Origin of the sequence: Bacillus sp. FJAT-42315 (assembly GCF_002797375.1) — a bacterium.
Classification (GTDB): domain Bacteria; phylum Bacillota; class Bacilli; order Bacillales; family Domibacillaceae; genus Bacillus_CE.
Genome location: NZ_KZ454941.1, coordinates 1,578,760 through 1,636,430, shown reverse-complemented (window position 1 = coordinate 1,636,430; position 57,671 = coordinate 1,578,760). Strand labels below are relative to the sequence as shown.

General features: G+C 41.2%; 59 protein-coding genes (1 of these 59 running past the window's edge). 14 read left to right on the top strand and 45 right to left on the bottom strand.

All coding sequences use genetic code 11. The features are described from left to right. The 14 genes from CEF22_RS07905 to CEF22_RS07840 all read right to left on the bottom strand — a co-directional run. Positions 1-127, bottom strand: partial view of a stage V sporulation protein AB gene (locus CEF22_RS07905; RefSeq protein WP_095478313.1) — the start only. 281 nt of this gene lie to the left of the window's left edge; only the first 127 of its 408 coding nucleotides appear in the window; the start codon lies at positions 125-127; its stop codon lies beyond the left edge, outside the window. Position 128: 1 nt separating this feature from the next. Further along, positions 129-752 (bottom strand): stage V sporulation protein AA, encoded by a 624-nt coding sequence (locus CEF22_RS07900; protein ID WP_095478176.1) that lies wholly within the window; start codon positions 750-752, stop codon positions 129-131. A 115-nt stretch (positions 753-867) separates the two neighbouring features. After that, positions 868-1,626, bottom strand: coding sequence for an RNA polymerase sporulation sigma factor SigF (sigF, locus tag CEF22_RS07895; protein ID WP_095478177.1), 759 nt, complete (start codon positions 1,624-1,626; stop codon positions 868-870). Between the two features lie 11 nt (positions 1,627-1,637). After that, on the bottom strand, positions 1,638-2,078 hold the full coding sequence (gene spoIIAB, locus CEF22_RS07890) for an anti-sigma F factor (RefSeq protein WP_095478179.1): 441 nt from the start codon (positions 2,076-2,078) through the stop codon (positions 1,638-1,640). Position 2,079: 1 nt separating this feature from the next. Next, the gene (spoIIAA, locus tag CEF22_RS07885; RefSeq protein WP_100402420.1) at positions 2,080-2,430 is read right to left on the bottom strand and encodes an anti-sigma F factor antagonist; all 351 of its coding nucleotides are present in this window, start codon (positions 2,428-2,430) and stop codon (positions 2,080-2,082) included. Between the two features lie 110 nt (positions 2,431-2,540). Then, positions 2,541-3,713 (bottom strand): D-alanyl-D-alanine carboxypeptidase family protein, encoded by a 1,173-nt coding sequence (locus CEF22_RS07880; RefSeq protein ID WP_100403946.1) that lies wholly within the window; start codon positions 3,711-3,713, stop codon positions 2,541-2,543. A 118-nt stretch (positions 3,714-3,831) separates the two neighbouring features. Further along, entirely contained in the window at positions 3,832-5,136 is a 1,305-nt protein-coding gene (locus CEF22_RS07875) for a pyrimidine-nucleoside phosphorylase (protein WP_100402419.1), read from the bottom strand. A gap of 19 nt (positions 5,137-5,155) precedes the next feature. After that, a complete protein-coding gene (locus CEF22_RS07870; RefSeq protein WP_095478185.1) occupies positions 5,156-5,971 on the bottom strand; it encodes a purine-nucleoside phosphorylase in 816 nt (271 codons plus the stop codon). 13 nt (positions 5,972-5,984) lie between these two features. Then, on the bottom strand, positions 5,985-7,169 hold the full coding sequence (gene deoB / locus CEF22_RS07865) for a phosphopentomutase (RefSeq protein WP_100402418.1): 1,185 nt from the start codon (positions 7,167-7,169) through the stop codon (positions 5,985-5,987). Between the two features lie 203 nt (positions 7,170-7,372). Beyond that, positions 7,373-8,266, bottom strand: coding sequence for a site-specific tyrosine recombinase XerD (gene xerD / locus CEF22_RS07860; RefSeq protein ID WP_100402417.1), 894 nt, complete (start codon positions 8,264-8,266; stop codon positions 7,373-7,375). 4 nt (positions 8,267-8,270) lie between these two features. Next, the gene (locus tag CEF22_RS07855) at positions 8,271-8,501 is read right to left on the bottom strand and encodes a DUF4227 family protein (protein ID WP_100402416.1); all 231 of its coding nucleotides are present in this window, start codon (positions 8,499-8,501) and stop codon (positions 8,271-8,273) included. 191 nt (positions 8,502-8,692) lie between these two features. Then, a complete protein-coding gene (gene fur / locus CEF22_RS07850; protein ID WP_095478316.1) occupies positions 8,693-9,172 on the bottom strand; it encodes a ferric iron uptake transcriptional regulator in 480 nt (159 codons plus the stop codon). Between the two features lie 112 nt (positions 9,173-9,284). Next, positions 9,285-9,917: a stage II sporulation protein M gene (gene spoIIM / locus CEF22_RS07845; RefSeq protein WP_100402415.1), complete on the bottom strand. Its 633-nt coding sequence runs from the start codon at positions 9,915-9,917 to the stop codon at positions 9,285-9,287. A gap of 66 nt (positions 9,918-9,983) precedes the next feature. Beyond that, positions 9,984-10,535: an NUDIX hydrolase gene (locus CEF22_RS07840; protein ID WP_100402414.1), complete on the bottom strand. Its 552-nt coding sequence runs from the start codon at positions 10,533-10,535 to the stop codon at positions 9,984-9,986. Positions 10,536-10,638: 103 nt separating this feature from the next. On the opposite strand from CEF22_RS07840, the gene CEF22_RS07835 reads away from it, so the two are divergent. After that, positions 10,639-11,550, top strand: coding sequence for an aldo/keto reductase (locus CEF22_RS07835; protein ID WP_100402413.1), 912 nt, complete (start codon positions 10,639-10,641; stop codon positions 11,548-11,550). A 54-nt stretch (positions 11,551-11,604) separates the two neighbouring features. Further along, positions 11,605-12,249 carry an SIMPL domain-containing protein gene (locus CEF22_RS07830; RefSeq protein ID WP_100402412.1) on the top strand — a complete coding sequence of 215 codons (645 nt, stop codon included), beginning with the start codon at positions 11,605-11,607 and terminating at the stop codon, positions 12,247-12,249. Positions 12,250-12,306: 57 nt separating this feature from the next. Here the strand turns inward: CEF22_RS07830 and CEF22_RS07825 are convergent, their stop codons facing one another. Beyond that, positions 12,307-12,561 carry a YqkE family protein gene (locus CEF22_RS07825; protein ID WP_100402411.1) on the bottom strand — a complete coding sequence of 85 codons (255 nt, stop codon included), beginning with the start codon at positions 12,559-12,561 and terminating at the stop codon, positions 12,307-12,309. Between the two features lie 128 nt (positions 12,562-12,689). On the opposite strand from CEF22_RS07825, the gene CEF22_RS07820 reads away from it, so the two are divergent. The 3 genes from CEF22_RS07820 to CEF22_RS07810 all read left to right on the top strand — a co-directional run bounded on the left by CEF22_RS07820 (position 12,690) and on the right by CEF22_RS07810 (position 14,166). Beyond that, complete coding sequence (locus CEF22_RS07820) at positions 12,690-13,598, top strand: alpha/beta hydrolase (RefSeq protein ID WP_100402410.1); 909 nt, start codon at positions 12,690-12,692, stop codon at positions 13,596-13,598. Positions 13,599-13,685: 87 nt separating this feature from the next. Continuing rightward, positions 13,686-13,901, top strand: a complete 216-nt coding sequence (locus CEF22_RS07815) for a CDGSH iron-sulfur domain-containing protein (RefSeq protein WP_100402409.1) — start codon at positions 13,686-13,688, stop codon at positions 13,899-13,901. Between the two features lie 67 nt (positions 13,902-13,968). Further along, a complete protein-coding gene (locus tag CEF22_RS07810; protein WP_157843195.1) occupies positions 13,969-14,166 on the top strand; it encodes a YqzH family protein in 198 nt (65 codons plus the stop codon). Positions 14,167-14,226: 60 nt separating this feature from the next. On the opposite strand, the gene CEF22_RS07805 is transcribed toward CEF22_RS07810, so the two are convergent. Both CEF22_RS07805 and CEF22_RS07800 read right to left on the bottom strand, forming a co-directional pair. Further along, on the bottom strand, positions 14,227-14,997 hold the full coding sequence (locus CEF22_RS07805; protein WP_100403945.1) for an SDR family NAD(P)-dependent oxidoreductase: 771 nt from the start codon (positions 14,995-14,997) through the stop codon (positions 14,227-14,229). Between the two features lie 36 nt (positions 14,998-15,033). Continuing rightward, positions 15,034-16,005 carry an MBL fold metallo-hydrolase gene (locus tag CEF22_RS07800; protein ID WP_095478320.1) on the bottom strand — a complete coding sequence of 324 codons (972 nt, stop codon included), beginning with the start codon at positions 16,003-16,005 and terminating at the stop codon, positions 15,034-15,036. A 481-nt stretch (positions 16,006-16,486) separates the two neighbouring features. On the opposite strand from CEF22_RS07800, the gene proC reads away from it, so the two are divergent. Both proC and namA read left to right on the top strand, forming a co-directional pair. Beyond that, entirely contained in the window at positions 16,487-17,314 is an 828-nt protein-coding gene (gene proC / locus CEF22_RS07790) for a pyrroline-5-carboxylate reductase (RefSeq protein WP_100402406.1), read from the top strand. Between the two features lie 69 nt (positions 17,315-17,383). Then, positions 17,384-18,400, top strand: a complete 1,017-nt coding sequence (namA, locus tag CEF22_RS07785) for an NADPH dehydrogenase NamA (protein WP_100402405.1) — start codon at positions 17,384-17,386, stop codon at positions 18,398-18,400. 52 nt (positions 18,401-18,452) lie between these two features. On the opposite strand, the gene rnz is transcribed toward namA, so the two are convergent. After that, positions 18,453-19,367: a ribonuclease Z gene (rnz, locus tag CEF22_RS07780; RefSeq protein ID WP_100402404.1), complete on the bottom strand. Its 915-nt coding sequence runs from the start codon at positions 19,365-19,367 to the stop codon at positions 18,453-18,455. 175 nt (positions 19,368-19,542) lie between these two features. Between rnz and zwf the strand changes: the two genes are divergently transcribed. Then, complete coding sequence (gene zwf / locus CEF22_RS07775; RefSeq protein ID WP_100402403.1) at positions 19,543-21,045, top strand: glucose-6-phosphate dehydrogenase; 1,503 nt, start codon at positions 19,543-19,545, stop codon at positions 21,043-21,045. A 17-nt stretch (positions 21,046-21,062) separates the two neighbouring features. Next, complete coding sequence (locus CEF22_RS07770; RefSeq protein ID WP_100402402.1) at positions 21,063-21,680, top strand: cyclase family protein; 618 nt, start codon at positions 21,063-21,065, stop codon at positions 21,678-21,680. Positions 21,681-21,707: 27 nt separating this feature from the next. On the opposite strand, the gene gndA is transcribed toward CEF22_RS07770, so the two are convergent. After that, a complete protein-coding gene (gndA, locus tag CEF22_RS07765) occupies positions 21,708-23,117 on the bottom strand; it encodes an NADP-dependent phosphogluconate dehydrogenase (RefSeq protein WP_100403944.1) in 1,410 nt (469 codons plus the stop codon). Between the two features lie 530 nt (positions 23,118-23,647). Here gndA and CEF22_RS07760 point away from each other — a divergent pair. Next, complete coding sequence (locus CEF22_RS07760; protein WP_100402401.1) at positions 23,648-25,051, top strand: APC family permease; 1,404 nt, start codon at positions 23,648-23,650, stop codon at positions 25,049-25,051. Positions 25,052-25,107: 56 nt separating this feature from the next. Here CEF22_RS07760 and CEF22_RS07755 read toward each other — a convergent pair whose 3' ends face one another. The 4 genes from CEF22_RS07755 to mce form a co-directional block, all read right to left on the bottom strand. After that, positions 25,108-25,584 (bottom strand): chemotaxis protein CheW, encoded by a 477-nt coding sequence (locus CEF22_RS07755; RefSeq protein WP_100402400.1) that lies wholly within the window; start codon positions 25,582-25,584, stop codon positions 25,108-25,110. Between the two features lie 152 nt (positions 25,585-25,736). Beyond that, positions 25,737-26,858 (bottom strand): tripeptidase T, encoded by a 1,122-nt coding sequence (locus CEF22_RS07750; RefSeq protein WP_100402399.1) that lies wholly within the window; start codon positions 26,856-26,858, stop codon positions 25,737-25,739. Between the two features lie 129 nt (positions 26,859-26,987). After that, positions 26,988-28,547 (bottom strand): acyl-CoA carboxylase subunit beta, encoded by a 1,560-nt coding sequence (locus CEF22_RS07745; protein ID WP_100402398.1) that lies wholly within the window; start codon positions 28,545-28,547, stop codon positions 26,988-26,990. 7 nt (positions 28,548-28,554) lie between these two features. After that, positions 28,555-28,971, bottom strand: coding sequence for a methylmalonyl-CoA epimerase (gene mce / locus CEF22_RS07740; protein WP_170941804.1), 417 nt, complete (start codon positions 28,969-28,971; stop codon positions 28,555-28,557). A gap of 173 nt (positions 28,972-29,144) precedes the next feature. On the opposite strand from mce, the gene prli42 reads away from it, so the two are divergent. After that, the gene (prli42, locus tag CEF22_RS18925) at positions 29,145-29,240 is read left to right on the top strand and encodes a stressosome-associated protein Prli42 (RefSeq protein WP_157843194.1); all 96 of its coding nucleotides are present in this window, start codon (positions 29,145-29,147) and stop codon (positions 29,238-29,240) included. Between the two features lie 36 nt (positions 29,241-29,276). Here the strand turns inward: prli42 and CEF22_RS07735 are convergent, their stop codons facing one another. The 5 genes from CEF22_RS07735 to CEF22_RS07715 all read right to left on the bottom strand — a co-directional run bounded on the left by CEF22_RS07735 (position 29,277) and on the right by CEF22_RS07715 (position 36,195). After that, complete coding sequence (locus tag CEF22_RS07735) at positions 29,277-30,266, bottom strand: aromatic acid exporter family protein (RefSeq protein ID WP_100402397.1); 990 nt, start codon at positions 30,264-30,266, stop codon at positions 29,277-29,279. 131 nt (positions 30,267-30,397) lie between these two features. Then, on the bottom strand, positions 30,398-30,835 hold the full coding sequence (locus tag CEF22_RS07730; protein ID WP_094835197.1) for a BrxA/BrxB family bacilliredoxin: 438 nt from the start codon (positions 30,833-30,835) through the stop codon (positions 30,398-30,400). A 119-nt stretch (positions 30,836-30,954) separates the two neighbouring features. After that, on the bottom strand, positions 30,955-32,073 hold the full coding sequence (gene meaB, locus CEF22_RS07725) for a methylmalonyl Co-A mutase-associated GTPase MeaB (RefSeq protein ID WP_100402396.1): 1,119 nt from the start codon (positions 32,071-32,073) through the stop codon (positions 30,955-30,957). Further along, complete coding sequence (gene scpA, locus CEF22_RS07720) at positions 32,073-34,265, bottom strand: methylmalonyl-CoA mutase (protein ID WP_100402395.1); 2,193 nt, start codon at positions 34,263-34,265, stop codon at positions 32,073-32,075. Before scpA ends, meaB begins: the two co-directional genes overlap by 1 nt. After that, a complete protein-coding gene (locus tag CEF22_RS07715; RefSeq protein WP_100402394.1) occupies positions 34,258-36,195 on the bottom strand; it encodes a methylmalonyl-CoA mutase family protein in 1,938 nt (645 codons plus the stop codon). The genes scpA and CEF22_RS07715 overlap by 8 nt, the downstream gene beginning before the upstream one ends. A gap of 245 nt (positions 36,196-36,440) precedes the next feature. On the opposite strand from CEF22_RS07715, the gene CEF22_RS07710 reads away from it, so the two are divergent. Then, positions 36,441-37,301, top strand: a complete 861-nt coding sequence (locus CEF22_RS07710; RefSeq protein WP_100402393.1) for a DUF1002 domain-containing protein — start codon at positions 36,441-36,443, stop codon at positions 37,299-37,301. Between the two features lie 117 nt (positions 37,302-37,418). After that, positions 37,419-38,318 carry a helix-turn-helix transcriptional regulator gene (locus CEF22_RS07705; protein WP_100402392.1) on the top strand — a complete coding sequence of 300 codons (900 nt, stop codon included), beginning with the start codon at positions 37,419-37,421 and terminating at the stop codon, positions 38,316-38,318. Between the two features lie 237 nt (positions 38,319-38,555). Here the strand turns inward: CEF22_RS07705 and CEF22_RS07700 are convergent, their stop codons facing one another. The 7 genes from CEF22_RS07700 to CEF22_RS07670 form a co-directional block, all read right to left on the bottom strand. Further along, positions 38,556-39,824 (bottom strand): dihydrolipoamide acetyltransferase family protein, encoded by a 1,269-nt coding sequence (locus CEF22_RS07700; protein ID WP_100402391.1) that lies wholly within the window; start codon positions 39,822-39,824, stop codon positions 38,556-38,558. Between the two features lie 23 nt (positions 39,825-39,847). Further along, the gene (locus tag CEF22_RS07695) at positions 39,848-40,831 is read right to left on the bottom strand and encodes an alpha-ketoacid dehydrogenase subunit beta (RefSeq protein WP_100402390.1); all 984 of its coding nucleotides are present in this window, start codon (positions 40,829-40,831) and stop codon (positions 39,848-39,850) included. 17 nt (positions 40,832-40,848) lie between these two features. Further along, on the bottom strand, positions 40,849-41,844 hold the full coding sequence (locus tag CEF22_RS07690) for a thiamine pyrophosphate-dependent dehydrogenase E1 component subunit alpha (protein ID WP_100402389.1): 996 nt from the start codon (positions 41,842-41,844) through the stop codon (positions 40,849-40,851). A 26-nt stretch (positions 41,845-41,870) separates the two neighbouring features. After that, entirely contained in the window at positions 41,871-43,295 is a 1,425-nt protein-coding gene (lpdA, locus tag CEF22_RS07685) for a dihydrolipoyl dehydrogenase (RefSeq protein ID WP_100402388.1), read from the bottom strand. A 22-nt stretch (positions 43,296-43,317) separates the two neighbouring features. Further along, the gene (locus CEF22_RS07680; protein ID WP_100402387.1) at positions 43,318-43,746 is read right to left on the bottom strand and encodes an acetate and sugar kinases/Hsc70/actin family protein; all 429 of its coding nucleotides are present in this window, start codon (positions 43,744-43,746) and stop codon (positions 43,318-43,320) included. A gap of 42 nt (positions 43,747-43,788) precedes the next feature. Then, positions 43,789-44,883 carry a branched-chain amino acid dehydrogenase gene (gene bcd, locus CEF22_RS07675; RefSeq protein ID WP_095478247.1) on the bottom strand — a complete coding sequence of 365 codons (1,095 nt, stop codon included), beginning with the start codon at positions 44,881-44,883 and terminating at the stop codon, positions 43,789-43,791. 150 nt (positions 44,884-45,033) lie between these two features. Beyond that, positions 45,034-46,743: a sigma-54 interaction domain-containing protein gene (locus CEF22_RS07670; protein WP_232726082.1), complete on the bottom strand. Its 1,710-nt coding sequence runs from the start codon at positions 46,741-46,743 to the stop codon at positions 45,034-45,036. A gap of 118 nt (positions 46,744-46,861) precedes the next feature. Here CEF22_RS07670 and CEF22_RS07665 point away from each other — a divergent pair, with 118 nt between their 5' ends. Beyond that, a complete protein-coding gene (locus CEF22_RS07665) occupies positions 46,862-47,098 on the top strand; it encodes a DUF2627 domain-containing protein (RefSeq protein WP_095478251.1) in 237 nt (78 codons plus the stop codon). A gap of 56 nt (positions 47,099-47,154) precedes the next feature. Here CEF22_RS07665 and CEF22_RS07660 read toward each other — a convergent pair whose 3' ends face one another. The 10 genes from CEF22_RS07660 to xseA all read right to left on the bottom strand — a co-directional run. Next, entirely contained in the window at positions 47,155-47,889 is a 735-nt protein-coding gene (locus CEF22_RS07660) for a glycerophosphodiester phosphodiesterase (protein ID WP_100402385.1), read from the bottom strand. A 107-nt stretch (positions 47,890-47,996) separates the two neighbouring features. Continuing rightward, positions 47,997-48,785 (bottom strand): sporulation transcription factor Spo0A, encoded by a 789-nt coding sequence (gene spo0A, locus CEF22_RS07655; protein WP_100402384.1) that lies wholly within the window; start codon positions 48,783-48,785, stop codon positions 47,997-47,999. 174 nt (positions 48,786-48,959) lie between these two features. Beyond that, a complete protein-coding gene (gene spoIVB / locus CEF22_RS07650) occupies positions 48,960-50,153 on the bottom strand; it encodes a SpoIVB peptidase (protein ID WP_100402383.1) in 1,194 nt (397 codons plus the stop codon). A 165-nt stretch (positions 50,154-50,318) separates the two neighbouring features. Next, entirely contained in the window at positions 50,319-52,028 is a 1,710-nt protein-coding gene (recN, locus tag CEF22_RS07645; RefSeq protein WP_100402382.1) for a DNA repair protein RecN, read from the bottom strand. Positions 52,029-52,045: 17 nt separating this feature from the next. Continuing rightward, positions 52,046-52,495, bottom strand: coding sequence for a transcriptional regulator AhrC/ArgR (gene ahrC, locus CEF22_RS07640; protein ID WP_095478261.1), 450 nt, complete (start codon positions 52,493-52,495; stop codon positions 52,046-52,048). Positions 52,496-52,661: 166 nt separating this feature from the next. Beyond that, the gene (locus CEF22_RS07635; RefSeq protein ID WP_100402381.1) at positions 52,662-53,501 is read right to left on the bottom strand and encodes a TlyA family RNA methyltransferase; all 840 of its coding nucleotides are present in this window, start codon (positions 53,499-53,501) and stop codon (positions 52,662-52,664) included. Between the two features lie 2 nt (positions 53,502-53,503). Then, entirely contained in the window at positions 53,504-55,396 is a 1,893-nt protein-coding gene (gene dxs / locus CEF22_RS07630) for a 1-deoxy-D-xylulose-5-phosphate synthase (protein ID WP_100402380.1), read from the bottom strand. Positions 55,397-55,592: 196 nt separating this feature from the next. Further along, positions 55,593-56,465 carry a polyprenyl synthetase family protein gene (locus CEF22_RS07625; RefSeq protein ID WP_442857400.1) on the bottom strand — a complete coding sequence of 291 codons (873 nt, stop codon included), beginning with the start codon at positions 56,463-56,465 and terminating at the stop codon, positions 55,593-55,595. A 13-nt stretch (positions 56,466-56,478) separates the two neighbouring features. Beyond that, positions 56,479-56,706 (bottom strand): exodeoxyribonuclease VII small subunit, encoded by a 228-nt coding sequence (locus CEF22_RS07620; protein WP_094835219.1) that lies wholly within the window; start codon positions 56,704-56,706, stop codon positions 56,479-56,481. Next, positions 56,696-57,671 (bottom strand): exodeoxyribonuclease VII large subunit (gene xseA / locus CEF22_RS18680; RefSeq protein WP_198508042.1); only part of this gene is annotated, 976 nt, incomplete at its 5' end. The genes CEF22_RS07620 and xseA, both read right to left, overlap by 11 nt.

The following is a 57,671-nucleotide window of genomic DNA, read 5'->3' as shown; positions in this document are numbered from 1 at the left end:
CTCTAATTTTGCTAAATGTTTTCGTCATTTGCATCATTCTTGGAATAACGCCAAGAACAGTAATAAATGCTACATACCCAACGCCCACTGATAAACCGCCAGCTAAACCGAGAAAAGCTAGCAACATATTATGAACGATACCCACTATTCGTCCTACTTTCCTTATACTCGTTTAACACAATATATTGATTTAAATCTTGTTGATATTTAAATATCTCCACTTCGAGCGGACTCGGTTCTTCATTGAATTTCTTTTTAAATAAATGGTTAAAGAATAAGATCATGCCCACCCCTAAACCAATGGAATATGGTATTTGTAAAATGAGCGGATGCTCTTTCTGTTCACCGGTAATAATCTTGTACAATTTCACTTGAACAGCTTGCATACTCACATCTTCGTGAAAGTTCATAATCGTTAATGCAGCTCCTGTAAATAATAAACACCAGATGAAAAGAAAAAGGGAAAAGGAGCTTTTCTTCCGGGTTGGAGCTGTATCAATAATCGTTTCTGACGGTCCGATGAACTGGATATCTACTTCCGGCCATTGATGAAGTACCATTTTCACAATCGTCATCGCTTCAATAACAACAATTTGCTGATCCTCTGGTTTAATTTGATATAAGTCCATATGAAGCAGACTTGGTAGCAATTGTTCAGGGGCAATGATTTGAGCTATGTCTTTTAGCTTCACGTTCGCATTCACATTTAGATGAATACGAGGAATTAAGCGAATAAAAATGGAAGTTTCCATCACTCTCCCACCCTGCTGTTTCATTATAGTCATTAATATGAGCAAAAACGGATGTAGTTATGCGATCAATGGCATGAAAAAAGTCGGCCAACAATCGTTGAACCGACTTAACCCTTTACGTAGACGTCATATTTTCCTTCATTTGCAGCAAAATTCTTTTCTCTAATCGTGACACTTGCACTTGAGAAATACCTAGTCTATTGGCGACTTCTGCTTGCGTCTGATCTTTATAGTAACGCAAATAGACAATCAACCGTTCTCTCTCCTCCAACCCTCTAATGGCTTCTTTTAAAGCGATTTGGTCGAACCATTGCTGATCAGTTTTATCAGCCATTTGATCTAGAAGAGTGATTGGATCTCCGTCATTTTCATATACCGTTTCATGAATCGAGGAAGGTGATCGTGCAGCTTCTTGAGCCATTACTGCTTCTTCAGGAGAAATATCTAAGTGAGTAGCAATTTCTTGAATCGTTGGTGTTCGGCCGTATTTTTTTAACAGCTCTTCTCTTGCTCTGCGAATTTTATTGCCCGTTTCCTTTAAGGAACGGCTGACTTTGACCGTTCCATCATCACGAATAAAACGTTGAATTTCCCCGATAATCATCGGTACAGCGTAAGTGGAAAACTTGACGTCATAGCTTAAATCAAATTTATCCACCGATTTTAATAAGCCAATACAGCCAATCTGAAATAAATCATCCTGGTCATACCCTCTATTCAAAAAACGTTGAACGACGGACCAGACAAGTCTCATATTCTTCTCAACAATCGTGTCTCGTGCTTGTTGATTGCCTTCTTGACTTTCTTTAATTAATTTCTTGAGCTGAGCATCTGACAAAATAGCCGGCTTATTTTTTTTAATTTCAACATCCATGGCTTGGCCCCTTAATTACAATATGCTTTTTTATTAGCGATCTGTTTCTTCAAACGAATTACGGTGCCTGATCCTTGATGTGAGGTAACTTCTACTTCGTCCATAAAATTTTCCATAATCGTAAATCCCATTCCTGACCGTTCTAGGTCTGGCTTTGTTGTAAATAATGGCTGTCTCGCTTCCTCGACATTTTCCATGCCGACTCCTTCATCTCGAATAACGAGATCAATGAGACCGTCATCAATGACGACCGATATATACACAACTCCTGCTGGATTCCCTTCATAGCCATGAATAATGGCATTTGTTACCGCTTCAGAAACAACGGTTTTCACTTCAGTTAACTCGTCCATTGTAGGGTCTAGCTGAGCGATAAAAGCAGCAACTGTCACTCGTGCAAACGACTCGTTTTGACTAATCGCACTAAATTGAACATTCATTTCATTTTTCATATTAAGCCGCCCCCAATCGTTCGAGTGCTTGTTGTTCTGACGTTTCCATTCGAACAATTTTAAACAAACCAGATAACTCAAACAGCCTTTTCACTGATGGAGAAATGGCACATACAACCATCTCACCACTTTTTTGCTGAATTTTTTTGTATCTTCCTAATACAACACCAAGCCCTGAGCTATCCATAAATGTTAGCTCCTCAAGGTTTAATATAATATGACGAATTCCTTGTCTATCAATCGCTTCATCCGCTTGCTTCCTGAGCGATTCGGTTGTATGATGATCGAGTTCTCCGATTAAGCGAAGGCAAAGAACTTGATCGACCACTTCCATGTCTACTGTTAAGCTCATAATTAAGCCCCCTTTTTTCAGTAATAGGAAGCATTTCGACGGCGCCCCTTACCAATCCTTCTGCCTGACAAAACTAGTACGTATTCGCTAAAAGAATCGTTGCTTCGTCATTATGCATCGCTCGTTTTCGTAAAATAATGAAACACTTTTTTATAAAATTGCCACCAGCTTGCTTTATGAATATCTTCTTTGGCAATTAGCGGCGTCTTCGAGATGACCTTTCCATCTCTTTTAATGCGTAGCTCTCCAAGCTTCGTTCCCTTTTTTATCGGTGCTTGAATGTTTTTTTGCAAATGAAGCTGTTGCTTCATTTTGACTTGCTTGTCTCCTTTGCGGGCAATGACTGATACATTTGCTCCTGTTTCTAAAGCTACTTTATTTTTATGACCTTTCACTACATTTAAACTGGTGATTTCTCTTCCTTTTTCATAAAGAGGCGTGAGCGCATAATGACCAAAGCCATAATCCATCATTTTCGTAATTTGAGCGTTGCGATCTTTCGGCGTTGGCGCTCCAAACACGACGGCGACAAGACGCATCTTCCCTTTTTGAGCAGTTGTTGTTAAACAATATTTTGCCTCGTTCGTAAACCCTGTTTTCAGCCCATCTACTCCCGGGTAAAATTTCAATAAACGGTTCGTATTGACAAGCCAAAACTTCTTATCTGTTCCATTTCGCAAATACGCTTCATATGTTCCAGTAAATTCGGTAATTTGCTCATGATTTAATAATTCTTTCGCCATAATTGCCATATCATAAGCAGAGCTATAATGACCTTTTTCAGGAAGCCCCGTCGCATTTTTAAATTGCGTTTGTTTTAAATCTAATTCCTTTGCTTTCTTGTTCATCATTTGAACGAATGCTTCTTCACTGCCACCAATTCGTTCAGCCATCGCAACGGATGCATCATTAGCCGATCCAATCGCAATCGCTTGAAGCATTTCCTTGACCGTCATTTCTTCTCCAGGCTCCAAAAATATTTGTGATCCTCCCATTGAAGCAGCAAAATCACTCGTCCTCACTTGATCCTCCCATGATATTTTCTTGCTTTCGATCGCTTCCATAATGAGTAGCATCGTCATAATTTTAGTCATAGAAGCTGGCGGCAATGGTTTATGGCTATCTTTCTCAAACAGCACAGTCCCGGTATCTTTTTCAACCAAAATAGCGGACTTAGCGTTTTCCGCCATTTGCAGCTTATCATCGGCTTCATTCGCTGAGGAAAGAAGGGGTACACTATGCCAAATGAGCAAAAAAGCAAGAAATAATACAAACTTTCGCATCATGATTAAATAACCTCCATTGTTGTGAACTATCCATACGGTATAACCCCATTTTTTCCAACATCTCTATTTTTATACAAAAAAGAAGCACCCTTTTTCAGGATGCTTCTTTTTCAGTCTATTTCATCATTTCTTCATGCACGAGCACAGGTGGAGCGACTTTTTCTTTGGAAAGAAGAATGCTCTTGTACAGCTCTTCTTTCACTTGTTCCACCTCTTCTGTATTGCTGTGTATAGTAACTAACGATTCGCCCACTTCAACTTTGTCGCCGATTTTTTTATTCAACATTAAACCGACAGCGAGATCGATGTCAGATTCCTTTGTCGCTCGACCAGCACCAAGCCACATCGCTGCTGTTCCGACATAGTCAGCAATAATTTCTGACACATAGCCTTCTTCTTTGGCTACTAATTCTATTTGGTAAGCTGCTTGAGGAAGCTTCGTCGGATCGTCTACAATCGATCCATCTCCACCTTGAGCTTCAATGAAAATCTTGAATTTCTCTAATGCTTGACCGTTTTCAATGACTCCCATCAGCTTTTGGCGGGCTTCTTCAAGAGAGGATGCTTTTCCTGCCGCATACACCATATGACTACCAAGGACTAAGCAAAGTTCCGTTAAATCTTCAGGACCTTCTCCCTTTAATGTGTCGATCGCTTCTTGTACTTCAAGCGCATTACCAATCGCAAATCCTAATGGTTGGCTCATATCTGAAATCACCGCCAGCGTCTTGCGACCGACATGATTGCCAATATTGACCATCGCTTGGGCGAGGTCACGTGAGTCTTCAAGTGTCTTCATAAACGCGCCTGCGCCTGTTTTAACATCTAACACAATCGCGTCTGCGCCTGCAGCAATTTTTTTGCTCATAATCGAGCTAGCGATCAACGGAATGCTATTCACCGTACCCGTCACATCACGAAGAGCATAGAGCTTTTTATCTGCTGGTGTTAAGTTACCACTTTGCCCAATAACAGCAATTTTATTTTTGTTCACAAGCTCGATGAACTGTTCATTCGTTATTTCAACATGAAAGCCTTCCGCTGCTTCTAGCTTATCGATCGTGCCACCAGTATGTCCAAGTCCGCGACCGCTCATTTTAGCAACAGGTACACCAACCGCTGCAACTAGCGGGCCAAGCACTAAAGTCGTTGTATCTCCTACACCGCCAGTAGAATGCTTATCAACTTTGATACCTTCGATAGCGGACAGATCAATTTGATCGCCAGAATTCACCATTGCCATCGTTAAATCCGCTCGCTCTTGTTCGGTCATTCCTTGAAAGTAGATCGCCATTAACAAAGCACTAATTTGATAGTCAGGAATCGTTCCTTTTGTATAACCGTCAATGATAAAGTTAATTTCTGTCGTTGTTAATGGATGTCCATCACGTTTTTTTTCAATTAAATCTACCATTCTCATCTGATGATCGCGCCTCTCTTTACATAGATTTAATAATTTCTTTGACATACAACAAAAAGTCAGCTCGAACTTTTTCTGTCGTTTCAATGACTTCCTCATGAGCTAGCGGTTGATCCAATATACCAGCTGCCATATTAGAAATACAAGAAATACCAAGCACCTTCATCCCACTGTGACGAGCAACAATTACTTCTGGTACGGTGGACATACCGACAGCATCACCACCGAGTGTTCTTGCCATCCGCACTTCAGCAGGCGTTTCGTACACTGGTCCTGTATTTCCAACATAGACGCCCTCTTGAATGGAAAGATTGATCTTGTTGGCAATCTCTTTTGCCAGCTGTTGAAGTTCTCTGCTGTAAGCTTCCGACATATCAGGGAAACGAACACCAAGACGATTGTCATTTGGACCAATCAGCGGATTACCACCCATCATATTAATATGGTCGGTAATGATCATTAAATCTCCTGGTTCAAATGCTTCATTGACACCGCCAGCCGCGTTCGTCACAATCACTGTTTCTACGCCCAGTGCTTTCATTACACGTACTGGAAATGTCACTTGATCAAACGAATATCCCTCATAGTAATGAAAACGACCTTGCATAGCCACTACTTCTTTTCCAGATAGCGTACCGAAGACAAGCTGCCCCGCATGTCCTTCGACTGTAGACACTGGAAAATCAGGAATCTCACTATAAGGAATCTTAACTGCATTCTCAATTTCCTCAGCAAGTACGCCAAGACCGGAACCTAAAATCAAACCAATTTTCGGATTTTTTCGACTCACCTTTTTTAAATATTGTGTCGCTTGTTCTATTTTTTCTACGTTCATTATTTTTTCTCCCTTACTTTAAGTCGTTTAAAAAGCTCTCGCCATATTTAGGCATCTTGACATCAAAATTTTCTGCTACTGTGGCACCGATATCAGCAAAAGTCTTTCTGATCGGCAATTCCTTTCCAGATTGGAAACGTGGTGAATAGACAATCAATGGGACATACTCGCGCGTATGGTCGGTTCCTTGATGGATGGGATCGTTTCCGTGATCTGCGGTAATAATCAATAAATCATCGTCTGTCATTTTCTCAAACACTTCTGGAAGTCTGGCATCAAATTCTTCCAGTGCCTTTCCATAACCGATCGGATCGCGACGATGTCCAAACAGCGCATCGAAATCGACGAGGTTAACAAAACTTAAACCTGTAAACTCTTGATCAAACGCTTGAATAAACTTATCCATACCATCCATATTTGATACCGTCCGTACCGCTTGTGTCACTCCTTCTCCGTCGTAAATATCGGAAATTTTGCCGATCGCAATGACATCGTACTCAGCGTCTTTCATTTCGTTCATCACCGTGCGTTCAAAAGGCTTTAATGCATAGTCATGACGATTCGAGGTACGCGTAAAAGCTCCTGGCTCGCCAATAAACGGACGAGCAATCACACGACCAACCATATATTTTTCATTTAGAGTAAGCTCTCTCGCGATTTCACAAATTTGATATAGCTCTTTTAAAGGAATAACCTCTTCATGTGCCGCAATTTGCAACACAGAATCAGCGGACGTATACACAATCAATGCCCCTGTTTCCATATGTTCTTTGCCAAGCTCATCTAAAATGGCTGTTCCGCTTGCCGGCTTATTGCCAATCACTTTTCTGCCGGTTCTTTGCTCTAACTCATCAATTAATTCATCAGGGAATCCATCAGGGAACACTTGAAAAGGCGTTTGAATGTTTAGCCCCATGATCTCCCAATGACCGGTCATCGTATCTTTTCCGTTAGAAGCTTCTTGCATTTTCGTATAATAAGCAAGTAGCTCGTTCGTTTTTTCAAGCCCTTGAATATCTCGAATATTCGCAAGCCCGAGCTTTGCCATATGTGGCATATGTAATCCGTTCATTTTTTCTGCGATATGGCCTAGTGTATCTGACCCTAAGTCATTGAATCTTTCGGCATCAGGTGCCTCGCCAATTCCTACTGAATCCATCACTAGTAAATGAATTCGCTTAAATGTAGACGCTACCATTTTGTGTCCTCCTTTTTCTCTCTTCTACTGAACATATTACCCTAATTTTATTTGAATAATCATCTACTAAATCGTCAGAAGTCTGACAACCTTGTTTCTTTTTATTTTACCCGATTTTATCGCTTTTGTACAAGCAAAAGAAGAAGGCTGCCCCATGAAAAGATGCGAGTTGCATCCCTTCCACTAGACAGCCTTTTCGATGATCAAGCTCGCGGATGAAATTGTGTATACACGTCTTTCATTCTTGTTTTCGTCACATGTGTATAGATCTGTGTCGTTGAAATGTCAGCATGACCAAGCATTTCTTGCACCGCTCGTAAATCTGCCCCATTTTCTAATAAATGAGTAGCGAAAGAATGGCGCAATGTATGCGGCGTTAAATCCTTTTCAATATCGGCTTTTTGAGCAAGCCCTTTTAATATTTTCCAAAATCCTTGTCGCGTTAAACGGTTGCCATGGTGATTTAAAAACAAAGCTTCTGTTGTACGTTTAGCGGACTTCAATTTCGGCCTTCCGTCTTGAAGATAGGTTTCAATCACACCAATGGCTGTTTGACCAATTGGTATGATTCTTTCTTTATTTCCTTTACCGAAACAGCGAACAAACCCCATTGTTAAATGAATATCGTCTAGGTTTAACGATGTTAATTCACTTACTCGCATGCCTGTCGCATACAATAATTCTAACATTGCCTGATCTCGCAAGCCAAACGGTGTCGACGTATCCGGTGCTACCATTAACGCCTCCACTTCAGACAAGTTGAGTACTTTCGGTAATTTTTTCTCCGCTTGTGGTGTTTCGATATGAACAGAAGGGTCTTGATCAACCGCTTTTTCCCGAAGTAGAAATTGATGAAAAGATCGGACCGAGGCAATATGTCGTGCGATCGTTTTCGTTGATTTCCCCTCCGTTTTCAACTCATTTAGAAATTGAACAATGTGAACACGCGTCACATCATTTAATGAAGACAACTGCTCCACTTTCTCGATATACAATAAGTAACGCTTTAAATCGCGTTCGTAAGCTGCTATTGTATTTTTAGCTAGTCCCTTCTCAACGACCATATAATGAATGAAATCTTGTAATTGATCCTTCATTGAATTACTCCCCATCTAAATAAAAAAGCAACAGGCGTTCCAGCCAGCGCATATCTACATCGTCTACTCGAACAGCTACTTTCATTGCTGCTCCTTCCGGCTCGTCATACCGATGCTTTTTTTCATATTCATGTTGAAGCCAAACAATTCCACTATAAAATAAGAGCGTCAAGCTAGTAAATAAAAAAAATACTCCACTCGCTCGCCGAACGGCTTTTCCCCATTCTCGTATCATCTCTTCCCCCTACTCGCTATCATAATTGATATAGCTTATGCTAGCTGAGTGGAGATGTAGAACTGGATATAAAACAAATATAAAAGACTGTCCCTTAAGCGCTTCGCTTCTTCACTAGCGTATCAGGATGTTTCATCGATACTACTTATCGTTGTGAAGACATTTGCTCTTCTCTTTAGGACAGCCCTTTATTAATCTACATGCTGCTTTTCATTTTCTCCTTGTTGCTCGGCTTTCTCCTGACAGCGCCAACAAATCCCATGAAAAGTTAAACGATGGTCTTTTACTTTAAATTTCCAATCACGTTCAACGATGACCTCTACGTCTTCGAGAAGGTCTTCCTGAATTTCATCGACCGCTCCACATTCAATACAAACGAGGTGATGATGAAAATGAGCGGCGCCTTCTTGACGCAGATCATAACGAGAAACACCGTCCCCAAAATTTATCTTATCTACTACTTTCAATTCATTCAGTAATTCTAACGTTCGATAGACAGTAGCCAACCCAATTTCAGGCGCCTTTTCTTTCACTAGGAGGTATACATCTTCTGCGCTTAAATGATCTTCTTCATGTTCAAGTAGCACCCGTACAGTAGCTTCGCGCTGAGGAGTTAATTTATAACTCGCAGAATGCAACTGTTTCTTAATTCTTTCTATCCGACTTTCCATCATTAGTCCCCTCCCACGCTGATGTTTCTTTATTATAACAAATTGGGAGGAGGTTGCAAAATAAAATCATTACAATATTCTCTTAATAATTATTTTTCATTGATAATTATTATCATATAACTATTTTCATTAACAATGGTGAAATATAGGCTTCAACTCCAGCTGCCAGCGCCGCTGCCGCGATAGCGATTAAAAAAAACAAAATGTATCGCAAAAGGAAAGGACCGATATAAAATTGATTCCCTTGCTTCATAAATATCTTTTTGATGAGTTGCAATGAGAATGCGGTTGAGACGGCGGCAATAAATAAGAAAACCGGTATAATAATTAAATTTTGCGGTAGCACCGTCGTCATTGATAAAAAGAAGCCTTTCCAGCTCATTTGCTGAACAAGAAAGCCCACCGAAAATCCGATGACAATCCCCTTCATAAATAAAAAGATAAAAATGAGCGGCAAACCGATAATCGAAATGCCGAACAACCAAATAGAACCTAAATACTTTACATTATGAATAAAGCTTTGCCAAAATATATCTTGTGAGGCCGCAACTTGACCGTCTGATACTTGTCCAAAAAATTGCTGTAAATAATAAGCTAAATCTTCTTTTTGATTAAGAGACAGACTATTAACGACAACCGCCCCAAACACGACTCCCATAAAAAAAAGCACAGCGACAAATACATAGATGGAGGCATTCGCCTGAACGTGTTGACCAATTAAAATCGACGAGATCTTTTTCCGCATATAAGCTCCCCCTTTTACTATTAGTTCACTTTATGTATGAGGGGAGCTGAATATGCGTTCGCTTATTTAGTTATTCAATTGCTGTTGGAGCTGTAAATATTGAATCGCATAGACTGTTTTCGCGTCGAAAATTCGTTGATCCTTGATGAGCTGTTCCGCTTCTGTTAACGTCACTTCCATCACTTCAACAAACTCATCTTCATCCAGTGATAACGCATCCTCTTTCTTGACTAAACCTTCTGCAATAAATACATGAACAAGCTCATCTGCAAAGCCCGGTGATGTATAAAACGATTGCAGCAATGTCATGCTTTCACAATCATAGCCCGTTTCCTCTTCCAGCTCCCGGCGTGCACATACTTCCGGCTTTTCTCCCGCCTCTAGCTTGCCAGCTGGAATTTCTACTAATGAACGCTCTAATGCTTTGCGGTACTGTTCTACAAGAACAATCTTTCCTTCGGCTGTCAAAGCAAGTACGGCTACAGCTCCTGGATGTTTAATAATTTCCCGTTTTCCTGTTTTCCCGTCTGGTAGCACAATATCATCGACTTGTAGCCGAATGATTCTCCCTTCAAAAATCGGCTCAGTGTGGATCGTCTTCTCTTCAAATTTTTTCACATGGATCACTCCTTCTTCTCTTTCTCATTTTACCACAGCTAGACAGAACATTTGTCTCGAAGGACTTCTCTTCGCTATGATGAGGAAAAGGAGTGAAGAATTAATGAAAAAGCAAAGACTTGGACATTCTCATTTACAAGTAAGCGAACTCGCCCTCGGCTGCATGTCGTTAGGAACAGATGAAAAAGTAGCACACGCTATTATAGAGACCGCACTCGAAGAAGGAATCAACTATTTTGATACGGCCGACTTATATGACTTTGGCGTCAACGAACGTCTCGTTGGACAAGCGTTAACATCGGTTCGAGAGGAAGTGATTATCGCCACAAAAGTAGGGAATCGTTGGCAAGAGGGGAAAGATGGCTGGACATGGGACCCCTCGAAAGCCTACATTAAGGAGGCCGTCAAAGGTAGCTTACAACGTTTACAGCTTGATTATATCGACTTATATCAACTTCATGGCGGAACGATCGATGACCCGATCGAGGAAACGATTGAAGCGTTTGAAGAGTTGAAAAAAGAAGGCTTCATCCGTGCTTATGGAATCTCTTCGATTCGGCCAAATGTCATTCGTGAATTCGTGAAACACTCGGCAATCGATAGCATCATGATGCAATACAGCTTACTCGACCGCCGTTCTGAAGAAGCGGTGTTGCCGCTACTCCGAGAACATGGAGTTAGCGTCGTTGCACGCGGACCGGTCGCTAAAGGGTTATTAAGTGATCATTGGAGAGAGAAAATAAAGGATCAAGGGTATCTGGATTATTCAGCACACGAATTAAAAGAGCTGCTCGAAAAACTAGAACAACTAACAACAAACGAACACTCATTAAACGGTCTTGCACTTCGCTACCTTTTACACCATGAGTCTGTCGCTTCGGTCGTCACTGGCGCAAGCTCTGCTCAACAGTTAAAGGAGAATGTTCGTGCCGTAAAGGAAGCTTCACTGTCAACACAAGAATATAAGGCATTGCAAACACTTACAAAAGCAGCGCACTATAACCAACATCGTTGAACAGGTGGTAACTACCCTTTTGGAGACATATATAAAAACCAAGGAGGGAGAAAAATGAGATACGATGAGTCCAGTTCACCTACAATGATCGTTGAAGGGAAAGCAACCGTCACGACCGCACCAGATCAAGCGGTTATCACAATTGGAATCGTAAGTGAAGCGAAACAGGTGATCGATGCTCAACAGCAAAACAGCTCTGTTTCCAATCAAATCATTCAAGCGTTAAATAAAAGCGGGATTCCTTCAAATGATATTAAAACAAAGCAATATTCCATTCGACCGGTATATCAATATACGGAAGGAAAATCGATCTTAACTGGGTACGAGGTTCGACATTTATTAGAAGTGCAAGTCAATCAATTACAACAAATCGGGACGATCTTAACGATCACTACGGAAAACGGAGCTAATATCATCGAAGACATCACCTTCAAGACGTCTACCCCTCATGCCGCTTACCGTAAAGCGTTACAGCTCGCTACTTTAGATGCGATTGGCAAAGCAAAAGAATTAGCCAAAACGCTCCATGTTCAACTTAACCAAACACCGATGAAGCTAGTGGAAAGAAGTGCGCACATTCAATCAAGACCGACGGAGAAAATGGTCTTATCCGCCTCGACCGAATCCGTTCCGATCGAACCGGGAGAACTAACCTTTTCAGCCGCTGTCGAAGCTGTTTTTGCTTATACTAACTTTTAAGATGAAAAAAGCTGTTCATAAGTCACGCATCCCGTACTTACGAACAGCCTTTTTGGTTTATTTAAATTTCGTCCAGTCCATAGAACTATCATTTAACAACTCTTCAAAGCTTTTGTTTTTCTCCCGTTGGCGTCTTTCCTCTTTTTTTCGCTTTTCCTCTGCTTCTTTTTGCTGTTGCTCCTGTTCCTTTAGTTCTTTCTGCTTTATTTTTAACTGTTCAAGCACACCGGCATTTAATGTATCTTTTAACGTTAATACATCTTCCTTAGCTGATGTTGATTGCTGTTTCGTTGGCTGTTTTCTCTTTGCCATCGTTCTGCCCCTCCCTTTTCATGTGTATCGTATATTTTACCTCAGAATGAACATGAGGTGAACCACATGATCTTTCTTATTTGAAATGGTACACTTAATGTAGAATGTGACTAATTTGAGGTGAGAATATGAAAAAGTGGTGGACCGTTCTCGGGACAACAGCTGCACTGACCGCTGCTGTTGGTGTGTATGTATCTAACCGAGTGTTGTACATGAAAAAAAAAGATGAACAGCTCATTTACAAACGAGAGGTCGAGGCGAAACGACTAGATATCGAAGCGTATGAACAGTTACCGAAAGAAGACGTATGGATTCAATCTCCTTTCGGCTATCGATTGAAAGCCGTCTTTGTTACCCCTTACCCAGGTCGTCCGTATGTGATTTTCTGCCACGGCGTCACTGAAAACAAAACGAATTCGATTAAATATATGAATTTATTTATTAAACGAGGCTTTAATGGCATTATTTACGATCATCGTCGTCACGGAGAATCAGAAGGAATAACGACTAGTTACGGGCATTACGAGAAGTACGATTTACAAGCGGTCGTCAATGAATTAATTCACCGCGAAGGAGAACACGTCTCTTTCGGTATCCACGGAGAATCGATGGGTGCTGCCACTTTACTTTTATATGCAGGAACGGTTGAAGATCGAGCTAATTTTTATATTGCCGATTGTCCGTTCTCCGATTTTAGAGAGCAAATGATTCATCAAATGAAGCGAGAAATCAAGGTCGCGCCACAAGCGATTGTTCACTTAGCCGAATGGATGGTGGCCTGGCGAGATCGTTTTCGTCTATCAGAGGTCTCCCCTCTTACAGCTGTCGAAAACATAAAAAAACCGATCCTTTTCATTCATAGTGAAGAAGATGAGTTTATTCTCCCTGATATGACAAAAGAGCTCTTCCGCCGAAAAAAAGGACCAAAGGAGCTGTATTTAGCACCAAATGGTGCACACGCTCAATCGTTCAATGAAAACCCGGAGCAATACGAGCAAGTCATTGATCATTTTCTCAAGCATTTTGATCTACATTAATGCTAAAGGTCTTCCCTCATCGTATTGCTTTTTCCCTCTTTTCTTTATAAGATCAAAATGTGTCAATCATTAAGAGGGGGAATTATGATGTCAAAAGCACAAATTAAAGTCATGGATAATGGGTCTTTTAAAGTATCGGGCGATGTAGAATTAATCGATATGGACGGAAATGTATTCCAAACAAAACCAACTTTTTCTTTATGCCGCTGTGGTTTGTCACAAAACATGCCATTTTGCGATGCTGGCCATAAAGGAAAATTCGAATCATGTGTACGCGCAGAAAAAGTATTAGACGAAGAGTAAAATGAAACGGACAGTCGATATGGCTGTCCGTTATTCATGAGCAAACAGCTATCTGGAGGAGATAAGGTTGCAACAACCATTTATTCAAAAAAGAATCGAACAAAGCTTAGCCAAATATGATTATGAGCCTGATTGGCAGGAAGAGAAAGAGCTATTACTCCGTCTCATTAACCGTATAGAGAAGCGCTGTGCCAATGAAGGCGAAGATCTTTATGAAGTCATTGAAGATGAAATCTACTCGTTTGTTACTGGAAATAATGAATAAAGAAGAAGCTAGGCATCTCCACATAATTATGGTAGCAAAGCCTAGCTCTTTAGTAACCGGTTATTTTTTAAAAAACGCTTTTCTTCCCAAACGCTCAACGACACGGGGAAATAATGTATAAAAGATACTGCCTGCATTCATCCATTTCGGTAAATTAATTTCTCTTTTATTCGTACCAATGACCTCGATAATTGCCTTCGCTACTTTTTCCGGTTGCAGCATCCATCGTCCTACATTTTCAACGTAAGCACCTGATGGGTCGGCCGTAGTGAAAAAATCTGTCGCAATCGGTCCTGGATTGACAGCCGTCACATGCACGTTGTCGCGAGCTAACTCCATCCGCAAGCTGTTCGTATAGCCAAGCACCGCATGTTTCGTCGCTGCATATATGCTTGATTTCGGTGTAGCCATTTTCCCCGCTTGCGAAGCGATATTAATAATATGACCGCTTTTTCTTGCGCGCATATCCTTCATCACCATTTCCGTACAAGCGATTAATCCTAAAACATTGACCTGAAACATCGCCTCAGTGTCCTCCCATTTCGCCTCATGAGCATAATCAAACACACCAAAACCAGCGTTATTGATTAATACATCAATGGAACCAAAACGAGTAAAGATCTCCGCAAACACTTGTTCAACATCCGTCCGTTTGCTTACATCCATCGAATAAACAAAGACATTCTTTGTAGCAAAATCCTGTTCTATTTTCTGCTTCAGTAGTTCTAAGCGATCAAGGCGGCGTGCCAACAAAACAAGGTTAGCACCTTCCTTCGCCGCTAGCTTTGCCATTTCATAGCCAAGGCCGCTAGAGGCCCCTGTAATCACCATCGTTTTCCCTTTCAGACGCAAACCCTCCACTCCTTTTCACACAGGGAAATAATACAAAATCCCTTCATCATTCATTTGAGCTTCTACCTGTCCGTTAGTCTGCAAATAATCCAACTGACCAACCGTTTCTGATAATGTGAGTGCGGTTTCTTTTAGATAAATAGCTGGAAACAGTTGTTGACAGACTTGAAAAGCGGTCATCGGTTTTTCTTTTACCATCTCGTATACAGACATCGCTCGCTCATGCTGGCGTTGTAGGCGACGAGCAATGAGTGCATGACTATTTTTCACTTCCGTTCCGTGACCCGTGTAAGCAATATGAATGGGTAGCTCGAGCATTTTTCTCAATGAATGATTGTATTGCACCTGTGGTTTCGGGCGTTCTTCCGTCATCACTAAAGGTGGTTCCAGTAAGGGGTTAGGGGATACTTTCGCTAACAGGTGATCCCCCGCTAATAGAGCCCCATCCTTCTCCCGGAAAAAGACTAAGTGACTTTGTGAATGCCCAGGCGTTTCATACACCATCCACTCATGCATGCCGAACAAGCGCTCACCTTCTCGCATCTCTTGTGTCAACTTTCCGTATTCACAGGCGAACTTCAATGGAGCACCTATTTGCTCCGGACGAAATTCCAACTCTTTCGGTAAGCCCAATTGAACGTATAACGCCCGCAAAAAATCAACATATTCCTTCATAAATATTTCATCTCTTGATAGCCAATTAGCACAATAACGATGACCGATCACATCAATTTCATCCGGAAGAAAATCCAGCAAGCCGACATGATCTGGATGGTGATGCGTTAAGACAACTTGCTCTAAATCTTCAGGTGTATATCCAAGCTGAGATAATCCATAAACGAAAGCTTCCCAGGACGCCTTCGTTTTCACTCCAGCATCCACTAGCGTCAAACGATCTCCCTTCACGACATAGACATTTACATCTCCGATAGGAAAAGGAGTAGGCAATGTAATTTTCGCAATATCTCCAAACCGCTCTACATTCATCATTTCCGCACACCACCTCATAAATATTCGATTAAATATTGAAGCACCATTCATTAATTTTATATGTTCCAATCGGAAAAGTCATTATTTTCTTACTATATTTCATAAAAAAAATCATTTTTTCTCCAACTTCCTCTTGACAAAATGGCATATAATTATGCATAATCACATATAAATCAGTGATCATTTGATAGAAAATTCTAAAAATAAAAGCGATGACAAAGGCCAGTAAATAAAAAAAGGTGCAAGAGAGTGAAGCTCGTCGGCTGAAAGGCTTCATCACCCACTTTTTTATCGAACCTACCTTATGAGCTGTTAGGAAAACCTAAACGCCTCCCCAGCGTTAACGGGAAGAGAAGTGTGCGGCCGTTGTTCGGCTCGCAAATAAAGGTGGTACCACGGAAGCTAACACCCTTTCGTCCTTTTTTAAGAGGATGGAAGGGTGTTTTTTATGTTTAAAAAATAAAAGGAGGGCTTTCATATGAAAACCGTATTTATTGGGGCTGGTTCCATGGCAGAAGCAATGATTTCTGGTGCGATTTCAAGCGGAGCGCTAAAGCATACAGATATTTATGCCACGAATCGAGCGAATGAAGCGAGACTGAAAGAACTAAAAGACCAATATAACATTCACACTAGTTATCAAATAAACGAAATGTTCAAAGACAGCAAAATCATCGTCCTAGCGATGAAGCCAAAAGACGCTAAAGCTGCTTTAGAAACGATCAAACCTTTTATTTCCCCTACTTCATTGATTATTACGTTAATGGCGGGTGTCACAATCGACTTTATCGAAAGAGAACTGAACGAACCGTGTGGTGTCATCCGCGCGATGCCTAACACTTCAGCAGCTGTAGGAAAATCCGCAACGGCAATCGCTTTAAACCAACATGTATCGGAAGAGCAAAAACAGAAAGCGCTCAGCCTTTTTTCTTCGATTGGCATGACTAAAATTGTAAAAGAAGATCAGCTCGATGCTGTCACTGGGCTTTCCGGAAGCGGCCCTGCGTATATTTATTATGTCGTTGAAGCGATGGAACAAGCTGCTGAGGCGATCGGTCTAGAAAAAGAAATTTCTAAACCACTGATTATTCAAACCTTGCTTGGAGCAGCAGAAATGTTATCTGTTTCTGATGGCAAAGCAGAACAATTAAGAAAAGCCGTCACAAGTCCAGGAGGAACGACCGAAGCTGGCATTCGCCTATTAGAAAATCAACAAGTAAAAGAAGCGTTTGTGAACTGCATTAAAGAAGCAACGGCCCAGTCCAAACGACTTGGTTTGCCCTACCAAACACACAGTCACCTGTAACAGCTATCGTTTTGGCTGCCTGACAAACCTTGTTATAATGAAAAAGAACAATTATAAGGGGGAGAAATCATGGTAGCTAAATTGTTTGAACGATACAAGATCAAAAATATCACGTTAAATAATCGTATCGTCATGTCTCCGATGTGCATGTATTCCGCCGAAAGCGACGGAAAAGTGACCGATTGGCATTTCGTTCATTATCCGACACGCGCAATCGGACAGGTCGGCTTAATTATGGTCGAAGCAACGGCTGTTACGCCTGAGGGACGCATTTCCGAACGAGACCTAGGAATTTGGAGCGATGAACATATTGAAGGGCTGTCAAAGCTTGTGTCTATGATCAACGTACACGGAGCAAGAACAGCGATTCAACTCGCTCACGCTGGACGTAAGTCAACAGTCAATGGCGAAATTATCGCTCCTTCTCCGCTTCCATTTGATGAAAACATGAAAACACCGAAAGAAATGACGAGCGAGGAGATTGATGAGACGATCAAAGCTTTTGCTGAAAGTGCCAGACGTGCCAAAATCGCCGGCTTTGATATCATTGAGCTCCACGGAGCACACGGGTATTTAATTAATGAATTTTTATCTCCATTAACGAACCACCGAGAAGATGAATATGGTGGTAGCGTTGACAATCGTTTTCGTTTTTTACAGAGAGTCATTGAAGCCGTTCAAAAAGAATGGGATGGTCCTTTATTCGTTCGTATTTCAGCTACTGATTATCATGAACATGGATTAGATGTAGAAGATTATGTTGATTTGACGAAAAGAATGAAGGATTTAGGAGTCGATTTAGTGGATGTAAGCTCTGGAGCGGTTGTTCCGGCACGAATCAATGTCTTTCCTGGCTATCAAGTCAAGCTAGCAGAAACGATCAAGCATGGTTCACATCTCCCTACTGGAGCCGTTGGTATGATCACATCCGGTCTACAAGCAGAGGAAATCTTACAAAACAACCGAGCCGATTTAATTTTCGTAGGGCGCGAACTGCTGAGCGATCCTTACTGGCCACGGACAGCAGCAAGAGAATTACATGTAGAAATAAAAGCCCCTGTACAGTATAAAAGAGGCTGGAATTAATTAAAGCTACATATCATATAAACGGGGCTGAATTCTACAGCCCCGCTTCTTTTTATATCGATAGTTCCAGGAAATCATACGCGATCGTTACCGGTGAAAATACAGACGTAGCTTCCGCTTGTAACCCTTTTGCCTCTTCCTTCGTATAACGTGAGCTAATATGCGTTAAGCAAAGGGCTTTCACTCCTGCCTCACGCGCAATTTCCGCTGCTTGCTGCGTTGTTGAATGAAAATAATCACGAGCCATTTGTGGTTGATCCGCCGCAAATGTAGCTTCATGTATAAGTAAATCCGCTTCTTTCGCTAGCCTCACCGCCGCTTCGCATGGTCGGGTATCTCCTAAAATCGCCAGCACTCTTCCTTTTTGTGGCGGCCCTACATACGGTTCTGGAGCGATGCAACGCCCGTCCGCTAATTGAATCGTATGCCCTGCTTTAAGCTCTTTGTAATACGGACCAGGTGGAATACCATCTGCTTGTAACCGATCAACTAACAATACCCCCGGCTTCTCTTTCTCACTTACACGATACCCGTAAGATGCAATTCCATGGTCTAGCAGTCGAACCTCTACCTTCATCGTTTCATCTTCAAAAATGATGCCTTCTTCGATCTCGACAACATTCAACTCATACTGTAGTCTTGTACAGCTCACGCGCAGACTAACATCAATAAACTCTTTAATTCCAGGCGGGCCGTACACGGTGAGCGGCAGATCTCCACCTTGAAAAGAACGGCTCCCTAAAAAGCCTGGCAACCCAAAAATGTGATCGCCATGCAAATGAGTAATAAATATCTTTTCCACCCGTCTTGGCTTCAGTGAAGTATGCAAAATTTGATGCTGAGTCGCTTCGCCACAATCAAATAACCAGACCGCGCCCCGTTCATTTAACATCTTCAATGCCACCGAGCTGACATTTCGCATTTTTGCCGGCATGCCAGCACCCGTTCCTAAAAATAATAATTCCAATATATCCACTTCCTTGTGAGTCAACTATTCCCTTTTTTAGCTATCCTTATATTTTGTCATATTCTATTCAAAGATGCTACCTTTCTAATGACAAATAGTACTTGTATGGAAACGGATTTTATGGAAAAATGCAATAGAGAATAGTTCTATACATTATAAAGTGAGGTCTTACAGTGTGAATTCAACAGAAACCACTTCAGCATTAATTTTATTATTTGGAGCAACCGGCGACTTAGCGAAGAGAAAATTATTCCCTTCTTTGTACCGACTCTATAAAAAAGGCAGCTTAAACGATCAATTTGCGGTGATCGGAACCGCTCGCCGAGATTGGACAAACGAGACATTTCAACAGCATGTGAAAGAATCCGTGATGGCCTCTACTAACCAATGTGAGAAGCTAGATGAATTTGTTTCCCATTTCTATTATCAAGCTCATGACGTCTCAGATTCAAGCTCTTATCGCACGTTAAAAACGCTTGCCGATCAATTAGATGAAAAGTATCACCTACAAGGAAACCGCTTATTTTATTTAGCGATGGCTCCTGAATTTTTTGGCACGATTGCTGATCATGTCAAAGCAGATGGACTGACAGACACGAACGGCTATCATCGCCTTGTTATTGAAAAGCCATTCGGTCATGACCTACCTTCAGCGGAAAAGCTCAACCAGCAAATTCGCCAATCCTTTGAGGAAAATGAAATTTATCGAATCGATCATTACCTTGGAAAAGAAATGGTGCAAAATATTGAAGCAATCCGTTTTGCGAACGCTCTATTTGAGCCGCTTTGGAATAACCGTTACATCTCCAATATCCAAGTAACGTCTAGTGAAACGCTTGGCGTCGAAGAACGTGGACGCTACTATGAAACAAGTGGCGCCTTAAAAGATATGGTTCAAAACCATTTAATGCAAATGGTTGCCTTGCTTGCAATGGAGCCGCCGATTAAACTATCAACGGATGAAATTCGCAGCGAGAAAGTAAAAGTTTTACGTGCATTACGCCCAATTACAAAAGAAAATGCTGATGACTACTTCGTACGTGGTCAATATGGACCAGGGGAACTAGAAGGAGAACAATTACAAGGGTATCGTGAAGAAATGAATGTCAACCCTGACTCTAATACAGAAACATTCGTTGCTGGAAAGTTAATGATTGATAATTTCCGCTGGGCAGGTGTTCCTTTTTACATAAGAACAGGAAAAAGAATGCCAACAAAATCAACGAAAATTGTCGTTCAGTTTAAAGATATTCCAATGAACTTATATTATCAGCCAGACCAACCGCTTGCACCAAACTTACTTGTCATCCATATCCAGCCGGAAGAAGGAATTACGCTTCATCTAAATGCGAAACGTACAGGTCAACAGCTGTTAACACAACCTGTAAAGCTTAGCTATGCCAATAACAGCATCGATGGTATGAATACACCAGAAGCGTATGAAAAGCTCTTACATGACGCTTTACGCGGAGATGCGACCAACTTTACTCATTGGGATGAAGTCGCGCTATCTTGGCGCTTTGTCGATGTCATTTCGGATTATTGGGAAGAAAAGAAAGCTTCATTCCCTAACTATGAAGCTGGATCTACAGGACCTAAAGCAGCGGATGAACTATTGGAAAAAGACAGCTTCTTCTGGTGGCCAGTATCTACGCTTGAAGTCGATGTTTGTAATTAAGAAAGGATGTGTCCAAATTGAAAATTTATGATATTACTGCTCCTATTTTTCCTGGTATGCCTGTTTATAAAAACAAGCCGGAAAAGCAACCAACGATTGACACAAAAACGAACGGACATGTAACAGAATCACGTATTGCGATGGATGTTCATACAGGTACTCATGTCGATGCCCCGCTTCATATGATGAACGAAGGAGCAACGATTGAAACGATCGCAATTGAGCAGCTTGTCCGTCCTTGTAAAGTGATCGATGTAACGAGTGCCACTGAAAAAGTGACAAAAGCAGATCTTGAATCGATGTCGATTGAAAAAGACGATTTTATTTTATTAAAAACGAAAAATTCATTTGACACAGAGTTTAATTTTGACTTTATTTATGTAGCTGAAGATGCGGCTGAATACTTAGCGGAAATCGGCATCGCCGGCGTTGGCATTGATGCACTGGGCATTGAACGCGCCCAAGAAGGTCACCCAACCCACCGCACGTTAATGGGACAAGGTGTGATCATCATCGAAGGGTTAGCGCTGAAAGATGTAGAAGCAGGAAGCTATTTCATGATGGCCGCTCCGCTCAAAATTTCTGGAACGGACGCTTCACCAGCACGAGTGCTACTGTTAGACAACCTCAAATAAAAAAAGCGGGCTCATCGCCCGCTTTTTTTATTTCATCCACTCTGTGTGGAAAATACCTTCTTTATCAACGCGCTCATACGTATGAGCACCGAAGTAATCTCGCTGTGCTTGAATTAAATTCGCCGGCAACGAAGCTGTACGGTAACTATCATAATAAGATAGTGCAGCTGATAACGTCGGTACTGGAATACCTGCCTTCACCGCTGTCGCTAACACATCACGTAGTGCTTCTTGATAATTTTCAACGATATCTTTGAAATACGGATCAAGAAGTAAGTTCGTTAAGCCCGGCTCACGATCATACGCTTCTTTAATTTTTTGTAAAAATTGAGCACGAATAATACAACCACCACGGAAGATCATCGCGATATCTCCATAACGAAGATCCCAGCCAGACTCTTCAGATGCTGCTTTCATTTGCGCAAACCCTTGAGCATATGAGCAAATTTTACTCATGTATAACGCTTTACGTACCGCTTCAATAAACTCTTCACGGTTACCGTCGAATTCTTTTGCTTCCGGACCTTTTAACAATTTACTCGCGTGTACACGCTCTTCTTTTAAAGCAGAAATGAAACGAGCGAATACAGATTCCGTAATCAATGGAAGCGGCACACCAAGATCTAATGCACTTTGGCTCGTCCATTTACCCGTTCCTTTTTGACCTGCTTTATCTAAAATGACATCGACAAGCGGTTTGCCTGTTTCTTCATCGACTTTTGTAAAAATATCAGCCGTAATTTCAATTAAATAGCTATCTAGCTCTCCCTTATTCCACTCGGAGAACACTTCATGAAGCTCAGTCGCTGTCAAACCAACAATATGCTTTAATAAAAAGTAAGCTTCCGAGATCAACTGCATATCTCCATACTCAATGCCGTTATGAACCATTTTGACATAATGACCAGCACCATCTGGACCGATATAAGTACAACAAGCTTCTCCATCCACTTTTGCAGAAATATCCTTAAAAATTGGAGCCACAAGCTCATACGCTTCTTTCTGTCCACCTGGCATGATTGATGGCCCTGTCAAAGCACCTTCTTCTCCGCCGGATACTCCTGTACCGATGAAGTGAATACCACTGCTGCTTAATTCTTTATTTCGACGCTGTGTATCTTTAAAGAATGTGTTCCCACCATCGATTAAAATATCACCATGTGCTAGAAATGGCTTCAATTGCTCAATCGTCGCGTCTGTCGCTGCGCCCGCTTTCACCATTAATAAAATTTTTCGTGGTGTCTCTAACGACTGAATAAATTCCTCTACACTATATGTACCAACAATTTGCTTTCCCTCGCTTTGAAGAAGCATTTCGTCTGTTTTTTCTCGTGAGCGGTTAAACACAGAAACCGTATATCCTCGACTTTCAATATTCCAAGCAAGATTTTTGCCCATTACCGCTAATCCAATCACACCAATTTGTTGTGGCATGATTTCACATCCTCTCAACTATAAAATTTACTTTTATATTATAACAATCTCTGCCCATCAAAACAGCCTTTAGACGTACTTTTTATTGTATTTTATTGCAATCAGCCTGTAAAAAAATTAATTTTGTGTTTACAAAGTTTTCGCAATATTGTAAACTATCATTAAATCAAACCAACTAGTTTTAATTTTTTCTTTACAATTTAGCAACAAACTACCCATCCAATATTAGGTAACTGTTAAGTCTACTCGCTTTTCCAGCCAGATTAGTTTCAGTAGACGTGAAGCCAGTTTATTTCATCCCTCAGCTTTCACTGCGGGCGGAAATAGGCTGGTTTTTTTATTGCTTGAAAGGAGTGTGGAAGCAACCGGCATAAATAACAAACTAAGTTCTTAATCACATGAGCCGGCTTTTATCACCCATTTGTTAGAAGTATAACAAAGTTGAAAGTGAACGGCCAACAAAGATGTAATATTCTTAATGTTAAAAATAATTTGGAATGATAGCGGTTCCATCTGAAATATTGGAGGTCATAATGAAAGAACAACAAGATTTTAACAAAGTATTGTCGCGTGTTGATGTATTAGTTTTAGCCTTTGGAGCTATGATTGGTTGGGGATGGGTCGTCCTTTCGGGCAACTGGATTTTAGAAGCAGGATCTCTTGGTTCCATCATTGCCTTTTTACTTGGTGGTATTTTAGTTATTTTTGTAGGTTTAACATACGCTGAGCTTACGACAGTCTTTCCGAAAACAGGTGGTGCCTATCACTTTGTTAAAGAAACCCTCGGTGTGAAAGCAGCCTTTGTCGTTTCTTGGGCCTTATTATTAGGATATATTACTGTAGTTGCCTTTGAAGCGGTAGCGCTTCCAACTGTTATTGAATATATTTTCCCTAATTATAAAACGGGTTATTTGTGGACATTAGCTGATTATGAAGTGTATGCTTCGTGGGCAGCGATTGGGATGGTTGGTTCAATTATTGTCACTATCATCAACTGGAAAGGTGTTAAACAAGCTGCCTTTCTTCAAATCGTATTAACTTCATTATTAACAGTGATTGGATTAATGCTAGTATTTGGTTCGATTTTTGGCGGCGGAGAAATGAAAAACATGGAGCCTCTTTTCGTTGGTGGTATGGGCGGAATGATGGCAGTCATGATTATGACTCCATTCTTATTTGTTGGGTTTGACGTAATCCCTCAAGTAGCAGAAGAAATGAATATTCCAATGAAAGCAATCGGGAAAATTTTACTTCTATCTGTAAGCTTTGCAGTTCTATGGTATATACTTATTATCTTTGGCGTTTCATTAAGTCTTGTACCAGAAGAATTAGCGAATAGTAGTTTAGCTACAGCAGACGCAATGGGAGCTGCCTTCGGTTCTCCGATCTTTGCTAAAATTTTAATCCTTGGTGGGATCGCTGGTATTTTAACAAGCTGGAATGCTTTTATTATCGGTGGTAGTCGTATTATGTATGCAATGGCACAAGACGGCGTGTTACCTGCTTGGTTTGGAAAAATGCATCCAAAGTATAAAACACCTGCTAATGCCATCTTATTCATTGGTACTTTATCTACTTTAAGTCCTTTACTAGGTCGCCCAGCGCTTGTTTGGTTTGTAGATGCTGGTGGTTTAGCAATCGTAATCGCTTACTTTATGGTTTCTTGGGCATTCCTTGTTCTACGTAAAAACCAGCCAGATCTTGAAAGACCGTTCCGTGCAGGAAAAAGCTCATTCATTGGTTGGATGTCTTTCATTTTAACATTTGGTTTTATCATTTTATACATGCCTGGTATGCCATCTGCGTTAATCTGGCCATACGAGTGGGCAATTACTCTCGCTTGGTGGGTCCTTGGATTCCTCTTCCTATTTAAAATGAATTCACGCTCAAATGGAGTAGCCAAGGTGCAAAATAACACAGTAAGACAAGCAAAATAAAGCGAAACTTCAAAAAGAAAACAGCACTGTTGAAGGTGCTGTTTTCTTTATATACTTTATTGATCATCCTTCGATTCTGTCATAAAGTCTTTCACTGCATCTATTCCTTCTAATGAAGAAACTAACACATCCATATCAATGATCGTAATTAGCCGATCACCAATCGTTGCTACACCTGAGAAAAATCTTGTATTTTCATAAGATATTAAATTCACTTGTCGAACACTCTCTTCAGGTAACTCAATGATTTCTTTCGCTTCCTTGACCAGTAACCCGACAGGTAACGAGTTAGTCTGAACGATTAGGAGTCGAGCCTCTTCTAAACTAGGCAACATCCGCTTATACAACACGTACTCAAAATCAATCACAGGCAAAAGTTCTTCCCTAATCTTTGTTACCCCTTTTAAATAACGAGGTAAGTGAGGAATTGGATTAATGAAATTTACTTTTTCAATAGAGATAACCGCTTGAATCGGAACCGCATATTCTTCATTTCCAGACTCAAAAATGACCGCTTTATTGATCGATTGCATAACCTTCCTCCTTCATTATTCTCCTCTTAATGTACCATACTAAAAAGAAAAATAGATAGAAAGAATGACAAAAAATTATTTCATATGAGAATAAAATCCCTATAAAAATGGATCTGTAGAATGACCTCATTCCCAGATCCAAATATAAAACATTAATTTTCCGAAACAACCGCCACGATCGCCACTGCCATTTCAGCTAATTTCACTAGCTCTTCAATCGGCATTCTTTCACTCGTTGTATGAATTTCTTCATAGCCAACAGCCAAGTTAACAGTTGGTATCCCGAAGCCAGCAATCACATTGGCATCACTTCCGCCTCCACTCGTTAACAATTGACTCGGACGCCCGATACGTGCTGCCGCTTGTTTTGCCACTTCCACTACATGGTCGCCTTCTCCGTATTTAAAGCCAGGGTACATCACTTCCACATCGACTTTCGCACGCCCGTTCATTGCTTCTGCCGTCTTTTCAAACGCATCTTTCATCTTCGCTACTTGCGCTTCCATTTTTTCCGAGACAAGTGAACGAGCCTCCGCTAAAATATGAACATAATCGCAGACGATGTTCGTTGCACGTCCCCCTTCAAAGCGACCGATATTCGCTGTCGTTTCATCATCGATTCGACCGAGCGGCATGTTAGAAATCGCTTTGGCAGCGATAGTGATCGCTGATACACCTTTTTCAGGTGCGACTCCTGCATGAGCCGTCTTCCCATAAATTTCAGCTTTGATTTTGGCCTGTGTCGGTGCCGCTACGATGATATTTCCAACTTGACCATCACTATCTAGCGCATAACCAAATTTTGCTTTCACTAGAGATTGATCTAACACTTTCGCTCCAACAAGGCCCGACTCTTCTCCGACAGTAATAATAAATTGAATCATTCCGTGGTGATAGTTTTGCTCCTTTAATACTCTCACTAATTCGAGCATCGCCGCCAAACCTGCTTTGTCATCCGCTCCAAGAATCGTCGTACCATCTGTGATGACATACCCATCCTTAATGCTTGGCTTCACTCCTACACCCGGAACGACTGTATCCATATGAGACGTAAAATAAATTGGGTCTACCCCGTCTTTCGTTGCTTCAAGTGTACAAATTAAATTACCAGCCCCATGTCCCGTTTGAGCCATCGTATCATCTTCATATACATGCACACCAAGCTCCTCAAATTTCTTCGTTAATACTTTCGCAATATTTGCTTCGTTTTTCGTTTCTGAATCAATTTGAACAAGCTCTAAAAATTCATTTAATAAACGTTCTTGGTTAATCATTCGTCAATTACCTCCAATAAAAATGGTTCTATTTCCAAGTATACTCTTATAAAGCAATGAAGCCAAATAATTAAAAGGGTCTGACCTCGGTGTCAGACCCCTTATAAGACATCCCCTCGAAAAAAAGAATTATAGAGGGATATTTCCATGTTTTTTAGGCGGTCGCGCTTCTTTCTTCGTCCGCATCATTTCTAGTCCTTGAATTAATTTGATTCTCGTTTCGCGTGGGTCAATGACGTCATCGACCATCCCGCGTGCAGCCGCTACATATGGATTCGCAAATTTCTCACGATATTCCTCAATCTTTTTCGCACGAGTCTCTTCTGGATTCTCACTGTTAGCAATTTCTTTGGCAAAAATAATATTGGCGGCCCCTTGAGGTCCCATCACCGCAATCTCAGCATTTGGCCATGAATAGACGAGATCCGCCCCGATCGATTTACTATTCAAAGCGACATACGCCCCGCCATATGCTTTACGCAAAATCACCGTAATCTTCGGCACCGTCGCCTCGGAATACGCGTATAAAATTTTTGCCCCGTGACGAATAATTCCACCTAATTCCTGCTTAACGCCTGGGAAGAAACCAGACACGTCCTCAAACGTGATAATTGGAATATTAAAGGAGTCACAAAAACGAATAAAGCGAGCCGCTTTGTCCGAGGAATCGATATCTAAACCACCCGCCATAAATTTCGGCTGATTACAAACAAGTCCAACGACTTCTCCTTTAATGCGAGCAAAACCAATCACAATATTTTTAGCAAACTCTTTTTGAACTTCCATAAAAGAATCAGGATCGACAACATGCTCCAACACTTTTCGCACATCATACGGACGCAATCCATCAAATGGAACGACATCGGTAATATCCTCGCGATAATCATCCTCTTCAGAACATTCCTGGATGGCTGCCTTTTCTTCATTATTTTGTGGAAGATAGCTCAATAAGGCGCGAACCATTTCTAGCACTTCTTCTTCAGAGCTTCCACGAAAATGTGCGTTTCCACTAATCGTATTATGTACTTTTGAACCACCGAGATCCTCGGAAGAAATTTTCTCACCTGTGACCGTTTCAATAACTTTCGGGCCTGTAATAAACATTTGACTCGTTTGGTCGACCATAAATACAAAGTCCGTAATCGCTGGAGAATAAACCGCGCCACCCGCGCATGGCCCCATGATCACAGAAATTTGTGGAATAACCCCTGAATAAATCGCGTTTCGATAAAAAATATGACCGTACCCATCAAGTGATACGACGCCTTCTTGAATACGCGCACCACCCGAATCATTTAACCCAACAAATGGCGCTCCGTTTTTCGCAGCCAAATCCATCACATTGGCAATTTTCTTCGCGTGCATTTCACCAAGCGCTCCACCAAACACCGTAAAGTCTTGGGAAAATAAATAAATCGGACGACCATGTACTTTCCCATAGCCTGTTACAACACCATCTCCAGGTCCCTTTACGCCATCCAGTCCAAAATCATTACAGCGATGTTCAATGAATGGATTGATTTCCACAAATGTACCTGGATCTACTAATAATTCAATACGCTCTCTCGCGGTTAATTTTCCTTTTTCATGCTGCTTTTCAATTCGAGCATCTCCACCGCCAAGCTCCACTTCACGACGTTTATCATACAATTCATTAATGCTTGCGAAAATATCTTGATGAGTTGTCATAGTTTCGTCATTCCCCTTTCGCCTTGCTTTTATCACAAAGCTCGAATAATACACCATGAGTGGATTTCGGATGCATAAACGCCACCTGTGCCCCCCCAGCTCCTGGCTTAGATGTGTCATGAATCATTTGAATACCGCGTTCTTTTATTTCACGAATTCGGTCTTCAATCTCAATGACGCCAAACGCCACATGATGAATCCCTTGTCCACGCTTCTCAATAAATTTAGCAATTGGGCTATCCTCATTCGTTGGTTCAAGTAATTCCAGCTTTACATTGCCGGCATCGATAAAAGCGACTCTCACTTTCTCCGAGTCCACTTCTTCTATTTTTTGCAGAGGCAATCCGAGTTGCTCTGTATAAAATGGTACGGTTTCATCGAGTGAACGGACCGCAATCCCGATATGATTAATGTTCTGAATCATTCCCTTTCCCCCTGTCCCCAAAAATCTATAACATTTAAAATATTCGATATAATCCGCCAAATTCCTGCCTATTCATTAAGAGAATCTAAAATAAATCAACTTGTCGTATCTAGAAAAAACAGCTATCATTAAAAAGAAAAACGTTTAGTGTTAAAGGAGTGTCTATTCTTTCTATGAGAAACAAAAACGTACAAAAAGCCGTTATTTATGTCATGCTCATTACGATGTTAGTTTCCACTTTGTTCATGGGATTAGCCATGTTTATCTAAAAAGCTGTCTAATACAAAGCCCAAGCCTGAATCGATTCAGGCTCGGGCTTTTCTTGTATAAACGGTCCTTTTTCTTTTTTTCAGCCCTTTAAAAGAGCTTTTAATCAATAAATACTGCTCCATTTCTTGTACGAATTGAAACAGTGCTGCTCTCGTTTCAAATTCTTCCCGCGTGGTCGGCAGTTCCATCTGCTCAAACTCATTCTTCATTTTTTTCAGCTTTTGCAACGAAAGCTTCGCTGTATTACCCGGGTGAATATTCGTACTTAAATCTTCCATAAAATCAGCAATAATATGGGCTTGCTGCACTTGATGAGAAAGCGAAGTAACAATCCATAATATATGCTCAATCTTTTCAAATTGCTTTTCTCTCATACTGAAATAAGTATAAAATAACTTTTCTTCTCTTAAAAAATGATTTTCAATATCTTGATAAGCGAGTCTCTTTCCTTCTTTCAATAAGTTCGCTGTCTCCGTAATTTCTTTCCCGTCCCAAATATGATCATTGTCGCGTAAATAAAGCGTAATTTCATAAAAAATCTTATAAAAATTCTCCTCTATCTGCTCCTGCAACTGATACAGTTTCTCTTCTAAGCTTGGCATATACAAATTCATAAATAAGGCAATGCCAATTCCGATCGAAACGATACCAAACTCATTGAGAATGTTAGTTGTAGAAATATATCCATCCGAAAAAATATGTAAAATAATTACGCTACTAGTCACGATCCCTTCTTTCAACCCAAGAGAAACGGTAGTCGGAATAAAGAACAACAACAATAGACCGATCATGAGCGGATGATAAGCAATTCCTTCAAAAAACACCCAACAAAAAAACATGGCAACCGTACAAGCAAGAAAGCGACTCCAAGCCGCTTGAAGAGATTTTTTCTTCGTGTTTTGAATACATAAAATCGTAATAATTCCAGCAGAAACAAAGTTGTCAAGACCCACCCACTGAGCAAGGATAATCGCTAAAGAAGTTCCGATCGCTGTCTTAACGGTGCGATAACCAATTTTAAACATAATGCACTCCTCAAAATTGATAATGAAAAGAAAGAGGCTAACCTCTTATCCCTTTTATTAAGCATCCACTGTAAATAGTAGCAGTTACTTTTATACCTGGGATCAGTAAAGTCAACCTCTTTCATCAAAAATTATATTTCTTCACAATATTGATCAAATGCTTCTTGTAGCTTTTGAACAACGGACATTGGATCATGGCCTTCAATTTCATGACGCTCGACCATTGTACAAATCTTGCCATCCTTTAATAAAGCAAATGATGGAGAAGATGGCGGATAGCCTTCAAAATAACTGCGAGCTTTCGCTGTCGCTTCCTTATCTTGACCAGCAAATACCGTCACTAATTGATCTGGACGCTTGTCATAGTGAACTGAATGAGCCGCCGCTGGACGAGCAATTCCCCCTGCACAACCACAAACGGAGTTGATCATCACAAGTGTTGTTCCTTCTTTAGCAAACGCCGCTTCTACTTCCTCTACTGTTTGAAGCTGTGTATATCCTGCCCCCGTAATTTCTTCACGAGCTTGACGAACGACGTCATTCATTAAAAAATTAAAATCGATGTTCATTGACTCTTCTCCTTTTTCCTTCATAGTGTACTACTATGATAAGCTAATTGACGACCGTTTTCAAATACTACAAGTTGATTTTTTGTATAAAAAAACAACGGAAGCGAACCCCCGCTGTTTTATTCATTCGTTTTTGGATACACATGAGCAAATAAATCCTCCACTGCTTGCGAAGGAGTCATTTCCCCCTTCATCGCCTTTCTCTCCATCTCTTTTATATGCTCTTTTACATAGGAATGCTGATAAAAGCTTGCTTTCAGCTGTTCAAGAATTAATGTATGCATCCATTCTTTCGTCTGACTACTGCGACGTTCTGCAAACACACCGCTTTCTTTCGTCGCTTTCTCAAACGCTTGAATCATCTCCCAAATCTCGACGATTCCTCGCTGTTCGATCGATGAGCATGTGTACGCTTTCGATTGCCAGCCTTTTGTAGATGGCTGTAGCATATGAAGAATTTGATTAAACTCTCGTTGCGTCTTTTTAGCTAAAGGTTCATTTTCTCCGTCGGCTTTATTCACCACAATGGCATCGGCCAGCTCCATAATGCCTTTTTTCATGCCTTGGAGCTCGTCGCCAGCTCCTGTTAAAGCAAGCAAGAGAAAGATATCGACCATGCCGCGAACGAGAAATTCACTTTGACCAACACCGACCGTTTCCACTAACACAATGTCAAATCCAGCCGCTTCACAAAGTAACATCGTCTCACGCGTTTTACGATGCACGCCACCAAGCGTTCCACTCGATGGAGAAGGCCGAATAAAGGCATTAGGGTGCTTCGATAATAATTCCATCCGGGTTTTATCACCGAGAATACTGCCCCCGCTAATCGAGGAGCTCGGGTCAATCGCCAGTACCGCTGTTTTAAATCCACGGTCACATAACATTTTGCCGAACGCTTCAATAAAAGTGCTCTTCCCTGCTCCCGGTACACCCGTAATACCGATACGAATCGACTGCCCTGTTTGCGGCAATAAGCACTGTAACAATTCTTGCCCAAACTGATAATGTTCAAGTGCGTTGCTTTCAATGAAGGTAATGGCTTTCGCTAAATCTTTTCTTGACCCGGAACGCACACCAGCCACAAGTTCCTCAATGTTTGGTAAGCTCTTCACTTTTTTTTGAAATCGTTTCTTTTTCGAAGAGGTGAAACCATCATGTGTCGACGTAATTCCTTTCATCACATGAAGAGCGGAATTTCCGCTCTCTTTTAGCTTCGGATCTTGTTTTTCATCCATTATTCACTCACTTCCTCGTAACCGAGGCTCTTATAAATTTCTTCTAAAATCTTTTGGGCCGATACTGGAATAACTGTTCCAGGTCCAAAAATAGCGGCTGCTCCATTCGCACGCAAGAAATCATAATCTTGCGCCGGAATGACTCCACCAATGAACACAATAATGTCTTCACGGCCAAGCTTTTTCAATTCGGCAATTAATGCCGGAAGCAATGTTTTATGACCAGCAGCTAGTGAACTAAAACCGATCGCATGAACATCATTTTCCACTGCTTGTAAAGCTGTCTCTTCTGGTGTTTGGAACAATGGACCGATATCAACGTCAAACCCTAAATCGGCATAAGCAGTTGCAACTACTTTCGCCCCGCGATCATGGCCATCCTGCCCCATTTTCGCAATCAAAATCCGTGGTCTACGTCCTTCCTGCTCATTAAACTCATCTGTCATTCGTTTCACTTCTTCGATTTGCTCTTCATCCGAGAAGTTCGAACTATACACACCACTCACAGAGCGAATCACCGCCTTATGTCTGCCACTAATAATTTCAATCGCATCGGAGATTTCACCTAATGTCGCTCTTGCTCTTGCTGCCTCTACCGCTAATGCTAGCAAATTACCTTCCCCTGTTTTCGCCGCTTCTGTAATCGCTTGAAGCGCATCAACCACTTTTTCTTCATCGCGTGCTTCCTTCATTTGTTGAATCCGTTCAATTTGCTTTAAGCGAACAGCTGTATTATCAATATCTAAAATATCAATTGGATCTTCTTGCTCCAAACGATAACGGTTCACCCCAATGATCGTTTCCGTTCCCGAATCAATTTGGGCTTGGCGTCTAGCCGATGCTTCTTCAATTCTCATTTTCGGAAGCCCCGTTTCAATCGCTTTCGTCATTCCACCCAGCTCTTCGATTTCCTCAATATGCTTCCATGCTCGTTCCATTAATTCGTTCGTCAACGCTTCCACATAATACGAACCACCCCATGGATCGATCACCTTTGTAATACCCGTTTCTTCTTGTAAGTACAGCTGCGTATTACGAGCAATTCGAGCAGAGAAGTCCGTCGGCAATGCGATCGCTTCATCAAGTGCATTCGTATGAAGGGATTGCGTATGACCCATTGTGGCCGCATGTGCTTCAATCAATGTTCTTGTCACATTGTTGAATGGATCTTGCTCCGTTAAGCTCCAGCCAGATGTTTGTGAGTGTGTTCTCAACGCCATCGATTTGCTGTTTTTTGGGTCAAACGGCTTCATCAGCTGAGCCCAAATACGGCGAGCCGCTCGCATTTTTGCCACTTCCATAAAATAGTTCATCCCAATCGCCCAGAAGAAGGATAAACGCGGTGCAAAGGAATCGATATCAATTCCTGCTTTTAAGCCTGTGCGAACGTATTCAAGGCCATCCGCTAACGTATAAGCGAGCTCAATATCTGCTGGTGCGCCCGCTTCTTGCATATGATAGCCAGAAATACTAATACTGTTAAACTTCGGCATATGTTTAGACGTATATTCAAAAATATCCGCAATGATCCGCATCGATGCCTCTGGAGGATAAATATACGTATTACGCACCATATACTCTTTTAAAATGTCGTTCTGGATCGTTCCTGATAATTTTTCTTGAGAAACGCCTTGCTCTTCTGCCGTGACGATGTAAAAAGCCATAATCGGCAACACCGCTCCATTCATCGTCATGGAAACGGACATTTGATCAAGGGGAATACCTGAAAATAAAATCTTCATATCCTCAACTGAGTCGATTGCCACACCTGCTTTTCCAACATCCCCTACGACTCGTGAATGATCGGAATCATACCCGCGATGGGTCGGCAAATCAAATGCAACCGATAACCCTTTTTGTCCCATAGCTAAGTTACGGCGATAAAAGGCATTACTTTCTTCAGCTGTCGAGAATCCGGCATATTGGCGAACCGTCCACGGTCTGTTGACATACATCGTCGGATAAGGGCCTCTCGTATACGGAACCACTCCCGGCATATCATCTGTATGCGCCAGTTCTTCCGTGTCTTCCTGCGTATAAAGAGGATGCAAAGAGATAAACTCGTTCGTTTCAAAAGAAAGCTCTTCAAATGATTGTTTCACTTCATTTTCTAATGACTGCTTCCATTCTGCTAACGAGCGCTCTTTCTCTGCAACGAATGGATCGATCTTTTTAAAATTAGGTTTACTCATGAGTAGCTCCCCCTTCCCATAATGCTAACAAAGATGACAGCTTATCTAATAGATTTTGACCAGCAAACACATAACCATCTAGTCCTGCCGCCAACCATTCCGCTTGCTCTCTTTCTGGAAGCTTGCCAGCAAGGTCTACTTGAATCGCTGGTTGACCTTGCTTCAGCTCAGCCATTAGATTTGGCCCGAACTCTATGTACGCTTCATCTTTCCCACAAATACAGTAATAAGGGAATTGAGTATTTTGGACGAACTGCAACGCATCTTCTACCGAATGACATTCATCGCTTACTTGAACAGAAATGCCTCCAGTAGAAAGCACGCCTGTTACATAATCTGCTCGCGGTTTAAAGTCCTTTAGCTTACCTAAGCAAATAAGACCTGCTTGGATCGTTTTCCCACTCGCTTGAATGCCGACTGCACGTTCTCTTAATTGTTCAAAAGGCTCAGCCAACCGTTGAGATTTTACCGGTATTACCGGTTCCCCACTATCTCTTACATGAAGCTCAGCTAACGTCCGCTCTTCACTTACTTGATTAAGTAGTTCTTTATGCGAAGAAACTGGTTGATCGGCTAGTAACACTTCCATTCCCTCATACTCACTAAAGAATGTTTCATTCAAATCAGCATAAATATTTGTGCCGATCATTGATTTTTTGCGAACGGCTAAGTCGACAATTCGCTGCTCTAGCACTTGAGCTAACTCCTGTTGTAACGCTCCTGCTTTCAACACGGATAACAGGCCACCGCTTTCTTCTATTTGTAAAAACTTCTCCCACGCAGCTTGAGCAAGTTCATTCGTTAAAGACTCAATGAAATAAGAACCACCTGCTGGGTCTACTACTTTCGTCAGATGAGACTCGCTTTGTAAAATTAATGGAATATTTTTAGCGACGCGTTCTGCTAAAGCAGATGTCGTGCCATTAAATTGATCAAAAGGTGTCACTTGTAAATATTCGACTCCCCCAAGCATAGCGGCAAATGCTTCGCTACCTGTTCGCAAAATATTAACATGACGGTCTAGCTTAGAAAGAGTAAATTCAGATGTTTCCGCCCCAATCGTGACTTTCACTGCTTCTCCTTCTATTTCATAAGATTCACATAACGCTGTCCATAGTTTACGAAAAGCGCGAAGTTTAGCCACTTCCATGAAGAATTGTGAGCCGATGGCGAAGTGAAAGCTAAATAATTGAACTGCCTCTAACGGCGTCCATCCTTTTCCTTTAAGATACTCTATATAGAAAACAGCCTCAGACAAGGCAATAGCAATTTCTTGAATGGCGTTTGCCCCCGCTAAATGATAAGGGACTGTATCGATCACAATCGTTTTCACTTTCGGATAACGCTGCTTCATTTCTGTTAATGCCTCAACATGAAGAGCGAGCGCTTGCTCATCCGGAACTAACCCCTTTGTCGCGAAATGAGATAACAGATCCGTCCCCACGACGCCTTGCAATTCAGAGACATCCGCTTTTAAAAGAAAGGCTGAGAACGCTAAAAAATGAGCTTTTGTGTTTATGTATAACGGATATGGACTTGTTAACAACTCAGAACATTCAAGAAAAGTCATTCTCGCTTGTTCCTCAATAGAAAAAGAGAGCGCATTTTGTCCAGCTTCTATCGCCGCTGATAACTTCGCTTGAAGATCAGTAGCTGAATAGGCTTTTAAGCGCTGAGCCGTTTTTAATGGCTGTTCTACATATCCACCTTTATAAAATCCACGAGTATAAGCAGGGACCCCCGGAAACTGTTCTTCTTCTACATGTTCTAGGTCTGCTTTTAAATACAGAGGTTTTAATGTCAATTGTTCGTACGTTTCGGTATGTAGTTTATCCAACGGCTTCCCTTTTAATGAAGCTTCCGCCGTCTTTTTCCACTCCTCTAAAGACACATGATCAAAATTTTGAGCTTTCATCTCTTCCATCTTCATCTCTTTCTCCCCCTTTGTCTTGTAATCGATTACAATCCAAGGTACAAAAATTCTAAATATTATACCTATTTTTATTTTATATGAAGCTTTCCTATCAATCAATGAGGGAAACGGAAAAAACAAGAATCTTCACTTCCTTTTTTTAGGTATGGCTAGAAGGCAATTCGTGAAAAAAGTTGGAGAACATGCTATTCTATTAGTACCCTCTTACATAAAAGAGGAAATCAAAGTTAGGGGAGAACATAATGAAACGAATTATCGCATGGTTAGGAGTATTATTCCTAAGCTTTGGGACGATTGCTCAAGCAGATAGCGTCGTCGGAGATGTGATTGTTACTCTCGGCGAGAACTTAACACCTGCACAAAAAGAACAAGTACTTGAACAAATGGACGTTCCTAAAGACGTCACGACCGTAACGGTATCGAATGAAGAAGAACATAAATATTTAGGAAGCTATATTCCGAAAGCACAAATTGGATCAAAGGCGATTTCATCGAGTAAGATCACGATGAAAGAAAAAGGCTATGGCATTAACGTTCAAACAAATAATATTTCATGGGTATCAAAAGAAATGTATGCCAATGCTTTATCGACAGCTGGAATTAAAGATGCGGATGTCTTTGTCACTGCTCCGTTTGAAGTGTCCGGAACAGCTGGCTTAACCGGACTCATTAAAGCGTATGAAGTATCAACAGGTGAGAAGATTCCGGAAGATCAAAAGCAAGTAGCAAATGAAGAAATGGTTACAACGGCTAAGCTTGGCGACCAAATTGGACAACAAGAAGCAACGGATTTAATGCAAGGAATTAAAGAAGAAATTGCGAAACAAAATCCACAAACAATTCAAGATATTCAAGTCATCATTAACAATGTATCTAACGAGTTGAACATTCAGCTGACACAAGATCAAATCGATCAGCTGGCTGCCCTATTTGATCGAATGAAAGACTTGAACATTAACTGGGATCAAGTGACGAATCAGCTAGATCAAGCGAAAGAGCGCTGGAACGAGTTCAAAAACTCTGAAGAAGGGCAAGGCTTCTTTCAATCCATTATCGATTTCTTCAAATCCATCATCGACTGGATTGCGGGTCTTTTTAAATAATAGAAAAACTGCTGGGAGCTTCCTGGCAGTTTTTTTGTGCTGAACGTAAAAACAGCAAAAAAAATCAAGAATCTCCACTTGCTCTTTAGTATTCTGTAATTGAAGGGAGGGCCTAGCATGAATTACCAACCTGTTTTACAAAAAACGATCGATTATATCGAAAATCATTTACATGACACATTGACTTCAGAAAAAGTAGCCGCACAAGCTGGTTTTTCCCCGTTCCACTTTCACCGGATTTTTCAGAAAGAAACAGGAATGACAGCCACCGATTATATTCGCCGCAGACGTCTAACGAACGCGGCATTGATGCTGCTGTATACAGATGAAACGATTATTCAAATTGCTTATCATTTTCATTTCAACACACAGGAATCGTTTACGAGAGCGTTTAAAAAAGTATATCAACTGCCACCGGGACAGTATCGAAAAATCATGAGCCCGATTATACATTCAAATGGAGGGAATCAAATGGACAATCAACAAAATGTTAAAGGCTGGTTTTTAAGCGGCAGTCATCCTCACAATTATCAAATGGGAAGAGATCAAAAAGTGATTCATCAAGGACGCTACTCTGGTTATTTGAAATCTGTAACCGTTCAAGAAGAAGGCGAATTTGCGACGATGATGCAACAATTTAAAGCGGAAAAATTTATTGGAAAACGAATAAAGTTATCCGCTTTTATTAAGACAGAAAAGGTACAACCGTTTTGTGGGATGTGGATGCGAGTTGATAATACAGCGGGTGATGTTTTACAATTTGATAATATGTACGATCGACCGATTCAAAATGATACCAACTGGAACCTCTATTCAATCGTATTAGACATCCCTGATAATAGCTCAATCATTTCTTTCGGTGTATTGCTATCCGGAACTGGTCATGTGTGGGTAGATGGGGTTAAGTTTGAAGAGGTCGACCAAAGCGTGCCTGTCACTCATATAGAGATTTCACAAGAATTTTTGGATGAACCGATCAACTTATCGTTTGAAGAGGACGTGCTTACTGGTGAATAAATTCTCCTTATATGTTCGAGCTGTAATCGTTAGCACTATCACCGCTCTGCTTATTTTAGGAATCAATATGATCCTTCAATATGGCGCGCATTTTTTATTCGAAACGGGCAGAAGATCTTTATTTTCACTAGGCTCATTCTTCATTTTTATTATTATATTTTTGGGTAGTTTCAGTTACACGATTACTGGAGAAAAAAATAGAAAGAGACTGACTTAAGGGATCAGTCTCTTTTCTTATTAATAAACCGATGTTTGCTCAGATACGTTTTCTAGGATTTCTTTCACGCGCTTTAAGAAGTGGCCGCAAACGAGCCCATCAAGCACGCGATGATCAAGTGATAGACACAGGTTGACCATGTCACGAACAGCAATCATTCCGTTGTCCATGACGACTGGACGTTTCACAATTGATTCCACTTGCAAGATCGCTGCTTGCGGGTAATTAATAATTCCCATCGACTGCACAGAACCAAACGATCCTGTATTGTTGATTGTGAACGTTCCACCTTGCATATCGTCTGCTTTTAATGTGCCTGTACGAACTTTGCCCGCTAGTTCGTAAATTTCACGGCCAATGCCTTTGATTGTTTTTTCGTCGGCTTGTTTAATAACCGGAACAAATAATGCATCATCCGTTGCCACAGCAATCGATAAATTGATATCTTTCTTTTGAATGATCTGGTCGCCTGCCCACATCGAATTAATTTGTGGGAATTCTTTCAGTGCTTGAGCAACTGCTTTGACGAAGAACGCGAAGTACGTTAAGTTAAAGCCTTCTTTTTGTTTAAACTCTTTCTTAATGGAATCGCGATAGGCAACGAGATTCGTTACATCGACTTCCATCATCGTCCAAGCATGAGGCACTTCTTGCTTGCTACGCACCATATTAGCAGCAATCGCTTTTCGAACACCATTCACAGGAATGCTCACATCACCTGGAAGAGGAGTCACACTTGGCTTAGCCGCTTTCTCTTCATATACAGGGGCTTGAATTGGTGCTTGTTGCTCACGAGCTTGACTTGCAGACGATTCATTTCCCTTTGGAATGACGCCCGTTTCGACGATTTTCAAAATATCTTTACGAGTAATTCGGCCGCCTTTTCCAGATCCCTTCACTTGCGCTAAATCGATGCTATGCTCTTGCGATAATTTCAATACAGCAGGCGAATAACGAGCTTTGTTTTCGCTTCCTGCTGTTATTTGTTCGGTCTGCGACTCAGTCTGCTCTTGCTTCGGTGCTTCTGCTTCCGCAGTTCCACCTGCTCCTTGCACGTCCATTAAACAAATCACTTCACCTACTTCTAGCGTATCGCCTTCCGCAGCCGTTAATTCTTTAATGACACCAGTAAAAGAAGATGGCACCTCCGCATTGACTTTATCCGTCATTACTTCCGCAATCGGATCGTATTTATTCACGTGATCCCCTGCGCTCACAAGCCATTTACTAATTGTTCCTTCCGTGACACTTTCTCCAAGTTGAGGCATCGTTACCTTTTCTACACCCATTCAAACTCCTCCTTCCTTTATGATTAAAACTCTGCTAGTTCTCTCATCGCTTTTTCAACTTTATCCGGGTTCACCATGAAATATTTTTCCATCGTTGGCGCATACGGCATCGCTGGAACATCAGGACCCGCCAATCGTTTAATTGGAGCATCGAGGTCAAATAAGCAATTTTCCGCAATAATCGCTGATACTTCACTCATAATGCTGCCTTCTTTATTGTCTTCCGTTAATAGCAGTACTTTCCCCGTTTTGCTCGCCGCTTCAATGATCGCTTCTTTATCTAATGGATAAACGGTACGTAAATCAACAATTTCTGCTTCAATTCCGTCTTTAGATAGCTTCTCCGCTGCTTGCATCGCAAAATGAACGCATAATCCGTACGTGATAACCGTTAAATCTTCACCTTTACGTTTAATATCTGCTTTGCCAATTGGCAACACATAATCATCCGTAGGAACTTCCCCTTTAATTAAGCGGTACGCTCGTTTATGTTCAAAAAACAACACAGGGTCTTCATCACGAATCGCTGCTTTTAATAATCCTTTCACATCATACGGAGTGGAAGGCATGACGATTTTCAATCCCGGCTGATTAGCAAACACCGCTTCAACAGATTGTGAATGATACAAAGCTCCGTGGACACCGCCACCGTAAGGCGCACGAATAACCATTGGACAGCTCCAATCATTATTGGAACGATAGCGAATACGAGCCGCTTCTGAAATAATTTGGTTCACAGCGGGCATAATAAAGTCAGCAAACTGCATTTCGGCAATTGGTCGCATTCCATACATCGCCGCACCAATTCCAACTCCAGCAATAGCTGATTCCGCAAGCGGCGTATCAATCACTCGCTCCTCGCCAAATTGATCATACAGCCCTTGGGTCGCTTTAAATACGCCACCTTTTTTCCCGACGTCTTCTCCTAACACAAACACTTTCGGATCGCGTTCCATTTCTTCACGAATCGCCATTGTTACCGCATCAATATAAGAAATTACTGGCATGATTGTCTCCCCCCTTATTACTGTTGTGCATAGACAAATGTAAGTGCATCTTCTGGATTTGGATAAGGTGCATTTTCCGCATAATCTGTCGCTTCATTTACTTGAATCATAATACGATCATTGATGTCTTTTTCGAGTGCATCCGTCATGACACCTGTTTCTTTCAAATACGCACCGAATGTAATAATTGGATCATTTGTTTTCGCTTTTTGTACCTCGTCTGGTGAACGGTAGCTGCGATCATCGTCATCCGAGGAGTGCGGAGTCAAGCGGTAAGAAATCGTTTCAATTAACGTTGGGCCTTCGCCACGACGGCCACGTTCAGCTGCTTCTTTCACATACTTGTACACTTCAATCGGATCATTTCCATCGATCGTGAAGCCCGGCATACCGTATCCAATGGCGCGATCTGATACATTTTCACAAGCTAATTGTTTTTCTACTGGAACAGAAATCGCATATTTATTGTTTTCGCACATAAAGATGACTGGAAGTTTATGAACACCCGCAAAGTTTGCTCCTTCATGGAAGTCTCCTTGGTTCGATGAGCCTTCCCCAAATGTCACAAACGTTACTAAGTCTTTCTTCTCCATTTTTCCTGCTAACGCAATTCCAACCGCATGTGGCACTTGTGTCGTTACTGGAGAAGAGCCTGTGACGATATGATTTTTCTTTTGTCCGAAATGTCCAGGCATTTGGCGACCACCAGAGTTCGGATCTTCTGCTTTAGCAAAGCCAGAAAGCATAATTTCCTTCGCCGTCATCCCAAACGTCAACACAACACCTAGGTCACGATAGTAAGGGAGAACGTAATCCTTTTCTTGCTCTAGAGCGAACGCTGCTCCTACTTGCGCAGCCTCCTGACCTTGACAAGAAATTACAAACGGAATTTTTCCTGAGCGGTTTAATAACCACATCCGCTCGTCTAAACGGCGGGCAAGCAACATCATTTCATACATTTCTAATACTTTTTCATCACTTAATCCTAATGCTGCGTGACGATTTTCAGCCATATTTATTCCTCCCTAGTTCACCTATTTTAAGAATGAATTGCTTTACCATCGACAGCTAAAGCAGCTTCACCAATTGCCTCACTCAATGTTGGGTGCGGATGAATCGTATGAGCCACTTCCCATGAAGCGGCATCTAGCACACGAGCCACTCCTGCTTCTGAAATCATATCGGTCACATGAGGACCAATCATATGAACACCTAGCAAATCATCTGTTTTTTTGTCAGCTACGATTTTGACAAAACCATCACTTTCTCCATAAACGAGCGCTTTTCCGATCGCTCGGAAAGAAAATTTACCCGTTTTCACATCATAGCCTTTCTCTTTCGCTTCTTGCTCTGTTAAACCGACGCTCGCTGCTTCAGGGCTAGAGTAAATACATTTGGAAACCGTTGTGTAATCAATCGGGTCCACTTCTTCACCCGCTATATGTTCTACAGCTGTTAACCCTTCATGTGAAGCAACATGCGCAAGTTGAAGACCACCGATCACATCACCGATCGCATAAATATGGGATTCTTTCGTTTGATAAAATTCGTTCGTAGCAACAAACCCTTTTTCCACCACGATATCCGTATTTTCAAGACCGATACCTTCCACATTTGCTTGTCGTCCAACCGATACGAGTAATTTCTCTGCTGTAAACGAACGCTTTTCATCATTCACTTCAGCTTGAATCGTCACTTGTCCCTCTTGCTTTTCTACCGTTTCTGCCAGCACCTTCGCATTCGTGACGACCTCAATGCCACGCTTTTTCAATAAACGCTCCATTTCTTTAGAAATGTCGGCATCCTCTGTCGGAATGATTCGATTCGCATATTCTAAAACCGTCACTTTTGCTCCGAAGTCAGCTAACATAGATGCCCATTCAATCCCAATGACACCTCCACCGACGATCACAATCGATTGAGGTACTTCTTTTAACTCAAGTGCTTCATCAGAGGAAAGAATGTACTCACCATCAAAGTCTAGCCCTGGTAACGTTCTTGGACGTGATCCTGTCGCAACAATAACATTTTTAGGAATGAGCATTTCATTTTCACTTCCGTTATTCATTTCGACAGAGATCGTTCCTGGAAGTGGTGAAAAAATCGATGGACCTAATATACGACCGATACCTTCAAACACATCGATTTTCCCTTTTTTCATCAATCCAACGACGCCATTGTGAAGACCATTTACAATGTTTTGCTTTCGCTCTTGCACCTTTTGAAAGTTCAACGAGACGTCTCCTGTTACTACCCCGAACTCCTCACTCTTTTGAGCAGTTTTAAATACTTCTGCACTTCGAAGTAATGCTTTACTTGGAATACAGCCTTTATGTAAGCAGGTACCACCTAGCTTACTTTTTTCAACGATAGCCGTCTTTAATCCGAGCTGTGATGCTCGAATAGCCGCTACATATCCACCTGTTCCTCCACCAAGAATGACTACATCATATTCTTCAGCCATTGATTCTCCTCCTCTATTCTTCTTACTCTTTCGTTGATGACCTTTGTGATAATGCTTGTTCAGCAAGTAAAAGCAGCAACGGATCTCCATCATAAGCTACCTGTTTGCTACTTTCTTGCCTCCATCTATTTGTGTGCACGAAGAAAACAGGAATATGTAATCGTTCAGCGATAGCAGCGGCGATTTTCAACCCAGCCAATAGGTCACGTTCGGCCATCCCGTTGGTGACACTGGGGACACAAATCGCTTGCAACTTTGACATATTCATGCCTTCCTCATCAAGAGAAGCTAATAGTTTTTCTGAATACGTGTTGATAAACGGAACAGATAGCGGCTCGTTTTCAAAAGGCAGAGTTCGTTCAAATACAGCTATTTCATTATCAAATATCCCTGTATTGACCGAATGATTGTCCACATACATCGCAAGCATTCGGTATGGTTGCATCTGCATAGCCGCACCTCCATTCATCTCGTTAAATGACCAAACGATCGTTTAACGTCTTGATAAAATATGGTGACCATTTAATAAAAACTGACTGCGAGATCCCCGCATCTTCGCAATTCGTTCTTCAGCCATACGATCAGCCGCTTGATACGTTGGAATTCCGTCACGCTTAGAGATTTCAATCGCTTTTTCAATGTTGTTGTATATTTGTTCTACTTTTCTCATCGCACGCTCACGGTTATATCCATGAAGCTCGTCCGCCACGTTAATCACGCCACCCGCATTAATGACATAGTCTGGTGCATAAATAATGCCGCGTTCATGCAACTCATCTCCATGACAATTTTCTTTTAATTGGTTATTAGCAGAGCCTGCTACCACTTTCACTTTCAACTGCGGAATTGTATCTGAATTGATGATCGCTCCAAGGGCACACGGCGCGAAAATATCCGCTTCTACTCCATAAATCTCGTCTGGATTCACTGCTTGAGCACCAAAATCAGCGACTGCACGCTGAACAGCTTCTTTATTAATATCTGTAACGATCAGTTTCGCTCCTGCTTCGTGAAGATGACGGCAAAGGTGATAAGAAACATTTCCCACACCTTGAACAGACACGGTCAATCCTTCCAATGAATCGGTACCAAATGCTTCTTTTGCTGCTGCTTTCATGCCGACAAAACAACCGTAAGCTGTCACTGGAGATGGATTTCCTGAAGATCCAAAGGCTGGCGAAATCCCTGTTACATAATCCGTTTCTTCATGAATTAAATCCATATCCTCCACTGTTGTTCCTACATCTTCAGCCGTAATGTAGCGACCGTTTAACCCTTGAATGAAACGGCCAAACGCTCGGAACATTTCTTCGTTTTTGTCTTTTCGAGGATCGCCGATAATGACCGTTTTTCCTCCGCCAAGATTAAGTCCTGCCGCTGCGTTTTTATATGTCATCCCTTTAGCTAAACGAAGGGCATCCTCAATGGCCGCTTCTTCGGATGCATACGTCCACATTCTCGTTCCACCAAGCGCTGGTCCAAGCGTCGTATCATGAATCGCAATAATCGCTTTTAATCCTGATGTTTTATCTTGACAAAAGACCAGTTGCTCGTAATCGTATGTCTCCATATATTTAAAAATTTCCATTGTAAATCCCCCTCGTTTAAAATAAATGATTTTATATCTCCATTGTTAATAATGCAATTACTATGCCAATTCAGCTCACTATTGAAAACGCTTTAATTCCCAAATGAAACGTGCAAACAATTGCAAATAGCGCATTTTTTTGCGTGCAATTTAATTCAAGTTATACTTTTCTAATTTATAATACAGACTTCGAATCGATATATCTAGTTTTTTGGCTGTGGCAGTTTTGTTGCCATTATTTTGTTCCAGCGCTTCTTGAATGACTGTTTTTTCGTATTTGTCCATCATGTCCTGAAGAGTCTCATGAGATTCGTGTTTATTTGGCTCCTTTCGTTCATGAACCGCTTCGCTCTGCTGTCCTTCAATGACATGTAATGTGTCCGCATCAATGAAGGTCTCTGTATAGGTTGAAAAAATCATCGCTCTACCTAAAATATTTTCTAGCTCACGGACATTTCCTGGCCAATGATAATTCGTTAATTTCTTCAAAGCAGCTGGCGTCAGCCCCTTTACATTTCGTCCATAATCTTGATTTAACTTAATAATTAAGCGGTCACATAATAACTGAATATCAGCTTTTCTATTTCGAAGCGGAGGAATATGTATCGGCATTCGATTCAAGCGATAATACAGGTCCTCACGAAAACTCCCGTCAATCATCGCCTTTTCCAAATGGACATTCGTCGCTGAAATAATGCGAACATTGATTGGAACCGATTTCGTCCCACCTACACGAACAATTTCTTGTTCTTGTAGCACCCGTAACAGTTTCGCCTGAGTGTTCGCACTTAATTCACCAATTTCATCAAGAAAAATACTGCCATTATTCGCTTCTTCAAAAAGCCCTGTTTTACCACCACGACGTGCTCCTGAAAAGGCACCTTCTTCATAGCCAAACAGTTCACTTTCTAGCAAAGATTCAGAAAGAGCGGCACAGTTAACCCGAATAAACTTGTTATAACGACGGTCACTCGCGTTATGAATCGCATGAGCAAACAACTCTTTTCCTGTTCCCGATTCTCCCCTGAGAAGAACAGCAGCCGGCGTACTTGCTCCTATTTTCGCTTGTTCAATCGCTATCTTCATTTCTTCCGAGCTGCCGACAATATCTTCAAACGTATATTTTGCTTCTAGCGTTCGAATAATTTGTCTCGCTCTATTTAATTGTTTCGTCAATGACTGAATTTCTGTCAAATCATGAATGACGCCTACACTTCCCTTTAATTGTCCATCGACGATAATCGGAGCAACATTGACAACGACTTCTCGTTTTTTGGCGCCCACATTCATTTTCACCCCTCGCATCGGCTGCCTCGTTTCTAATACTTGAAGATGCACGCTTTCTCCTTCTGATATATCCGTTGTAGCTGGCTGGCCGATCACTTCTTCTTTGCTTAATCCTGTTAATCTTGTGTAGGCTGGGTTAATTAACAATCCTCTTCCCTGTTCATCCACAACAGAAATAGCATCATCACTCGAATAAATAATCGCTTCAAGCATCGTTTGGACTTCTTTTAAATTGGTAATTTCCTCAGCTAAATTCATGACTTCAGTAATATCCTTAAACACGGAAAAAGCGCCAATCACTTCTCCTTCATCGGTAATCATCGGAATTCGTGAAGTAATAATTTTTGAATTCGTTGAAAGCTGATGCTCTTGATTAATTTCCGCCTTCTTTTCCTTCATCACTTCGGGAAGTCGACTAGTTGGAATAACCATTCTAATATGTTGACCAATCGCCTGCTGTTTATCTACCCCAATGATTCGTTCCGCACTTTTGTTGTACAAAATAATTTCCTCGGAATGATCGACAACAATCATCCCTTCATCAATTGATTCAAAAATAAGATCATATTGCATGAACCCACCCCCACCTGCAAAATTTTGCATACTTCTATTGTAAGCGCCACAACTGCCGCTTGACAAATTTACCTAGTAGGATATGATTTTTTTGAGGAACAATTAAAGGAGCATACAAATGGTTCGATTTATCGCATTATTAATATTAGTCATTCCAGGTTTTCTTGCAGGATTAGGCATTAAATTAATGAGGGATATGCTGTTTGGCATTTCACATCCTCTATTTCCGTTTCTATGGCTACAATTTATCGTCGGTTTGCTTTTATTTATTGGCGGATTAGGCTTTATCGCTGGCTTTATTCTTCGTCGTGATCGCAAAAATAACAAAGTACAGGATCGCTTCAAAAAATCGTAAAAAAAAGCTTTGCTACAATGTTTGATGTGAACATTTCTAGCAAAGCCTTTTTATTTTTACTGTCCAAAAATTGATTTTCGAATAGCGATCGCTTTTTGGGGATCATCTGTAAACATGGCGGAACAACCTTGCTGAATGAGCCATTCCATTTGCTTCTCCTTGTTAACAGTATAAGGACGAACGGCCACGCCATGTTCAATCGAGGCTTGAATGATGGCGCTATTCACTGTGCGAACATTAGGATGAATGGCGCTAGCCCCAATGGCTGTTGCATACTTCCACGGCATATATAAATGAGAGGAATACAAAATAGCCGTTTGAATATCGGGAGCGAGACGATGAAAATGAGCTAAGGAATAATGATTAAATGAGGAAATAATCACTCGATCTTCATATTGATATTGACGAATAAGTTGAAGAACCTTTTCCTCCATTCCTTGATATAGAAATTCGTTATTTTTCAACTCAATATTACATACTAAATGATTGGTTTTCATCCAATCAAATACATCGATAAGCAATGGAATCGTCGGTGGGGGCTGGATATTTGAATATTTGTATGGGGCTTCTAAATGCTTCAGCTCGCTCCAAGTCCAATCTTTCACATAGCCCTTGCCATTCGTTGTGCGGTCTAACTTCTCATCATGAATGACGACTAAGCATCCATCCTTTGTCATTTGAACATCTAACTCAATCCCATCTGCTCCAGCGTCTTGAGCCGCTTGAAACGCCATCATTGTATTTTCTGGTGCTATAGCTGAATAGCCTCGGTGAGCAAAAATGAATGTCATAATATGCGATCTCCCTTTCTTGCTTGTCTGTAAACAAAAAACAAGAGGTAACGATAATTTCCGCCCCTCTTTATACGTTTATACAATATGCGATTCGCCTAACTCTTTCAAGAAGCCTTATGTTCTAGTCTTAACTTATCTGCGACCATCGCGATGAATTCTGAATTTGTCGGTTTTGCTTTCGACATGGATACCGTATAGCCAAACAAAGTAGAGATGGAATCGATATTTCCACGACTCCAAGCTACTTCAATCGCATGACGAATCGCTCGCTCCACTCGACTAGCTGTTGTGTTGTATTTTTTGGCGATGTCAGGATATAATACTTTCGTAATCGAGCCAAGCAACTCAATATCATTGTACACCATTGAAATCGCTTCGCGTAAATACAGATAACCTTTAATGTGAGCAGGCACTCCAATTTCATGAATAATGCTTGTGATGCTTGCATCAAGATTGACCGGCTTTTTCTCCGCTGATTTGATGACTGAATTTAACGAACGCTGAGACGCTGGATTTTCCGCACCGCTTACTTGACGAATATGGCTAACGAGGCTTTCCATATCAAACGGCTTGAGCATGAAATAGGAAGCGCCAAGATCAACTGCTTTCTTTGTCACATCCTCTTGTCCAAATGCTGTTAACATAATCACATTCGGCATTGGCGATAAATGAAGGTTTCTCATTTTTTCAAGAACTGCTAAGCCATCGACATGCGGCATAATAATGTCGAGGATCAACACATCGGCTTGCACCTCTGGCAACAGATCTAAACATTCTTGTCCGTTATTTGCCTTTGCCACTACTTCCATATCATTTTGAGAAGAGATATATTCTTCTAATAACTTTACTAGCTCACGATTGTCATCAACAATAGCTACTTTAATTTTCTTCAAAAATGCTCCCCCTCACACTTTTTACTCCTACAATATATTCTAAATGATTTTTTCGACAAAGAGGAATGAAATCCTTTAATTTTTCCTCTTTTTTTATAATATATATTTTTTCCCTTATTTTTCTTTTGATTTCGACGATCTTTTATGTAAAAAACAAGCGAAAGTTTCGCTTGTTTAACTGACCTTTTCTTCCGTTAATGAAATGCCGGCTTCGTTGAGCATCCATTCAATATGAACGCCGTATCCCGATGTTGGATCATTGACAAAGACATGGGTCACCGCTCCGACTATTTTATTATTTTGAATAATTGGACTACCACTCATCCCTTGAACAATGCCCCCTGTACGATCAAGCAGTTTCGGGTCGGTAATTTTGATGACCATTCCTTTTGTTGCTGGATGTTTTTGCGGGATCGTACTGACAATTTCGATGTCGTACCACTCCACTTTATTTCCGCTTACAACAGTTAAAATTTTGGCTGGACCTTCTTTCACTTCATGAGATAAGGCAACTGGATACGCTTTATTAATGAGTGGATGATGCATCGGCTTTTTTAATTGTCCAAAAACGCCATATGGACTATTATTCGTAATATTCCCCAATTGATCTTGACTGTTAGAAAACCGGGCAAGTTTTTCACCTGGGTTCCCATAGCGCCCTTTTTGAATGGACATGACCGTTGATTGAACAATTTCTCCATCTTGAACGATGATTGGCTTTTTTGTGTCTACATCGGTAATCACATGACCAAGTGCCCCGTATTTTTTTGATTTCGGTTCATAAAACGTTAATGTACCAATTCCAGCTGCTGAATCACGTATATAAAGACCTAGCTTATACGATTGTTCCTTTTGATCTTTAAGCGGTTTTAACTTCGTTTCCAGCTGTTTGTGGTTTCTTTGAATCACAACACTCATCGGTTGATTTCGGTCGATTCCTTGAAGAAATGTTCCTACATCTTGCATTTTTTCTATTTTCTTGCCGTTGATCTTCGTAATTAAATCACCCACTTGAATACCGGCTTGCTCTCCTGGAGACTTTTTTCCTTGAGCGGTATCGACTAAGTGATGACCAACTACTAGCACGCCAATTGTATTCATTTTAATACCAATGGACTGTCCACCTGGAATGACTTTTATTTCTTTTATCGCTGTCGCTCGCTTGTTGGTTAATGGAAATCCTGCTGATTCGAGCAACTCTTCCTTTTGGCCGATATTTGTACCCGAGACCGCCGAAATGCTTTCTTCCTTGCGATCGTGTAGTTCTTTTGCATCGACCGGCTGAATAATAAACCAATTCAATAAACAAAATAAAACGGAAACAAGGAGAATTCCACCAGTGGTTTTGCTACGTCGTTTGTTGTTCAACCCCTTCACTCTCCTCGCTTCTGAATGAGCCGCTTTGCTGGCTGTACATTTACTTTTTCCTTAGAACGAATCAATTATTACGGAAAAATACTCCCATCATTGGATGGCTTGACGTTCACAATAAAAAATGGCTGTCTCCCCTTTTTAGAGAGACAGCCGTAGTTTTTAGCTATTTTTTAAAGAAGCTGCTAATTCAAGCAGTTCTTTTGCATGTTGTTTCGTTAAGTCTGTCATTTCGACTCCAGAAATCATTCGCCCGATTTCTTTAATTTTCTCCTCATTTTCAAGCGGCTCCACAAATGTTTTTGTTCGCCCACCAGTCATCACTTTAGATATGTATAAATGCACATCCGCCATCGCAGCCACTTGTGGCAAATGGGAAATACAAAGGACTTGTGAATGAATGGCTACTTGGTGAATTTTTTCTCCGATCGCTTGAGCGACTCGACCGCTCACCCCTGTATCCACTTCATCAAAAATAATGGAGGTTACTCCTTGATGCTTCGAGAAAATTGTCTTCATCGCTAGCATCATTCGCGATAATTCCCCTCCAGAAGCGACTTTAGACAGCGGCTTTAACGGCTCGCCTGGGTTCGTGGAAATATAAAATTCGACTTCATCTAACCCGTCTTTTTTAAAAGACGGAGCTTGCTTCATTCCATCTTCACCATCGATAAGAAATTGAATGTTGAATACGGTTTTATCCATGTACAACTGCTTTAACTCATGATGAATCGCATCCTCTAATTTTTCAGCTACTTGTTTGCGCAAATAGCTGAGCTGTTTCCCTTCAAGCAACAAATCTTTTTCATACGCTAATCGATCGTTTTGTAGCTTTTCAATATGCGTTTCTCGATTCGTTAACGTTTCGATTTCCTCTTCAATCTTTCCACCATACTCCATGATCTCTTCAATCGTGCTACCATATTTCCTTTTCAGGACATTAATTTCATTGAGTCTTGTTTCAATCTCATTTAAGCGATTAGGATCAAACTCTAACCCATCAAGCGCGGAGCTGATTTGGCGTGATACATCCTCGATCGCATAAAAGCTTTCAGACATCGCTTCATAGAGGGAACGATATTGTTCATCAATTTCGGCTGCTGTTTCTAGCTGACTCATCGCCAAACCGATCCAATCCAGTCCTTTTCCTTCTCCTTGTAGAGCATTATAACTCGTCTGAGTCGTTTCATACAATTTCTCGAAATTGCTCAGTTTTCTTTTTTCTTCTGTTAGCTCTTCATCTTCCCGTAACTTCAAATCCGCTTTTTGAATTTCATTTAGTTGAAATTGAATTAAGTCGAGACGATGAGCCATTTGCTGTTCGTTTTCGCTTAACTGACGAATCGCCTTCATCGTTTGTTCATAGCGTTTAAAAATGTCTGTATAATTGGCTTTCGTTGCTAAAACTTTACTTCCGCCAAATTGATCGAGCAAGTGTAAATGTTGATTCGTATCCATCAGTTCTTGATGCTCATGCTGACCATGAATATCGACAAGCGTCGAACCAATTTCGCGAAGGATGGCAATCGTCACAAGCTTGCCGTTGATACGACAAACGCTTTTTCCACTCGCCGAGATTTCTCTGCGAATGATCACCATCTCATCCTCCATCTCAATGCCAAATTGCTGGGCTTTTTGGATAGAGGGATGATTCGGTCCCTCTATACTAAACATTCCTTCAATTTCAGCTTTTTTCTCTCCATGGCGAACAAATTCTGACGAGCCGCGTCCACCTGCCAATAAGTGAACGGCATCAATAATAATCGATTTACCGGCTCCTGTTTCTCCGGTTAACACCGTCAACCCTTTTTCTAGTGACAGATTTAATTCTTCAATGATGGCAAAATTGCGTATGGACAATTCCTGTAGCAATGTCTATTCACCTCAAATTAAAGCATTTCTAAAAAGCGTTCTGAAATAACCGATGTATGCTCAGGGGCACGACAAATAATTAAACAAGTGTCATCTCCGCAAATCGTTCCCATAATTTCGTCCCAATCAAGGTTGTCAATTAATGCGCCGACGGCTTGAGCATTTCCTGGTAAAGTTTTCATAACGACAAAGTGACCAGCTGCATCAATGCTGACAAATGCATCCACTAAAGAACGTTTCAGCTTTTGTAACGGATTGAAACGCTGATCAGCAGGAAGACTATATTTATAGCGCCCGTCCATCAATGGCACTTTCACTAAATGAAGCTCCTTAATATCTCTTGATACCGTTGCTTGCGTCACGTTATAGCCTAAAGTTTTTAAACGATCAACAAGATCATCTTGTGTTTCAATTTCATTGTTAGCAATAATTTCTCTAATTTTTATATGACGTTGTCCTTTGTTCATCTTATCACCTCAAAAAGCGTATAAATATGCTGTAGTATTCACATTTTATCTTAATTCAATCCTGATGTATAGTCACTATGTCACATCAAGCATGCAAAAAGAGACTGTTTTCAAGATCATTTGTCTTTGAAACAGTCTCTTTTTGTTATCCTTTAAATCGAACCCACTATTTATTCGTTTTTTTCTTTAATTGTTCGTGAGCATCATTGACAACGGCATCAACCGTTGTTAACAGCTGATTCTCTCCTGCTTCTTGCGGCTGCTTAGGCCAATGTAAATGAATTAAAAATTCAATATTCCCGTCTCCTCCAGTAATAGGAGAGTACGATAAATCCTTCACATCATATCCAAGTCCTAATGCTATCTCAATGATTTTAACGATCACTTCTTTATGAATTTTCGCTTCTCTCACAATCCCTTTTTTGCCTACTTGTTCTTTCCCCGCTTCAAATTGCGGTTTAATTAAGGCAACGACATTACTTTCTGGAACAAGTAACGTTTTTAATACGGGTAAAATTAAGGATAGCGAAATAAACGAGACATCGATCGTTGCAAAATCCGGCATTCCTTTTGGTAGATCGGCTGGTGTGACGTAACGGAAATTCGTTCGCTCCATTACAACGACTCGCTCATCTTGACGAAGCTTCCAAGCGAGCTGATTATAGCCAACATCTAGTGCATAAGAAAGCTTTGCTCCGTTTTGTAGTGCACAATCAGTGAACCCACCTGTTGAAGAGCCAATATCAAGCATCGTTTTATCTTTCACATCAACCTGAAATTCTTTCAATGCCTTTTCAAGCTTTAATCCGCCACGGCTCACATAACGTAGCGTATTTCCTTTAATTTGCAAAGGAGCGTCGGCAGCAATTTTCTCTCCCGGTTTATCTAGGCGCTCTTCATTGGAGTAAACAAGGCCAGCCATCACAGCCCGCTTCGCTTTTTCTCTCGTTTCTATTAATCCTCTTTCTACAAGAAGTACATCTATTCGTTCTTTCTTTATCTTCATGCTTAAGCTCTTTTCTGTTTTTTTGGAATCATCGCACGTAACTTGGCAACGGCTGCTTCTTCCGTTAATTCAATTTCTTCTAACAACAAATCGACGCTTCCATGCTCGATGAAACGATCAGGAATTCCCATGCGATCAATGACGTGGTCATGGTACCCGTGGTCATGGGCAAATTCAAGAACTCCGCTTCCGAAGCCTCCTTCAAGCACGGCTTCTTCAATCGTTAAAATTGGCATATCAGCATTTAATATACTTAACAGCATTTCTTCATCCATTGGTTTAATAAAACGAGCATTGACGATCTTCACGGAAATCCCTTGTTTTTCCGCTTGCTCTGCTGCTTTCATCGCCATCGGAATCGTTGTACCGAATGTTAAAATCGCTACATCCTGGCCTTCTTTTAACACTTCCCAAGAACCGATTGGAATTTCCTTCAATTGTTCATCCATCGGCACACCAAGTCCATTGCCTCGCGGAAAGCGCATCGCAATCGGACCATCGTTGTATTGAAAAGCTGTGTATACGAGGTGCTGTCCCTCATTCTCATCTTTTGGCATCATCAATACCATATTAGGCAAATGACGTAAAAAGGCGATGTCAAATACTCCTTGATGCGTTTCACCATCTGCACCTACAAGACCTGCTCGATCAATACCGATAAATACATTTAAATTCGGTCGGCAAATATCATGGACAACTTGATCGTAAGCTCGCTGCAAAAACGTTGAATAAATCGCAAGAAACGGCTTCATGCCTTGCGTCGCAAGTCCTGCTGCTACTGTCGCGGCATGCTGCTCTGCAATCCCTACATCATGCATGCGGTCAGGAAACTCCTCGGCAAATCCTAATAGCTTAGAACCAACAGGCATGGCCGGTGTAATAGCGACCACCCGATCATCAGTACGGGCGATTTTTCGAGCCGTTTCACTTACAAGCGCGCTCCAAGCAGGAGGCTGATTCACAGGTTTTATAATCGTGCCCGTTTCCATTTTATATGGACCAGTTCCATGCCATGTTCCTTTCGTATCTAACTCGGCTGGACGATAGCCTTTTCCTTTCTTCGTCAACACATGAAGAATGACAGGTCCTTCTACTTTTTTTGCATATTGTAGCTGCTCTAACAAATCTTCAAAATTATGACCATCAATTGGTCCAAGATACGTAAAACCCATCTCTTCAAAAAACATACCTGATACAAATAAATACTTTAAACTATCTTTTAAGCGTTCGGCTGTGTGAGCCATTTTTCCACCGACAGCTGGAATCTTTTTCAGTAAGCTTTCAAGTTCATCTTTCACCCAGTTATACTTACCGGCTGTTCGCAAACGTCCCAACATTTGATGAAGCGCTCCAACGTTGGGAGCGATGGACATCTCATTATCGTTTAAAATCACAATCATATTCGTTTTTTCATGTCCGATATGATTCAACGCTTCAAGAGCCATTCCTCCGGTTAATGCACCATCACCAATAACTGGAACAACATGAGATTTTTCTTTCTTTAAGTCTCTCGCAATCGCCATTCCCATCGCTGCTGATAAAGATGTCGAACTATGTCCGGTTTCCCATACATCGTGCTCACTTTCCGAGCATTTAGGAAAACCGCACAACCCTTTGTACTGTCGAAGAGTATCGAATTGTCCTGCACGCCCTGTTAATATTTTATGAACATACGACTGATGCCCAACATCCCATAAAATTTTATCGACAGGACTTTGAAAACAACGATGCAATGCAATCGTTAACTCTACCACGCCAAGGTTCGGTCCGATATGACCTCCCGTTTTCGATAGGTTTTCGATTAAAAATTGACGAATATCTGCACTTAACTCATTTAATTCATCTATGGACATGTTTTTCAAAAAAGTAGGGTCTTTAATTGATAATAGATCCAATAGGATCACTCGCTTTCATTACTGTGTCATTTGTCACTTTGACTTTATTATAACGTGCTCGATTTTTTCTACAACTTTTTACTTTAGTGACTTTGAAAAAATAGCCGCTAACACTATGGCGTGATAACGGCAAGTTAATAAAAATAGTACTAATATTATACCATATGTCGCAAATTACAACAATTTTAGTCACTTTTCACTGATCTCGATGAGCAATTAAATGAGCTAGTTCCTTCAAAAGTTCAGCATCTGTATTCGTTTTTTCTATCGCTTGAAGCGCTTCTGTTAAATGTTCTTGAAGCTTTTCTTTCGCGCCCTCAAGCGTCAATAAAGATGGGTATGTGCTCTTCTGTTTATTCACATCGCTACCGACTCGTTTGCCAATCTTTTCTTCTGAACCTTCCACGTCTAATATATCGTCTTGAATTTGAAAAGCAAGCCCAATGTGATTGGCATATGTTTGAAAGTGCTGCAATTGCGCTTCTGTTGCTCCTGACAAAAAGGCCCCTGCCATTACACTAAACTCTAACAGTCGTCCCGTTTTATGCTTATGGATATATTCAAGCTCCTCTAAAGTCAGTTGTTTGTTTTCTCCCTCCATATCGGCCATTTGCCCTCCAACCATACCGGCAGGACCAGCCGCTTGAGACAACCAATTCATCAACCACACTTTTTGGTCATTGGAATATATTTTTGATTGAGCGATCACTTTAAAAGCATGAGTTAATAAGGCGTCTCCCGCTAATATAGCCGTCGCTTCGCCGAACACTTTATGGTTGGTCGGCTTGCCCCGACGTAAATCATCATCATCCATGCTCGGCAAGTCATCATGAATTAAGGAATACGTATGAATCATTTCTAAAGCGGCGGCGGCTTCCATTCCAATCAACGTTTCTTTTCGAAAAGCAGCGATGGTCGCAAACAATAACATCGGACGAAGCCTTTTTCCACCTGCTTGAAGAGAATAGTCCATTGCTTGTATTAATATGTCCGGAGCTGTGATTGTAGAAATGATTGTGTGTAATTTTGTTTCAAGTTCTGTTTTATGTGCATCTATAAATCCTGACAATTGGGTCACTATATTATTCCCCCTCATGAACAACGAAGTCCTGCTCTCCATCTTCCGTCATTAATTTTGCTAATTGATCTTCTGCATTGACCAACTTTTCATGACAAAAAGCAGATAATTCCATTCCTTTTTGATAATAACTCAATGCTTCTTCTAACGGAACGTCGCCTTCTTCCAATTTTGTCACAATCGACTCTAGCTGATCCATCGCTTCTTCAAAACTAAGTTTTTTATTCTCCATTTTTATCCTCCTCCATCGATTGAATTTGACAATACAAACTCCCATCGGACAACCGTACTCTCAGTTCTTCGCCAACTTTAACATCTGTCGTTGATTTCACTATTTGATTGTCAGCAGTATAAGTGAGACTATATCCTCTTTCCATCACTTTTAACGGGCTTAATGCATGAAGCAAAGATACCTTTCGTTTGAATTCGTCTTCTTTACGGCTAAATACAGCTTGCATCTGTCGAATCAAGCTATTTTTTAATCGTTCCACCTCGATCGTAGACTCATGAATTTTTTTCCCGGGGTGGCTTCTTTGTAAACGATTGGTCAGCTCATTGATTCGAATATGAGTCTGTTTCAAGTAAAGAGCCTGTTCTTTAACCAATTTTTCAGTTAATCGATCGAGTCGTTCCGCTTGTTGACGATACAACGTCTCTGGATTGCGCATAATATAAGAGCTTTTGACGGTTTCATATCGTTTTCTTTCCCGCCGAATCTTTTCTGACATCGCTCGAATTAAACGTGTTTTTCTTGTAACTACTTTTTCGACAACTTCTTCGATATGCGGTACAGCAAGCTCTGCTGCCCCTGTTGGTGTCGGTGCCCTCATGTCCGCAACAAAATCAGCAATCGTGACATCTGTTTCATGACCGACAGCTGAAATAACAGGAACTTGTGAGGCGCTAATCGCTAAAGCTACCTGTTCTTCATTAAAGGCCCAAAGTTCCTCAATCGAGCCGCCCCCACGTCCAACAATTAACACCTCTGCCCGACCATCATCATTAGCTTTTTCAATCGCTGATACAATCGAAGGAGCGGCGTTCTCTCCTTGAACAAGGGCTGGGTAGACGAGCATTTGGGCAACTGGATAACGCCTTTTAATCGTTGTTATAATATCTCTCACAGCTGCTCCTGTTGGTGAGGTAATAATCCCAATCACTTTAGGATAGACAGGTAGTGGGCGTTTTTTGTCAGCA

Coding starts and splice junctions, on each gene's coding strand:
- CEF22_RS07665 (WP_095478251.1), top strand. CDS start 46,862: ATGGTTCGATTTATCGCATTATTAATATTAGTCATTCCAGGTTTTCTT.
- CEF22_RS07830 (WP_100402412.1), top strand. CDS start 11,605: ATGAGATACGATGAGTCCAGTTCACCTACAATGATCGTTGAAGGGAAA.
- spoIIAA (WP_100402420.1), bottom strand. CDS start 2,430: ATGAGCTTAACAGTAGACATGGAAGTGGTCGATCAAGTTCTTTGCCTT.
- CEF22_RS07700 (WP_100402391.1), bottom strand. CDS start 39,824: ATGGGTGTAGAAAAGGTAACGATGCCTCAACTTGGAGAAAGTGTCACG.
- lpdA (WP_100402388.1), bottom strand. CDS start 43,295: ATGGCTGAAGAATATGATGTAGTCATTCTTGGTGGAGGAACAGGTGGA.
- CEF22_RS07730 (WP_094835197.1), bottom strand. CDS start 30,835: ATGAACATCGATTTTAATTTTTTAATGAATGACGTCGTTCGTCAAGCT.
- mce (WP_170941804.1), bottom strand. CDS start 28,971: ATGATTCAGAACATTAATCATATCGGGATTGCGGTCCGTTCACTCGAT.
- CEF22_RS07855 (WP_100402416.1), bottom strand. CDS start 8,501: ATGATACGAGAATGGGGAAAAGCCGTTCGGCGAGCGAGTGGAGTATTT.
- deoB (WP_100402418.1), bottom strand. CDS start 7,169: ATGGTAGCGTCTACATTTAAGCGAATTCATTTACTAGTGATGGATTCA.
- meaB (WP_100402396.1), bottom strand. CDS start 32,073: ATGGATGAAAAACAAGATCCGAAGCTAAAAGAGAGCGGAAATTCCGCT.
- CEF22_RS07750 (WP_100402399.1), bottom strand. CDS start 26,858: ATGATTAACCAAGAACGTTTATTAAATGAATTTTTAGAGCTTGTTCAA.
- CEF22_RS07695 (WP_100402390.1), bottom strand. CDS start 40,831: ATGCCAGTAATTTCTTATATTGATGCGGTAACAATGGCGATTCGTGAA.
- ahrC (WP_095478261.1), bottom strand. CDS start 52,495: ATGAACAAAGGACAACGTCATATAAAAATTAGAGAAATTATTGCTAAC.
- prli42 (WP_157843194.1), top strand. CDS start 29,145: ATGAGAAACAAAAACGTACAAAAAGCCGTTATTTATGTCATGCTCATT.
- CEF22_RS07900 (WP_095478176.1), bottom strand. CDS start 752: ATGGAAACTTCCATTTTTATTCGCTTAATTCCTCGTATTCATCTAAAT.
- CEF22_RS07620 (WP_094835219.1), bottom strand. CDS start 56,706: ATGGAGAATAAAAAACTTAGTTTTGAAGAAGCGATGGATCAGCTAGAG.
- spoIIAB (WP_095478179.1), bottom strand. CDS start 2,078: ATGAAAAATGAAATGAATGTTCAATTTAGTGCGATTAGTCAAAACGAG.
- CEF22_RS07710 (WP_100402393.1), top strand. CDS start 36,441: ATGAAACGAATTATCGCATGGTTAGGAGTATTATTCCTAAGCTTTGGG.
- scpA (WP_100402395.1), bottom strand. CDS start 34,265: ATGAGTAAACCTAATTTTAAAAAGATCGATCCATTCGTTGCAGAGAAA.
- sigF (WP_095478177.1), bottom strand. CDS start 1,626: ATGGATGTTGAAATTAAAAAAAATAAGCCGGCTATTTTGTCAGATGCT.
- CEF22_RS07875 (WP_100402419.1), bottom strand. CDS start 5,136: ATGAGAATGGTAGATTTAATTGAAAAAAAACGTGATGGACATCCATTA.
- CEF22_RS07755 (WP_100402400.1), bottom strand. CDS start 25,584: ATGCAATCGATCAATAAAGCGGTCATTTTTGAGTCTGGAAATGAAGAA.
- CEF22_RS07635 (WP_100402381.1), bottom strand. CDS start 53,501: ATGAAGATAAAGAAAGAACGAATAGATGTACTTCTTGTAGAAAGAGGA.
- CEF22_RS07815 (WP_100402409.1), top strand. CDS start 13,686: ATGTCAAAAGCACAAATTAAAGTCATGGATAATGGGTCTTTTAAAGTA.
- CEF22_RS07835 (WP_100402413.1), top strand. CDS start 10,639: ATGAAAAAGCAAAGACTTGGACATTCTCATTTACAAGTAAGCGAACTC.
- CEF22_RS07705 (WP_100402392.1), top strand. CDS start 37,419: ATGAATTACCAACCTGTTTTACAAAAAACGATCGATTATATCGAAAAT.
- CEF22_RS07800 (WP_095478320.1), bottom strand. CDS start 16,005: ATGAATGTAGAGCGGTTTGGAGATATTGCGAAAATTACATTGCCTACT.
- spoIIM (WP_100402415.1), bottom strand. CDS start 9,917: ATGCGGAAAAAGATCTCGTCGATTTTAATTGGTCAACACGTTCAGGCG.
- CEF22_RS07825 (WP_100402411.1), bottom strand. CDS start 12,561: ATGGCAAAGAGAAAACAGCCAACGAAACAGCAATCAACATCAGCTAAG.
- CEF22_RS07870 (WP_095478185.1), bottom strand. CDS start 5,971: ATGAACGTAGAAAAAATAGAACAAGCGACACAATATTTAAAAAAGGTG.
- CEF22_RS07760 (WP_100402401.1), top strand. CDS start 23,648: ATGAAAGAACAACAAGATTTTAACAAAGTATTGTCGCGTGTTGATGTA.
- xerD (WP_100402417.1), bottom strand. CDS start 8,266: ATGAAGGATCAATTACAAGATTTCATTCATTATATGGTCGTTGAGAAG.
- CEF22_RS07880 (WP_100403946.1), bottom strand. CDS start 3,713: ATGCGAAAGTTTGTATTATTTCTTGCTTTTTTGCTCATTTGGCATAGT.
- CEF22_RS07680 (WP_100402387.1), bottom strand. CDS start 43,746: ATGCAGATGCAACCATACCGAATGCTTGCGATGTATGTGGACAATCAT.
- CEF22_RS07745 (WP_100402398.1), bottom strand. CDS start 28,547: ATGACAACTCATCAAGATATTTTCGCAAGCATTAATGAATTGTATGAT.
- CEF22_RS07690 (WP_100402389.1), bottom strand. CDS start 41,844: ATGGCTGAAAATCGTCACGCAGCATTAGGATTAAGTGATGAAAAAGTA.
- fur (WP_095478316.1), bottom strand. CDS start 9,172: ATGGAAAGTCGGATAGAAAGAATTAAGAAACAGTTGCATTCTGCGAGT.
- CEF22_RS07715 (WP_100402394.1), bottom strand. CDS start 36,195: ATGAAGATGGAAGAGATGAAAGCTCAAAATTTTGATCATGTGTCTTTA.
- namA (WP_100402405.1), top strand. CDS start 17,384: ATGGTAGCTAAATTGTTTGAACGATACAAGATCAAAAATATCACGTTA.
- bcd (WP_095478247.1), bottom strand. CDS start 44,883: ATGGAAATTTTTAAATATATGGAGACATACGATTACGAGCAACTGGTC.
- CEF22_RS07805 (WP_100403945.1), bottom strand. CDS start 14,997: ATGGTGATTACAGGGGCCTCTAGCGGCCTTGGCTATGAAATGGCAAAG.
- CEF22_RS07735 (WP_100402397.1), bottom strand. CDS start 30,266: ATGTTTAAAATTGGTTATCGCACCGTTAAGACAGCGATCGGAACTTCT.
- CEF22_RS07670 (WP_232726082.1), bottom strand. CDS start 46,743: ATGCAATATGATCTTATTTTTGAATCAATTGATGAAGGGATGATTGTT.
- proC (WP_100402406.1), top strand. CDS start 16,487: ATGAAAACCGTATTTATTGGGGCTGGTTCCATGGCAGAAGCAATGATT.
- CEF22_RS07820 (WP_100402410.1), top strand. CDS start 12,690: ATGAAAAAGTGGTGGACCGTTCTCGGGACAACAGCTGCACTGACCGCT.
- CEF22_RS07660 (WP_100402385.1), bottom strand. CDS start 47,889: ATGACATTCATTTTTGCTCACCGAGGCTATTCAGCTATAGCACCAGAA.